This is a genomic window from Serratia sp. MMO-28 (assembly GCF_037199905.1).
Classification (GTDB): Bacteria; Pseudomonadota; Gammaproteobacteria; order Enterobacterales; family Enterobacteriaceae; genus Chania; species Chania oryzae.
In genome coordinates, this window is sequence record NZ_JBBCVB010000016.1 from 1 (window position 1) to 57,671 (window position 57,671).

The window sequence follows — 57,671 nt, forward strand, 5'->3', positions numbered from 1 at the left end:
CGCGGTGGTCCCACCTGACCCCATGCCGAACTCAGAAGTGAAACGCCGTAGCGCCGATGGTAGTGTGGGGTCTCCCCATGCGAGAGTAGGACACTGCCAGGCATCAAACAAAGGTTACCGGAGTGACATCGGGTAATAGCAAAATTGCAAAGGTGATTTTGCCGGTACCGCAAGGTACTGCATGAAAGAATCGGTGGAGCGGTAGTTCAGTTGGTTAGAATACCTGCCTGTCACGCAGGGGGTCGCGGGTTCGAGCCCCGTCCGTTCCGCCACTTATTTTGATTATGCCTGCTAACATTAGCAGGCATAATGTTAAGCACGATTTAGGGGCGTAGCTCAGTTGGTAGAGCACCGGTCTCCAAAACCGGGTGTCGCGAGTTCGAGTCTCTCCGCCCCTGCCATATTAGAACCCTTTGCGAAAGCAAAGGGTTTTTTTTGCTTCAAAATTTCCTTCCATGCTTTCATCCCCATAAGGTTCTTGCCTAAAACTCCTGCCGAAATCGTTCCCATTTTAGACATTTTTAGCTGAATCTATGTACAAATTGGTTGTAATACTAGGGTGTGATAGCGCTCATCATTCCAATCTGCATTTCAGCTACATCTTATTAGCCCTCACGTTCTTTTGGGCACATCTCACCAAAGCGAATACACCAACAGCCATCTCTGCCTGAGTTCGTTGCGCTCTGAGCAGAGCAAGGAGAAGAACATGTATAAGCGTTTACTGTTAGCGGCCGCCGTAAGCGGTGTGTTGATGGGTGCGGCTCAGGCTGCACCATTGGTTGTCGGCTTTTCTCAGATCGGTTCTGAATCGGGGTGGCGTTCGGCAGAAACCAAAGTGTCGAAACAGGAAGCGGAGAAACGTGGTATTACGCTGAAGATTGCCGATGCGCAACAGAAACAGGAAAACCAGATCAAAGCGGTCAGATCATTTATTGCACAAGGTGTTGATGCCATTTTCATTGCACCAGTGGTTGCCACCGGTTGGACCCCAGTGTTGCAGGAAGCGAAAGAAGCCAAAATCCCGGTCTTCTTGCTGGATCGCATGATTGAAGTGAACGATCCGTCGCTGTATACCGCCGCTGTGGCTTCAGACAGTGTGCATGAGGGGAAGGTGGCTGGGGAATGGTTGGTAAAAGAGGTGGCTGGCAAACCTTGTAACGTAGTGGAATTGCAGGGGACGGTCGGCTCCAGCGTGGCGATCAATCGCAAGAAAGGCTTCGCTGACGGCATTGTCTCTGCCGATAACGTTAAAATCATCCGTTCACAATCCGGTGATTTTACCCGCAGCAAAGGTAAAGAAGTGATGGAAAGCTTTATCAAAGCGGAACAGAACGGCAAAAATATCTGCGCCGTTTATGCCCATAATGACGATATGGCGATCGGTGCCATTCAAGCTATTAAAGAAGCTGGCCTCAAGCCCGGCTCGCAAATCAAGGTTGTTTCCATCGACGGTGTACCGGATATCTTCAAGGCCATGATGAACGGTGAGGCCAATGCTACGGTTGAACTGACGCCTAATATGGCAGGCCCGGCATTTGATGCTCTCTTGGCGATGAAAAAAGACGGCACCCAACCGGCTAAATTCATCCAAACCGAATCAAAACTGCTACAGCCGGACACCGCCAAGCAGGAATTCGAAATGAAGAAAAGCATGGGTTATTAATGGGTAACAGGCGGAACAGATGATGGCCACACCTGAGGCAACGCTATTGGTAATAAGCGGGTTATCCGTTGAGTTTCCAGGCGTAAAAGCGCTGGAACAGGTTGATTTTACGTTACAGCGCGGCGAGGTTATGGCGCTTCTGGGTGAAAATGGTGCAGGGAAGTCGACGCTAATCAAAGCATTAACCGGGGTTTACTCGCGTTCCGCAGGAGAGGTTCGTTTAGAAGGTAAGGCGATTGCGCCACAAAGTACCGCTCAGGCGCAGGCGCTGGGTATCGGTACGGTTTATCAGGAGGTTAACCTGCTACCGAACATTTCGGTAGCGGCTAACCTGTTTATTGGCCGTGAGCCGACACGTTTCGGTTTGATTGCTCAAAAAACCATGCTGCGTAATGCTCGAACATTACTCAAGGGCTATGGCCTGGATTTGGATGTCAGCCAGCCGTTGGGTAACTATTCGATCGCGATTCAGCAAATTGTTGCCATTGCCAGGGCCGTCGATCTTTCCGCCAAAGTGTTAATTCTGGATGAACCTACCGCCAGCCTGGATGCTAAAGAAGTGACCATGCTGCTGGACATCCTGAGCCAGCTTCGATCGCAAGGAATGGGGATGATTTTTGTCACTCATTTCCTCGAACAGGTATACCGCATCAGCGATCGTATCACCGTGTTGCGTAATGGCAAACTGGTGGGAACCCGCATTACCGCTGAATTGCCCCGGCTTGAGCTGGTACAGATGATGCTTGGGCACAGCTTTGATGAAACATTGCTGAAACGCGCACCCCATGAGGCCGCACAGGCAGCGCCGTTGGTGGCGTTTAACGGCTATGGTCGGCGTGGCATGGTTGAACCCTTCGATCTGGCGCTGCGCCCCGGGGAAATTGTCGGCCTGGCGGGTTTATTGGGTTCAGGACGTACTGAAACTGCGCAGTTGATATTTGGTATCAAGGCAACGGACAGCGGACAGGCAACCGTTGACGGTAAAAAGGTTGCGATCCGCACGCCGCGTCAAGCCGCCAGCCTGGGATTTGGCTATTGCCCAGAGGATCGTAAAACCGACGGGATTGTTGGTGCGGCAACGGTAAGGGAAAACATCATTCTGGCCCTGCAAGCGCAGCGTGGCTGGCTGAAGCCTTTACCCCTGCGTGAGCAAACCCGAATTGCCGAAAGTTTTATCCAACTGCTGGGTATCCGCACGCCGGGGCCGGAGCAGCAGATTCAGTATCTTTCCGGTGGTAACCAACAGAAGGTGTTGCTTTCACGCTGGCTGGCGACCAACCCTCGTTTCCTGATTTTGGACGAACTGACGCGTGGTATTGATGTAGGGGCACATGCGGAAATTATTCGCCTGATCGAGCGGTTGTGTGATGAAGGGCTGGCACTGCTGGTGATCTCCTCAGAACTGGAGGAACTGGCAGGGTACGCCGATCGCGTTGTCGTGCTGCGCGACAGGAAGCACGTGGCGCAGCTCGATCACGATGCGATCACGGTTCCCGCTATTATGCAGGCCATTGCTGTGCAACAGGGGGCAGGATGAACCACAGGAGTTTTCCCATGACCGGTGAGCCACGCAAAATCAGGTGGGCTATGCCTGCTGGCACAACGCAGTTGGGGGCGCTGGCGGCTATTTTGATCATTGATAGCCTGGTCGCCCCAAATTTTTTCTCCATTCATATTCAAGATGGACGCCTGTTCGGCAGCGTCATTGATATTTTTAACCGAGGTGCTCCCGTTGCATTATTGGTGCTAGGAATGACGCTGGTGATTGCCACCGGCGGCATTGATTTGTCTGTTGGTGCAGTCATGGCGATTGCGGGTGCGACTGCGGCAACGATGACCAGTGCGGGATACCCGTTGATTTATGTATTGGGGGCGGCGCTAGCCGTAGGGGCTCTGTGTGGCTTGTGGAACGGTTTTCTGGTCGCGGTGTTACAGATACAGCCGATCGTCGCCACATTAATGCTGATGGTGGCCGGGCGTGGCATCGCCCAACTGATCACCGAGGGGCAGATTGTTACCTTCGAGAGTGAAGGCTTGGCACAGTTGGGCAGTGGTACGCTGATGTATCTACCGATGCCGGTCATTATTGCTGCGGCAATGCTGCTGCTGATTTGGCTGTTGACGCGTAAAACGGCATTGGGGCTGTTCATTGAGGCCGTAGGTATCAATTTACGTTCGGCGCGCAATGCGGGGGTCAGCACGCGATGGGTGATTATGGCGGTGTATGTCATCTGCGGCCTGTGCGCTGCGGTTGCTGGGATCATCGTCACGGCGGATATTCGCGGTGCTGATGCCAACAATGCTGGCTTGTGGCTGGAGTTGGATGCGATTCTGGCGGTCGTGATTGGCGGAGGATCGCTGTTAGGTGGGCGTTTCAACCTGCTGCTGTCGGTGGTTGGAGCACTGATTATCCAGGGAATGAATACCGGCATTTTGCTTTCCGGCTACAAGCCAGAGTTCAATCTGGTGTTGAAAGCGATGGTGGTATTGGCTGTGCTGATGGTGCAATCCCCGAGTGTTTCATTACACCGGCTGTGGCGGAGACGCAAACCATGATGAAACGTAATTTGCCTTTATTAATCACGATCGCGGTTTTTCTGCTCGGCTACGCTTTTTGCCTCAGCCAGTTCCCCAGTTTTGCCTCAACGCGCGTTTGGTGCGATCTGCTGACCGACAACGCTTTTCTCGGCATTGTCGCAGTGGGCATGACGTTCGTGATTCTGTCCGGTGGGATCGATCTATCGGTAGGCTCAGTGATCGCTTTTACCGGCGTGCTGCTGGCAAAGTTGATAGGCAGTTACGGAATAGCTCCTGGTTATGCCTTTGTGATTGCGTTGCTGATGGGGGCCTCGTTTGGCGCTTTGATGGGATGGATCATTGACGTTCTCAAGCTCCCGGCATTTATTATCACGCTGGCGGGGATGTTCTTCGTGCGCGGTATGAGCTTTATTGTTTCGGAAGAGTCGATCCCGATCAATCATCCGCTGTATGCCACGCTGGCAAATTATGCCTGGAAATTACCGGGGGGCGGGCGGCTTACCTTATTGGCGGTAGTGATGCTGTTGGTGGTGGCCATCGGGATGGTTCTGGCGCACCGCACGCGTTTTGGCCATAACGTTTATGCCATTGGTGGCAACCCGGTTTCTGCGGCATTGATGGGGGTGCCGGTGCAGCGCACGACGATATTGATTTACATGCTTTCCAGCACGTTGGCCGCGCTGTCTGGCATTGTCTTTTCGCTGTATACCTCTGCGGGTTACGCACTGGCGGCCAGCGGCGTTGAGCTGGATGCTATTGCGGCAGTGGTCATCGGCGGAACGCTGCTGACTGGCGGTGTCGGCACCATACTGGGGACCCTGTTTGGTGTGCTGATTCAAGGATTAATCCAGAGCTATATCACTTTTGATGGCACGTTAAGCTCTTGGTGGACCAAAATCGTGATTGGCATCCTGCTGTTCTGTTTTATCGGCCTCCAGAAGGCGATGAGCGCGTTTTGGCTGACAAGAAGGGCGCAACCCAGTCAACCACGGCTGAAGCCGTTATAGCGCTTTAGGCTGCGGTATTTAAAGGTATTTTCAGCAGTTGGCGGATGAGCGGCTGCTGATCGCTGTTTTGCAGCCACACGGCATACAGCGGGCGGACGATGGCTGGCGTATCGGCGGCCACAACCAACTGCGGATACTCTTTTTCCCACTGGCTGGGAAGAAAGGCGCAGCCCCCGGTGGTTTCCAGCAGTTGGCGCGTCAAGTGTGCCGAAGTGGTGGTCAGCACCGGCATGCTGTCGCTGTCCAGCATGCGGCTCTCCTGCTGGTGAAAGTCAGCGCCCCACTCCAGTTTGATATAAGGCATCGGTGCCTGCTTGTCGCGTAAGGCAGAGGAAAACAGCCTGAGCGAGAAGTTACCCAACAGCTGGCTCGCCAATTCATCCATCTTTGGCGGTTCGGTGGTAATCAGCAAATCGAGCTGACGTTCATGTAACTGTTTCACCAGAGAGTGGCGTAACGCAATCCTGGCCTCCAGTTGCAGCGCTTCCCGCTGTTGATAAAGAGATTGCAGCCAGGGCGTCAGGTAAGCCTCCCATAACGATGCGGTTGCGCCGATCGAAAGTTCGGTATGCTGCAACGATCGCACCACCTCCTTTTTTGCCAACTGCCACGTGTTCATCAGGCTTTCAGCGTAGGGTAGCAGGCGCTCACCGGCTGGCGTCAGGCGGATATTATTCCGGTGGCGGGTGAATAAATTTGCACCTAATTGATTTTCAAGCTGGCGGATGCGGAAACTCACCGCAGACTGCGTCAAGTACAGGGATTCCGCTGCCCGGCCAAAGTGACGCGTTCTACTGACCTCCAAAAAGGTTTTCAGTAATTCGGTATCCACACCTGTCTCCAAAATTTTTTGTCGTTAAGATTTAAATGTTTTGTTTTACACAATGTCAAGCCTATCTAATACTCCGCGCCATAAACAGCACGGCCATGAGAGAATTAGGAGCGTGTCAGATGGCGGATAGCTTCATCACGACCAATCGTTTTTTTGATAATAAACACTATCCTCGCGGGTTCTCCCGTCACGGCGATTTCACCATTAAAGAAGCGCAATTGCTAGAGCGTTTCGGGTATGCGTTCAACGAGTTGGATGCAGGCAAGCGCCAACCAGCCACTGAAGAAGAACAACAGTTCGTCGCAGTGTGCCGCGGTGAGCGTGAACCCGCGACTGAGCAAGAAAAAGTATGGGCTAAATATCTGGCGCGCACTCGCCGCCCGAAAAAGTTCCATACGCTGTCAGGCGGCAAGCCGCAGGCTGACACGGTGGAAGATTACACCGACAGCGACGACTGATAACCCTGGGGCCTGTTGGCCCCATTTTTTTATTCCAGGCTGCGGTGCAACTGCAGTAACAGCCGATCCATGCTGCGATAGCTGAGGGCTTCGCTCAAATGGTGTTTGGCAATATCCTGCTCCCCGGCTAAATCTGCCAAGGTGCGCGCCACTTTAAGGATGCGGTGCCAGGCTCGCACCGACAGCCCCAGCTTACTCAGCGTTGCTTCCAGAAAATCCGCTTCTGCCGCTGGCAGGTGGCAATCGCGATCCACTTCACGGTTATTCAATAACGCATTTACCTTGCCTGCCCGCGCCAGTTGTCGTTCGCGCGCCAGTAATACCCGTTGACGCACTTGCTGGCTGCTTTCACCATAACTGCGTTGCTTGCCCAGTGTTCCCGGTGGTAGCAGCGGTACTTCAATCGACAAATCAAAACGATCGAGAAACGGGCCGGAAAGCCGCCCAAGATAGCGCAGGATCTGCTGCGGCGGCGTGCGGTTATGCACGCCCTGGTAGTGGCCGGTTGGGCTGGGGTTCATGGCGGCGATGAGCTGCACCCGTGCCGGAAAGCGTACTTTGGCCGCTGCGCGTGAAATCACGATCTCGCCCGACTCCAGCGGTTCACGCAGGGCATCCAACACCCGCCGTTCAAATTCCGGCAATTCATCAAGAAACAGCACGCCATTATGTGCCATGGAAATTTCCCCGGGCCGAGGCAACGAACCTCCACCAACCAGCGCGGCCATCGACGCGCTGTGGTGAGGCGCGCGGAATGGCCGCTGTCGCCATGGCAGCGTCTCATCGGGGTGATGCAGCAAACTGGCAACCGCAACGCTTTCCAGAGCTTCCCGATCGCTCAACGGCGGGAGTAACCCAGTGAGCCGGCTGGCCAACATGGTTTTGCCAGTGCCCGGTGGCCCGAGCAGTAGCAGGTTATGGCCCCCGGCTGCGGTAATTTCCAGCGCCCGCTTGGCCTGCTCCTGGCCGATAATTTCCTGCAGATCGGCGATGTTCGCCGGCACTTCGGCTGCAGACGGGGCAATAGCGTTTGGCAGTTCGCCTTTACCCTGCAGGAAAGCACACACTTCCAGCAAGTGATCTGCCACCCGCGTGTTGTTGTCTGGCAACAGTCCCGCCTCTTTACCGTTGGCCGCTGCCAGAATCAATCCTCGGCCCGCCTCTGTTGCCGCTATCGCTGCGGGAATGGCGCCGTTAACGGCCCTCAGCGCGCCGGAAAGCGCCAATTCGCCGAGAAATTCATAACGCGTCAGCTGATCGGCGGGAAGTTGCTCTGAAGCTGCGAGGATCGCCAATGCGATCGGTAAATCGTAGCGCCCGCCTTCTTTGGGCAAATCGGCGGGTGCCAGGTTGACGGTGATCCGTTTGGCCGGAAAGGTGAAACCATTGTTGATCAGCGCGCTGCGCACCCGGTCGCGCGCTTCTTTCACCGTGGTTTCCGGCAGGCCGACTAATGCCAAGCCAGGTAAACCATTGCTGATGTGAACCTCCACGGTGACCGACGGTGCCTGAACGCCGATAGTGGCACGGGTATAGATTAGCGCCAGTGACATATTGCTCTCCTTGCTGAAGGCAACATGATGCGGGAGCTGCAGAACAGATGCGCGCGTGGAATGATTCACTTGCGCGGTGCTTCGTAATTAAAAATCATTATTTTCATTTAATTAACAGTGTGTTGCGATGTGGTGCGCATTTTTCCGCAATACTCATTAACAATTACGCGAAGGCTGCAATAAATTAGCAAGCTAAGTAAGTTGCAGCCGAGTGGTCATTAGGTGTAATTAACAATTATTTAAAATAAAAATCACTTCATTAACAACGTGTCGGTCGCTACGGCCTGCGCTCAACTTGACTTCGTACTCTACGGTAGGGATAGCACTATGTTTGGTTGGACCGCGCTGCAACGCAATGCAGCAATTGCCAGCTTTTCAAGCTGGACGCTCGATGCTTTCGATTTTTTTGTATTGGTATTCCTGCTCAGCGACATCGCCAAAACCTTCCAGGTGGGCATTGAGGAAGTGACGCTGGCGATCCTGCTCACCTTGGCCGTGCGTCCGATCGGCGCGCTGATCTTTGGCCGTGCGGCAGAAAAATATGGCCGTAAACCGATTCTGATGGTCAACATCGTGTTTTTCTCGGTGTTCGAACTGTTGTCTGCGGCAGCACCATCATTGATGGTGTTCCTGCTGCTGCGTGTGCTGTACGGTGTGGCGATGGGCGGCATCTGGGGCGTGGCATCATCATTGGCAATGGAAACCATTCCAGACCGTTCACGCGGCCTGATGTCGGGGATCTTTCAGGCGGGTTATCCATTCGGTTATCTGTTGGCGGCGGTGGCATATGGCCTGCTGTTCGAAGTGGTCGGCTGGCGTGGAATGTTTGTGATTGGTGCCGCCCCGATCCTGCTGCTGCCGTTTATTTACTATTGTGTGCAGGAATCCCCGGTGTGGCTGGCGGCACGTGCACGTAAAGAGAGTACGGCATTACTGCCGGTGCTGAAGAGCCACTGGAAGCTGTGTATTTATCTGGTATTGCTGATGGCGGCCTTCAATTTCTTCTCTCACGGTACGCAGGATATGTACCCGGCATTCCTGAAAGTTCAGCACGGTTTCGATCCTAAAACCGTCAGTATCATCGCCATTAGCTACAATATTGCGTCAATCATCGGCGGTATTTTCTTTGGTACTTTGTCAGAAAAAATCGGCCGCAAGAGAGCCATTATGATTGCTGCACTGCTGGCCTTGCCGGTGATCCCGCTGTGGGCATTCTCCAGTGGTTCACTGATGCTGGGGATGGGTGCGTTCCTGATGCAGTTTATGGTTCAAGGTGCCTGGGGCGTGATCCCAACCTATCTCAATGAACTGGTGCCAGCGAATACCCGTGCGGTTCTGCCGGGTTTTGTCTATCAGTTGGGTAATCTAATTGCTTCGGTTAACGCCACCTTACAGGCTTCTATTGCTGAACATCATGGGCACAATTACGGCCTGGCGATGTCGATGACCGCCGGTACGGTGGCGATCGTGATCGCGGTGCTGGTGTTCTTTGGCAAGGATACGCGCGGTAAGGCGATTGCGCTGGACGCCAAAGCACCGAGTGAAGGCGTTACCGTTTGAATTATGGGTAGTTTGTTCGAGGTATGACCAGATCGTGATGAATAATAACGCAAAATAATTGTTGTCATACCACCTGCTGCTATGGTAACTCTGTAGGTATTAGTTCGACGTGAGCACAGTGAACAAACCCAATTATGAACGCCTTTACTCAAGTGATTAGCCTAGTCGTGATTAGCGTGGTGGTGATTATTATCCCACCGTGCGGGGCTGCACTTGGACGAATAAAGGCTTAGAAAACAAGCCGGAATCGCAAGAGAACCCCCGCACCGTCAGGTCCGGGGGTTTTTTTATGCCAAGAGAAAAGCTAAATGAGGAGCAGAGAATGAACAACGGAACAAAATCCTGCCTTTCCCGCAGTAAGGCGGGGAAATAACCATGAATGGTGCTCAGTGGGTAGTTCAAGCGTTGCGTGCGCAGGGAGTGGATACCGTATTCGGCTATCCGGGCGGTGCAATTATGCCGGTCTACGATGCCTTGTATGACGGCGGAGTAGAACACCTACTGTGTCGCCATGAACAGGGGGCTGCAATAGCCGCTATCGGCTATGCCCGTTCCAGCGGTAAAGTCGGCGTATGTATCGCCACCTCTGGCCCCGGCGCCACCAACCTGATCACCGGTTTGGCGGACGCGCTGCTGGATTCGGTGCCGGTGGTGGCCATCACCGGTCAGGTTGGTTCCGCGCTTATCGGCACCGATGCTTTTCAGGAGATCGATGTTCTGGGCTTGTCTCTGGCCTGTACCAAACACAGTTTCCTGGTGGAGTCACTGGAAGCGCTGCCTGGCATCATGGCAGAAGCCTTTGCTATTGCCACCAGCGGTCGCCCCGGCCCGGTCCTGATCGATATCCCGAAAGACATCCAGTTGGCGCAAGGGGATTTACCGCCGCATCTGATACCGGTAGAAGCAGAACTCGATCACCCGGCTGCCGAGTTGGCTCAGGCCACGCAGTTGCTGGCACAGGCACATCGGCCAATGTTGTACATCGGTGGCGGTGTCGGCATGGCGCAGGCGGTGCCGGCACTGCGTGAATTTATCGCGGTGACCCAGATCCCTGCCGTTGCCACCCTGAAAGGCCTGGGCGCACCTGATGGTGACCATCCTTACTATCTCGGCATGCTGGGCATGCACGGCACCAAAGCGGCCAATTATGCGGTGCAGGAGTGTGACCTGTTGATCGCCGTGGGGGCGCGCTTTGATGACCGTGTGACCGGCAAACTGAATGCTTTTGCGCCGCATGCCAAAGTGATCCACATGGATATCGATCCGGCAGAAATGAGCAAACTGCGCCAGGTGCATGTTGCCCTGCACGGTGATTTGAAAACCCTGCTGCCAGCATTGCAACAGCCGCTGAATATCAGCGCCTGGCAGCAACGGGTGGCCGAACTGAAAGAAATTCATGCCTGGCGCTACGATCACCCCGGTCAGCCCATTTATGCGCCGCTGTTACTGAAGCAATTATCCGAACGCAAACCCGCCAACACTATCGTGACCACCGACGTGGGCCAGCACCAGATGTGGGCCGCGCAGCACATGACCTTCGATCGCCCGGAGAACTTCATCACCTCCAGCGGCTTGGGGACGATGGGCTTTGGCGTGCCTGCGGCGGTAGGTGCGCAGATGGCGCACCCTGAAAGTATGGTGATCTGCGTGTCCGGTGACGGTTCTTTCATGATGAACGTGCAGGAATTGGGCACCATCAAACGTAAGCAGTTGCCTGTGAAGATTGTTTTAGTGGATAACCAGCGTTTAGGGATGGTTCGTCAGTGGCAGCAACTGTTCTTTGATGGGCGTTACAGCGAAACCAACCTCTCCGATAACCCCGACTTCCTGATGTTGGCCAGCGCCTTCGGCATCCCCGGCCAGCGTATTACCCGTAAAGACCAGGTCGCAGACGCGCTCGATGCCTTGCTTAACAGCGAAGGGCCTTATCTGCTACAGGTTTCCATTGATGAGCTCGAGAACGTCTGGCCGCTGGTGCCGCCGGGCGCAGGTAACGAAACTATGTTGGAGAAAGTATCATGATGCAGCATCAAGTCTCGATTCAGGCCCGCTTCCGCCCCGAAATGCTGGAGCGCGTATTGCGCGTGGTACGCCACCGTGGCTTTCAGGTTTGCGCCATGAATATGGCGGCGGGGAGCAACCCTGACAATATTAATATTGAATTGACCGTTGCCAGCCAGCGCTCTGTGGATTTACTGTCATCACAGTTAAGTAAGCTGATGGATGTGTCCAGCGTTGAGGTTCAGCAACAACTATCACAACAAATACGCGCCTGATTGCGCCACAAGGAATGGAATAATGACGAAGAAAGCCGATTATATCTGGTTCAATGGTGAGATGGTTCCCTGGGCCGATGCCAAAGTACACGTGATGTCACATGCGCTGCATTACGGTACTTCGGTATTCGAAGGCGTACGCTGTTATGATTCCCATCTCGGCCCGGTGGTATTCCGCCACCGTGAACACATGCAGCGCCTGCATGATTCGGCAAAAATCTATCGCATGCCGGTGGAGCAAAGCGTTGATGAACTGATGGAAGCCTGCCGTGCCACACTGCGTAAAAATAATCTGGTGAGTGCATATATCCGCCCGCTGGTGTTTATCGGTGATGTCGGGATGGGCGTGAACCCACCACCCGGCTATAAGACTGACGTGATTATCGCTGCGTTTCCTTGGGGCGCGTATCTGGGTGAAGAGGCGCTGGATCAAGGTATCGATGCGATGGTTTCTTCCTGGCACCGTGCAGCACCGAACACCATTCCCACCGCTGCGAAAGCGGGGGGTAACTATCTCTCCTCCCTGCTGGTGGGCAGCGAAGCGCGCCGCCACGGCTATCAGGAAGGCATTGCGCTGGACGTTCACGGCTACATCTCTGAAGGTGCCGGTGAGAACCTGTTCGAAGTGAAAGATGGCGTGCTGTTTACCCCGCCGTTCACCTCTTCTGCACTGCCGGGCATTACCCGTGATGCGATTATCAAGCTGGCGCAAGACATGGGCTTTGAAGTGCGTGAGCAGGTGCTTTCCCGTGAGTCACTGTATCTGGCGGACGAAGTGTTTATGTCCGGCACGGCGGCAGAAATCACCCCGGTGCGCAGCGTTGACGGCATTCAGGTCGGGATCGGCAAATGTGGCCCCATCACCAAACAGATCCAGCAGGCATTCTTTGGCCTGTTCACCGGCAAAACCGCAGATAAGTACGGTTGGCTGGATCCCGTGAATCAATAACGACAGACATCAGTAAACGGGCGGCCCGTTCGCCGCCGGTAAAATGAATATATTTGGAGTGAATAAGCATGCCTAAGTACCGTTCCGCTACCACCACCCACGGCCGCAACATGGCGGGTGCCCGCGCATTATGGCGCGCGACCGGGATGACCGACGCCGATTTCGGCAAACCGATTATTGCGGTGGTCAACTCCTTTACCCAGTTCGTTCCGGGCCATGTGCATCTGCGCGATCTGGGCAAGCTGGTTGCTGAACAGATCGAAGCCTCCGGCGGCGTGGCGAAAGAGTTCAACACCATTGCCGTGGATGATGGGATCGCCATGGGGCACGGCGGTATGCTTTATTCCCTGCCATCGCGCGAGCTGATCGCCGACTCGGTGGAATACATGGTCAATGCCCACTGCGCCGATGCGATGGTGTGTATCTCCAACTGCGATAAAATCACCCCGGGGATGATGATGGCGGCGATGCGCCTCAACATTCCGGTGATCTTCGTTTCCGGCGGCCCGATGGAAGCCGGTAAAACCAAGCTGTCGGATAAAATCATCAAGCTGGATCTGATTGATGCCATGATCCAGGGTGCCAACCCGAACGTCAGCGATGCCGACAGTGAGCAGATTGAACGCTCTGCCTGCCCGACCTGCGGTTCCTGCTCCGGCATGTTCACCGCCAACTCGATGAACTGCCTGACCGAAGCGCTCGGCCTGTCGCAGCCGGGGAACGGTTCGTTGCTGGCCACCCATGCCGATCGTAAAGAGCTGTTCCTCAACGCCGGTAAGCGCATTGTCGAGCTGACCAAACGTTATTACGAGCAAGATGACGAAAGCGCACTGCCGCGTAATATCGCCAACAAGGCAGCGTTCGAAAACGCCATGACGCTGGATATCGCCATGGGCGGCTCCACCAACACCGTATTGCACCTGTTGGCTGCGGCGCAGGAAGGGGAAGTCGACTTCACCATGGCGGATATCGATCGTCTGTCGCGCAAAGTGCCGCACCTGTGCAAAGTGGCACCGAGCACGCAGAAATACCATATGGAAGATGTGCACCGTGCCGGTGGTGTGATCGGCATTCTCGGTGAGCTGGATCGTGCCGGGCTGTTGAACCGCGAGGTGGGTAACGTGCTGGGGCTGACGCTGCCACAGATGTTGGAAGCCTACGACGTGATGCTGACCAAAGACGCCGCGGTGAAAAAAATGTATGCCGCAGGCCCGGCAGGTATCCGCACCACGCAGGCATTCTCGCAGGATTGCCGCTGGGATTCGCTGGATACCGATCGTCAGGAAGGCTGTATCCGCACGCGTGAGCATGCCTACAGCCAGGACGGTGGCTTGGCGGTGCTGTACGGCAACCTGGCAGAAGACGGTTGTATCGTTAAAACCGCTGGTGTGGACAAAGACAGCCTGATCTTCCGTGGCCCGGCCAAAGTGTACGAGAGCCAGGAAGATGCGGTAGACGCGATCCTCGGCGGCAAAGTGGTAGCCGGTGACGTGGTGGTGATCCGCTACGAAGGGCCGAAAGGCGGGCCGGGCATGCAGGAAATGCTCTATCCGACCACCTATCTGAAATCCATGGGCCTGGGCAAAGCCTGTGCGCTGATCACCGATGGCCGATTCTCTGGCGGCACGTCGGGCCTGTCGATTGGTCACGCCTCACCGGAAGCGGCCAGCGGCGGCCTGATCGGCCTGGTGCAGGACGGCGATATGATCGACATCGATATCCCGCAACGTGGTATTGCCTTGGATGTGTCGGAGAGTGAACTGGCTGCCCGCCGTGAAGCGGAACTGGCGCGCGGTGACGCTGCCTGGACGCCGAAGGCCCGTGAGCGCCAGGTTTCTTACGCGCTGCGTGCTTACGCGACGCTGGCCACCAGTGCCGATAAAGGCGCGGTGCGCGATAAAAGCAAGCTCGGGGGCTGATGCAAATGGCGGTTTCCCTTCCCTTATCCGACGCCCCTGGTGGGGCGGAATACCTGCGAGCGGTGCTCCGCTCGCCGGTTTACGAGGTGGCTCAGGTCACCCCGTTGCAGGCGATGGACAAAATCTCTTCACGCCTTGGCAATACCATTCTGGTGAAGCGCGAAGATCGTCAGCCGGTGCACAGCTTCAAGCTGCGCGGGGCTTACGCGATGATTGCCAGCCTGACGGAAGAACAGAAAGCCCACGGCGTGATCACCGCTTCTGCGGGTAATCATGCGCAGGGCGTAGCGTTTTCCGGTAACCGCTTGGGGATCAAAACCCTGATCGTGATGCCGGTGTCCACTGCGGACATCAAAGTGGATGCGGTGCGCAGCTTCGGTGGTGAGGTGCTGTTGCACGGCGCTAACTTCGACGAAGCCAAAGCCAAAGCGATCACCTTGGCACAGCAGCAGGGGATGACCTTTGTGCCGCCGTTCGATCACCCGATGGTGATCGCCGGGCAGGGCACGCTGGCGATGGAGTTGCTGCAGCAGGACGCACATCTTGATCGGGTTTTCGTTCCGGTCGGCGGCGGTGGGTTGGCGGCGGGCGTGGCGGTGCTGATCAAGCAATTGATGCCGCAGATCAAGGTGATTGGTGTGGAAGCCGAGGATTCAGCCTGCCTGCGTGCCGCGCTGGATGCTGGCCATCCGGTGGACTTGGCGCGTGTCGGGCTGTTTGCCGAAGGCGTGGCGGTGAAACGCATCGGTGACGAAACCTTCCGCCTGTGCCGCGAGTATTTGGACGATGTGATCACCGTCGACAGCGACGCGATCTGCGCGGCGGTGAAAGATCTGTTTGAAGACGTGCGGGCGATTGCCGAGCCTTCGGGCGCGCTGGCGCTGGCCGGGCTGAAGAAATACGTGCAGCAGCACAATATTCAGGGCGAGCGCTTGGCGCATATCCTTTCCGGTGCCAACGTGAACTTCCACGGTTTGCGCTATGTTTCCGAGCGCTGCGAACTGGGTGAACAGCGTGAAGCGCTGCTGGCGGTGACCATTCCTGAGCAAAAGGGCAGCTTCCTGAAGTTCTGCCAACTGTTGGGTGGCCGTGCGGTGACAGAGTTCAACTACCGTTACGCTGATGCCGATCATGCGTGTATCTTCGTCGGTGTGCGCTTAACGCGCGGCCGCGCCGAGCGGTTGGAGATCATTAATGAGTTGAACAGCGGTGGCTATCAGGTGGTGGATCTGTCTGATGACGAAATGGCGAAGCTGCACGTGCGCTACATGGTCGGCGGGCGGCCTTCGAAACCGCTGCGTGAGCGCCTGTACAGCTTCGAATTCCCGGAATCGCCCGGCGCATTGCTCAAGTTCCTGCAGACGCTGGGAACCCACTGGAATATTTCCCTGTTCCATTACCGCAGCCACGGCACGGATTTTGGCCGCGTGCTGGCGGGTTTTGAGCTGTCGCAGAGCGAGCCGGAGTTTGATCAGCATCTGACGGCGTTGGGTTACGATTGCCACGATGAAACCGACAATCCATCATTCCGTTTCTTCCTGCAGGGCTGAAATCAGCGACAAGGACAGCGCATGGCTAATGAGTTCACCGGTTTCAGTCAGCAAGGGCTGAATTTTCTTCAGCAAGTGCGGATTGAAAATGACAAAGAATGGTTTGAAGCGAATCGCGATGTGTATGACCGTGAGTTGTTAACGCCGTTCCGCGCGCTGGTGGAAGCACTCAGCCCGGCGATGCTGGCTATCGATCCGTACTTCGAAACCCGGCCAGCGATTGGTAAAACGCTGTCGCGTATTCATCGCGACACGCGTTTCTCCCATGATAAATCGCGCTATCGCAGCCGCATGTGGCTGACCTTCAAACGGCCAAGCAAAGATTGGAAAGATGCGCCGGTGTATTTCTTTGAGCTGGGGCCGGACATGCTGCGTTATGGGCTGGGGTATTACAGCGCCAACAAACCGACGATGGATCTGTTCCGCCACACCCTGCGGCAGCGGCCACAGCCGTTTTTAGACGTCGCTGAATGTTGTCGTGCGCCGTTTGAACTGGCGGGAGAAAGCTACAAACGCCCGCTGGTGAAAGAGCAGGCACCCGAGATCGCCACCTGGTACAACCGCAAATCTTTCGCGGTGATGGCCACCGACAGCCAGGTGGAAAAACTGTTCGGTACCGATCTGGTTTCCCTGCTGGCTCAGGGTTTTTTGCAGCTAGAACCGCTTTACCACTGGCTGATGCAGGTGGAGGCGATGAAGCAGATCGATCCAGCAGATCTATGAATGCCCGTCGTCTTTCAAACCGTAGCGTTGTTGGCTGCGTTTGCACACCCCAGTCACTTACTTGAGTAAGCTCCTGGGGATGTGCTCACTTGCCGCCTAGCTACAATTTGAAATCCATAGGGCATTGTTAACTTTGTCTTTCAAACCCTAGCGCGATTAGCTTCGCTTAAATTATTTTGGGTAGAGCAATTGCCAGAACGCCTCGATCAGCGGTTCGTTGAGGCGTTTTTTCTGCACGCAAACGCCCAGCTCGAACGGTTCGACCATGGAGATATTGTCCAGCGTTGAAATGCGGTTGCGCACCGGTTCCGGGCTGTTGTCCACCACCACGCTGGGGATCAGCGCGATGCCGCAGCCGAGGGCGACCATCGAAACAATCGCTTCATGGCCGCCGACGGTGGCATAAATCAGCGGGTTAGTAATGCGCTGGCGGCGGAACCACAGTTCGATACGTTTGCGCGAAGGGCCGTGCTCCGGCAGGATAAACGGCGTATTGGCCCAATCCGGTTGTTCGGCAAAGGCCTGAGTGCGAACCGCGCAGGGCAAGGCAGGGGCAATCAGCACCAGCGGAATTTCGCCGATCTGGGTGAAGGCCACGCTGGTGGGCAGGGTTTCTGGCCGCCCGGCGATGCCGAGATCGGCTTCGTTGGACTGCACTTTATCCACCGCATCGGCGGCATCGCCGGTGGTCAGCTTGATTTCCACCAGCGGATGCTGGGCGCGGAAGCGATCCAGGATCGGCGGTAAATGGCTGTAGGCGGCGGTGACCGAGCAGAACAGGCGCAGTTCGCCGCTCAGCGAAGGGCCGTGCTGGCCTAGCGCATGCTTTAGCTGCTGGTATTGCAGCAGCGTTTGCTGGGCAAATACTTTCAGTTGTTCACCGGCGTCGGTCAGCTGCACGGTGCGGTTATCACGCAGAAACAGCGGTTGCCCAAGAATTTCTTCCAGCCGTTGGATCTGGCGGGAAAGCGTGGACGGGCTGACGTGCATCGCCTTGGCGGTACGGCCAAAGTGATGGCTTTCAGCAAGATGCAGGAACAGTTTTAGATCACGCAAATCCATATCAGTACGCTCGCAGCGAGAGTGTTGCATAAATTGCAATATCACATTCGTAATATATCAATTTAAGCAACGCAATTCCTGTTATACATTGAACGCAACTTATCCCGCATACACAGAGCGGGGAATGAACCTTACATCTTACCGGAGTAAACCATGGCTAATTATTTCAACACATTGAACCTGCGTCAGCAGTTGGCGCAATTGGGTAAGTGCCGTTTCATGGCGCGTGACGAATTTGCTGATGAAGCAGGCTACCTGAAAGGCAAAAAAGTGGTGATTGTCGGCTGTGGCGCGCAGGGGCTGAACCAGGGCCTGAACATGCGTGATTCGGGTCTGGATGTGGCTTATGCGCTGCGTAAAGAAGCCATTGACGAGAAACGCGCTTCATGGCGTAAAGCGACTGAAAACGGCTTCAAGGTTGGCACTTATGAAGAGTTGATCCCACAGGCCGATCTGGTGGTTAACCTGACGCCAGACAAGCAGCACTCCTCTGTAGTCCGCGCAGTACAGCCGCTGATGAAAGACGGCGCAGCGCTGGGCTACTCTCACGGTTTCAACATCGTTGAAGTGGGCGAGCAAGTGCGTAAAGACATCACCGTGGTGATGGTCGCGCCTAAGTGCCCAGGTACTGAAGTACGTGAAGAATACAAACGTGGTTTCGGCGTACCAACGCTGATCGCCGTTCACCCGGAAAACGATCCAAAAGGCGAAGGTATGGCGATTGCCAAGGCATGGGCGGCAGCTACCGGCGGCCACCGTGCGGGCGTGCTGGAGTCTTCCTTCGTAGCAGAAGTAAAATCTGACCTGATGGGTGAGCAGACCATTCTGTGCGGCATGCTGCAGGCGGGTTCTCTGCTGTGCTTCGACAAGCTGGTGGCTGAAGGCACCGACGCGGCTTATGCAGAAAAACTGATCCAGTTCGGCTGGGAAACCATCACCGAAGCGCTGAAGCAGGGCGGCATCACCCTGATGATGGATCGCCTGTCCAACCCGGCCAAACTGCGTGCTTACGCGCTGTCTGAGCAGCTGAAAGGCATTATGGCTCCGCTGTTCCAGAAACACATGGATGACATCATCTCGGGTGAATTCTCCAGCGGCATGATGGCTGACTGGGCGGCTGATGATGTGAAACTGCTGACCTGGCGTGAAGAGACCGGTAAAACGGCCTTCGAAAATGCACCTCAGTTTGCAGGCAAAATCAGCGAGCAGGAATACTTTGATCACGGCGTGCTGATGGTGGCTATGGTGAAAGCGGGCGTTGAGCTGGCATTCGAAACCATGGTGGATTCCGGCATCATCGAAGAGTCTGCTTACTACGAATCACTGCACGAGCTGCCGTTGATCGCCAACACCATCGCGCGTAAGCGTCTGTATGAAATGAACGTGGTGATCTCGGATACTGCGGAATACGGTAACTATCTGTTTGCCAACGCGGCAGTGCCGTTGCTGAAAGATTTCATGAAAACCCTGCAGGCGGGTGACCTGGGCAAATCAGTTGCTGGCACCGCTGTTGACAACGCGCAGTTGCGTGATGTGAACGAAGCGGTGCGCAACCACCCAATCGAATCTGTTGGCCGCAAACTGCGTGGCTACATGACCGATATGAAACGCATTGCGGTTGCAGGCTAAATACCCGTCGTCTTTCAAGCTGCAGCGTTGTTACCTGCACTATCTCACCCCAGTCACTTACTAAGAGTAAGCTCCTAGGGATGAGATAGTTTGGTGCCTAGCTGCAACTTGAAATCCATAGGGTATTAAGATTGGTTTTCGAGTCCAATAAAAAGGCCAGCATTGTCGCTGGCCTTTTGGCGTTCTAGCGGGTAGAGAAATTACTGCGGCATGGCGTCACGCGGGATGATGGCACCACGGTACTGAATCACCGTGCTGGCGGTCAGGTGGCCACGCTGTGCGGCGCTCACCGCGTCGCCGCCGGTCAGGCGAATTGCCAGATAACCGGCGCTGAATGAGTCACCGGCGGCGGTGGTATCAATCACTTTCTCTTTCGGCAGTTTCACCGCTGGCACGTCATAAGTTTGCCCGTCTGCGCTGAATACCAGACAGGAATCCGCGCCACGCTTGATCACAATCTCACCCACGCCAAAATCACGCGTGCGGCTCACCACCTGCTCAACCGGCAGTTGGCCCCACAGTAAATCTTCATCGTCCAACGTCAGGAAAGCAATGTCGGTGCAGGACAGGATATCGCGGTAGGCCTGCTGGGTTTCGTCTTTGCTTTGCCACAGGCGCGGCCGGTAGTTGTTGTCAAAGATCACTTTGCCACCGTTGGCCCGGCACTGGCGCAGCAAGGTCAGCAGTTTTGCCCGGCTGGCAGGGGGGAGGATCGCCACGCTGATGCCGCTGAGATACAGATAGTCAAACTGTGCCAGTTGCGCACACAGGCCTTCCGCCTGCGGGCCATCCAGCCAGTAGCGGGCGGCGGCGTCGTTACGCCAGTAATAGAAGGTGCGCTCACCGGTGCTGTCGGTTTCGATCACATACAGCCCCGGCAGCTTGTTTTCCAATTGCTGAATCAGATCGGTTTTCACCTGCTCCTGCTGCCAGGCGTGCAGCATCTCCCGGCTGAAACTGTCGGTGCCGAGTGCGGTAACGTAGTGCACGTTCAGCGCCTGCTGTGGAACCTGGCGGGCGATGTAAACGGCGGTATTAAGCGTGTCGCCACCGAATCCGCGGCTGAGATCGGCGCCTTTCTGCGACAGTTCGATCATGCATTCGCCGATCACGGCGAGATTTTTGCTGTTCATGATAATCCCTGACTGAAGAATGAGTCTGATTGATGTGAGAGTGACGTTTAGTCTCAACGCAAGGGCGGGGGGAGTCAATAAAAATAAAACGGTGTTTTAATTATTTTATGATCGCGATCGGGAAACACTACGTTTCCCGTTGTCCATGAGGGCCAGGAGGATTATTTAGCGGCTGCGCGCAGGTCTGTTACGCTCTTGCCACCGATCCCCCAGTTATCGGTATCCACTTCTTCAATCACCACCACGGTGGTGGCTGGGTTTTTACCTAGCGTATCGACCAGCAGCTGGGTGACGCCGGCAATGAGCTGTTTTTTCTGCTCCGCAGTCGCGCCTTCACGGGTAATTTTGATATTGACGTAGGGCATCTCTCTTCCTCTGTTTAGTGGCTAAGGTCAGCAGCGATAATAGCTAACTCTGGCGGCGATATGCTGACGAAGAGGAAATAAAAACGGCCTCTGCAGGCAGAGGCCGTGGAAGGGTTACAACGACTGGTGCCGGGTTTCTTTCATCAGCAACAGTGCGATCAGCGTCAGGCTGGCCATCGCTGCCAGATACAGGCCAACGTAGAACAGCCCATAATGGGTTGCCAGCCAGGTGGCGATATAGGGCGCGACAGAAGCCCCCAGGATCGAAGCCACGTTATATGAAAAAGAGGCTCCGGTATAACGCACTTCGGTCGGGAATAATTCCGGTAGCAAGGCTCCCATCGGGCCGAAGGTCAGGCCCATGATGCTCAGGCCGCACAGCAGGAAGGCCATCACCAGCACCTGATTACCGGAACCCAACATGCTTGGGAACACGAAGGCAAAGGCGATCATCAGCAGGGTGATCACAATCATGGTTTTGCGCCGGCCAAAGGCGTCGGCCAGCAGGCCGGCGATCGGCACCATCACACCAAAGCCGATCACCGCAACCATCAGCATCCACAGGAAGCTGTTGCGCGAATACCCTAGCCCCAGCGGCTCTGCTGCCGTGCCGTAAGTCATGGAATAGACGGTCATCAGATAGAACAGCGTATAGGTGGCCAGCATGATAAAGGTGCCGAGGATGGTGGCCTTCAGGTGTTTGCTCAGCAAGGTGCCGAGTGGGATTTTCACCTGTTTACCGGCTTTGGCTACTTTGGCAAAGATTGGGGTTTCGTTCAGCGAGACGCGCACGTACAGGCCAATCAGCACCAACGCCGCCGACAGGATAAACGGCACGCGCCAGCCCCAGGTCATGAACTGCTGGTCGGTCAGCAGCCAGGAAAGCAACAGGAACGTGCCGTTGGCGAAGAAGAAACCGATAGGCGCGCCTAGCTGCGGGAAGGAGCCGTACAGAGCCCGTTTGTGCGCGGGCGCATTCTCGGTGGCCAGCAAGGCAGCACCGCCCCATTCGCCCCCTAACCCCAGCCCTTGACCAAAACGCGCCAGCGCCAGCAGGATCGGTGCAAAGATGCCGATGGTTTCATAGCTTGGCAGCAGGCCGATCAGCACGGTAGAAATCCCCATGGTCAACAGCGAGGCAACCAGCGTCACCTTGCGCCCGATACGGTCACCGAAGTGGCCGAAGAGGGCGGAACCGATCGGCCGGGCAATAAAGGCAATAGCGAAGGTCGCCAGTGATTGCAGCGTTGCTGCGGCCGGATCGCCCTGCGGGAAGAAGATATGCGGGAACACAATCACGGCGGCGGTGGCATAAATATAGAAATCAAAGAACTCGATGGCAGTACCGACCAGCGAGGCGACGATGACTTTTCCCCGGGAATTAACCGGCGTGGACGTTTCTTCGGCGTCCAGAGTTGTTGCGATGGAGGCTTGCATGGCAGTTTCGTATATTTTGGATTTGTAAAAATCCATTTTAGTGACAGCAAAATACCTTTTCAATGGTGCAACTTTGTACAATTCGGTGAATAACCTGTTAAAAAGACTAATGTTTTAATGTGGTGGTTTTATTTGGGGTTAAACGCGGGTAAATAATGAATATGCAGATATAACGGCTGTGAAATGGGAAAAGAAAAGTTGTGGGGTAGTGGGTTGTGCTGGTTTTTGCCACCTGACTGGTTTGTTATTGAAATGATGCACTGATTTTCACCTGTTATATCAGGATAAAAAACCAGTTATGACTTTTGTGCTGGCATGAATGCTTCGCTTATTACCGTGGCTTATCCTCGTTGTACTGTGCCGTGGCGATCCAGGCAGCGCAAAACAGCGTCAGGCGGGCAAAGAAGTAGAAGAATGCCATCAAGCCAATGACTGAGCCAAAGGCCGCACCGGAAGGGGAGCGCGCCACCTGTGGCAATGTCATGGTCATCACAAACTTAATCACTTCAAAACCGATGGCCGCAAGCAACGTACCACGCAGCAGAGCCTTTTTCTGCGGCTTATGGCGCGGCAGCATCCAGAAGATCCACAGAAACAGCAGATAATTGGCAAAGATGGAAATAGACAGCGCAATCAGCGTCATGGCCGGCCGTAGCCATTCGATACCGTCCAACCCAAGCGCATGCACAATAGCGGCCTGAGCGGAACCGGCGATCGAGGTCAGTGAGAGCGTCACAATCAGTGCCACCACCAGGCCGGTAAGGGAAATAAAGTCGCGGGTGTATCTGAAATAAATCTTCTCCCGATCCTGCGGGTTACGCTCCCACACATCGCGCGACTGGGCGCGGATCGCCTCTCGCAGATTCCCCATCCAACTGAGCCCGGAATACAGCGCCAATGCCAAGCCGGTGAGGCCAACGGTGGTGCGTTGCTGGATCGCCGTATTTACGGTGTTTTTCAGCGTAGTGGCGAGCGTAGGGTCGCTGATGCTATTGACGATTTTGCCGATCAGTTCAGCCAGCAGATCCGGATTGGAGGCCAGCACAAAGCCCACGGCGGCGAACGAGACCATCAGGATCGGAATCAGGGAAAGAAAGGAAAAATAGGTAATGGCGGCGCCAAACTGGCTGCCCAGCCGATCGTTGAAACGCTCGGTAGCTCGCAGCAGATGGGCGATGCTCGGCCAAGCCTTAACTCGCTCAAGCAAACGGGAAACGCCAAAGAGAGCGCGCTTGTGCGGCTGATGAGGTTTTTTATCCGATCTTGTAGGCATTACGTCACGATTCCTTAGCAAAATACAGCAGCCTCTACCTATCAGCCTGTTCAAGCCACAGAGGTCGTCGCAGGGATTATACCAAAATGAGCCTGCGATGGGGCCGCTATGCCTGCTTTGTGCCATTCACTGCACATAGGCTTTCTGCCGCATACCTTCAATTTTTATCTATTGACCCCCTAAGAAGGCGTTTACTCATCATAGGGTGCAGCGTTTTGACATCGTCTGCGCCTGTAGCAGCCGTAGGGGCTGAAACGGTTCTATCTCCCATCAATAGAAAAAATGGAAGGTCATATGAAATCATTCAACCACCCAAATTGTCGTCCGTTTCTTGAAGCGGGCAATCTGTCACAACTCTCTGCTTACTATGAGGAGGAACGACACATCATGTGGATGCTGCTGCGCGCTGAACCACGTCCTTGCTTCAATCATGCCCTGATTGAAGACATCATGACGCTGGCGCAGGCGGCAAAAGAGTCGACGCTGCGGTTTGACTTTTGGGTGACCGGTTCGCTGGTTCCCAACATGTTCAACGTCGGTGGGGATTTGAACTTTTTTGCCGAAGCGATCAAAAACCGCAAACGTGAATCGATGATGGCTTATGCACGCGCCTGTATTGACTGCGTGCACGCGGCCGCTCGTGGTTTTGATGTTGGCGCCGTGAGTATCGCCATGGTGGAAGGTAGCGCGCTGGGAGGCGGTTTTGAGGCTGCACTGGCGCATCATTTTGTGCTGGCACAGAACAATGCGCGGATGGGCTTTCCGGAGATTGCCTTCAACCTGTTCCCTGGGATGGGGGGATATTCGCTGGTGGCACGTAAGGCCGGTATGAAGCTGGCGGAGGAGCTGATCTGGACCGGTGAATCCCACACGGCCGAATGGTTTGAAAGCCGTGGGCTGGTGGATCACCTATTCCAACCGGATGATGGCTATATGGCGACCCGTACCTTTATCGATACCATTCGGCCTAAGCTGAACGGTATGCGCGCCATGCTGCGTGCCCGTCAACGGGTATTGCAGCTGACGCGCTCGGAGCTGATGGATATTACCGAGGACTGGGTGCAGGCAGCCTTTACTATTGAGGCGAAAGATATTGCCTATATTGAACGTCTGGTGATGCTGCAGGATCGACATGCACAGAACCTGCTGCGTGCCGGGTAATTAACGCTAGCCCGCATCCTTTTGCTGAGGGTGCGGGCTATATGCTTTCAGCCATTGCTCAAGCTCTTCCGGCAGCATGGGCTGTGCAAACAGGAAGCCCTGTTTTTCGTCAACCCCGACGCAGTCGAGAAACTGGTTTTCGCTTTCCGTTTCAACCCCTTCGGCAATCACCCGGAACTGCAGCGCTTCGGCCGTGGCGACGATCGCCCGTATCAATGATTGCGATACTGGCGCGAGATTCACGCCGCGCACAAAGCTTTTATCCAGCTTGATCGCATCAAGCGGAATACGCGCTAACTGCGCCAGTGAGGAGTAACCGGTGCCGAAATCGTCCAGGTGCACCTGCGCCCCGAGCGATCGCAAGCGGCCAATCACCTCGTGCGCCCGGTTTTCATCTTCAATCAGGCTGCTTTCTGTCAATTCGAAATCCAACGTGCACGGCGAGAGCTGGTTTTCTTTCAGCACCCGGACCAGATCGTCAACCACGCTGTCGTCTACCAGTTGCCGCGGCGAGAGGTTCACCGCAACCCGCAGGTTTAACCCCTGCTGCTGCCATTTTGCCGCCTGTTTGGCGGCGGTTTGCAACACCCAGCGGCCAAGCGGCGCGATGAGCCCGGATTCTTCGGCGTAGGAGATAAACTGCATCGGCGGGATCAGCCCGCGCTCCGGTGAGTCCCAACGGACCAAAGACTCGACGCTGCGCACCTCACCGGTGCCAGTGGCGACCTTCGGCTGGTAATACACCACTAACTGGTTCTGCTCCAACCCTTTGCGCAGATTGGTATCCAGCCACATATATTCTGCCACGCGCCGGTTCATCTCCGGTGAGAACACGGTAAAGGTACGTTTGCCATTCTCTTTGGCGACATACATGGCGGTATCCGCGCTGCGGATCAGGCTGTCGAGATCTGCACCGTGTTCCGGGCACAGGGCAATGCCGATTGAGCAACCGGTATATACCTCAATCAGGCCGATACGGAACGGTATTTTCAGGCGATCGATAATGCGCTGCGAGAGTTCCTGCAGCGAGGTGCTGTCGGCCTTACGCACCAACACCAGAAACTCATCGCCTCCTAAGCGGGCCAGTATTTCCTCTTGCTTCAGGCAGCCGAGAATAGCGCGTGAAACCTCGACCAGCAGGCGATCGCCAAACATATGGCCATAGGCATCGTTCACTTTCTTGAAGTTGTCGAGATCGAGGTACACCAGGCCGACGCTGTTGTCGCCGCGCTCGTTGATCGCCTGGCTGACGTAGTCCTGGATGGCGTTGCGGTTTGGCAAACCGGTGATGGTATCGGTGTTGGCCAGCACCCGCAGGCGTTCCTGGGCCCGGCGCTCTTCGGTAATGTCGGTGCCGGAGCAAATCAGGAAGACCTCTTTCTTGCCACTGCCGCTGTGCACGAATTTATTGCGGAACAGGAATAAGCGCTCGCCTTTGACCGTTTTTATCCAGCGCTCCACCTCGTAAGAGGAACCGTTGCGAAAGAAACCGGCAATATTACGGCGTGAGGCGCTGGCTTCTTCCGGGCTCATAAACATCTGAAAGACGTTTTTACCGATCACATCCTGCTCCTGCAGGCCGGTATACTCTTCGCTCAGGCGATTAAAACGCTGAATACGGCCATGCTGATCGACAATCACGATCACGGAATTGGCTTCTGAAACCACCTGTTCGGCAAACGACAGGCCATGCACCAGATCGCGTGCAACGGCTTGAGTATCGGTATAAGCGGAGGCGGTGCCGGCCCATTCGTGCTTGTTGACGCGGCGACCAACCAGATGGAGGTGAATGGGTTGGCCGCTGAGATGAATGGTGATATCAAGACTGGCGGTGATCCCGCTCAAGCGGCGGATTTTTGCCGCCTGCATATCGCTGAGTGCCACGGCGATATGCGCTTTGCCTTTAACTGCGGTCAGTTCCAAGGCATTGCTGTCAAACGCCAGATGCCAATAGGGGCTGCTGGTGCCAAAATGGGCGTTAAGTAGCATTGGGCCTTGATCTTCGAGCATTATCATTCCTCTAAAAGCGGAGCAACCGGGCGTTTTCGACGGGTGAATCGGTTGACCTCCGTCCCGGTAATGCGGGTATATCCCATCAAGTAAAACGCCTTTTGCGAGTCATCGGGTGACAGTGGAACAATTATAGAGGCAATTTTCGCTTTGATAGGGCCACTTTCACGTGAGTGATGTCTGCTATAGAGTGTAAAAGAGAACCGCAAACTGCGCGAAAATCTGTTTCTTTCCACCTTGTTGAACCAGAGATGCCACAGGGAAGTAATTTATGCCAAAAGCCGTTATGGGCATAAATAACGTGGATCCTTTTTCTGGCGCAACGCAAATTGCCGCATCACTGACGCCTTCTTCATAATTTATTCATAATTGGCGAATAAAGCTATTTAAGGTTTTAAAAAGTTTACACACCATCGCGTTACTCTATATTCATCAGCATACTATTATTTCCGACGACACTATGAGCCTGTTAACGTACAGCGCTCCTGATGAAGAGTAATTTTAAGGAAATGATTATGCGTAAACTGACGGCTTTATTTGTTGCTTCTACTTTAGCGTTGGGTTCAGCAGCGACGGCATTTGCTGCCGATACCACTGCCGCACCTGCTGCTGCACCAATGAAAATGATGCACCACAATGGCGCTGGTAAAGGTGGCCCGTTTGCTGGTTTGGAACTGACGGAACAACAGCGCCAGCAAATGCGCGACATTATGAAAGAATCGCGTCAGGATCGTGGCCCAGGGGCGAAAGACGAGCGCCAAGCATTACATAATCTGGTGGCTTCAGACAACTTTGATGAGGCCAAAGCCAAGGCGCAAATTGATGCGATCGCTAAAGTACAATCTGAACATATGCTGGCGCGCGCCAAAGCGGAAAATAAAATGTATAACCTGCTGACCCCAGAGCAGAAGAAACAGTACAATGAGAATTATCTTAGTCGTGAGCGAAAAATGATGGAACATATGAATAAGATGAAGGAAAAGCAACCTGCTGCACAGTGATTGAGATTATCCTTAATAAAAAGGGCCGGATTAATTATCCGGCCCTTTTTATTTCGCTTTCCATTTAACATGGATTTCCCTGGTGAGGCGTGCGAATTATCATTATTCAACTCTAGGAGAGATAGCGTGAAATTGTTCAATAACCACCTTAGCAAACAGCGGATCGTTGATGTGGTATGGTGTTTTAACCAGCAAGCGTTTGTCGGTCTGCTTCAGCGTTGATTCGAGCGACTGAGCAAACGCGTTCAGCGCCGCCGGATCCCAGAACGGTTGCCCTGGCGCATCCAGCGCAGACACTCCACCTGCTGGCAAGACGAAGCGTATGTTACCTTCGCAGGCATTCAGTTTTTCACCAATCCAACGGCCCATATGGGTATTTTCTTCTACCGTCGTGCGCATCAATGTCACCTGGGTATTGTGATTATAGAAATGCCGATCGGCATAGCGCGCAGGAATGGTTCGCGGATGACCAAAGTTGATCATATCCAATGCGCCGCAAGACATCACACAAGGGATACCGGTACGGGCAATGGCACCAAAACGATCTTCGTTACAGGCTAAAACCCCATCGAACAGATAATCACAGACTTCAGTGGTGGTCAGATCCAATACCGCGTTGAGCAAATGGCTGTCGATCAGTTTTTCCATTGCCCGGCCGCCGCTGCCGGTGGCATGGAACACCAGGCAGTCCCACTCGGCTTCGATCGCACGGGTGATGGTTTTGATGCAGGGCGTGGTGACGCCAAACATGGTCAAACCGGTTGCGGGCTTGCTGTCGGCGTCATCATCCACATGAAAACGTATCGCCCCGGCAATCTGATTGGCGGCATTGCTTAATACCTTGCGCGAAATCCGATTTAGCCCGGCGATGTCGGTCACTGAATAGAGCATGGCGATGTCGCTGGCCCCGACATACCCGGAAACATCACCTGCCGCCATACTGGAAACCATTAATTTTGGTAAGCCAATCGGCAACTGCTGCATTGCCGGTGTGATGATTGCCGTCCCGCCCGAACCACCCAAACCGAGCAGGGCGGCGATGTCGTTGCGTGTCAGCATAAAACGCTCGAAGGCGACCGCCATGGCTGCAATTGCCTGACCACGGTTACGGCAAAAAACAGCCTGTGCGCCTTCGGGATGGTAGCGGGCGATTTCCAATGCAGACACATCAGTCTGATAAGGTGAAGGCGTTCCTGAAGTGGAAAGATCAAGCGTTCTTGGGGGTAAACCGAGATTGGCGATCAGATTGCGAACATACTCCAACTCTTGTCCTTTGGTATCTGCTGTGGTAGCAATATAGACAAAAGCCGGGGTGTTTCTCATCGTCTGTTCCTGAAAAAGGTTCGGACAGATGTCCGAACAGTTTGATTATAAATATAATTATTATTTTAAGTTTGGGACCCTGGTGTTGGACAATAAGATACAGCCGATTATTTTGTAGACATAATGAGACTGCAGTATCATTTATGCAAGCATTAATTAGCTGATAATGGGAATTAGATCTCATTCTTGGCTGTTTTGGCTTGGTTTTTGCGCTGCCGATGGACCAGGATCCTACCGGTTACGTTTTTTATCGTATCTGCTCCGGGGCTGGATGATACGAGGAAGTTCGAGGTTGACGTGCCAATAACCGCATTCCCCGCGCCGCGGGATGAATCTCTGACGCATACTCGGGCCAAAACCCGTCATTTGCTGCTCACCAGCGCTATGGAGCTCTATGATGGCGGAGCTTTCCCTTCAATCACTGAACTGGCTGCACATGCGCAGGTTTCTCGTGCCACTGCCTATCGCTATTTTCCTACCCAGAGCGCGTTAATCGCCGCGGTGGTGGCGGAAAGCCTGGGGCCAATTCTTGAATGGCAGCCGCAGGATAATGACGCGCTGAAGCGCATTCAGCAATTGCTGGCGTTTGCCTATCCGCAGATGGAGCGGCATGAAGGGGCGTTGTGTGCGGCCTTGCAACTGTCGTTGCAGCAATGGGCTCATGCAACACCGGGCGAAAAATTTGTGCGAGGTAACCGTAAGCGTTTATTGAAGCTGGCGGTGGAGCCCCTACAGCACAAGTTGTCATCTGAAGCCCTGCAGCGAGTGGTTCATGCTTTTTCACTGATTTATGGTTCAGAAGTTTTTTTAGTGCTGAAAGATATCTGGGGGTTAGAACTCAACGATATTCAGAATGTTACCCAATGGATGGCGAAAGCCATCATCCGCCAGGCTGAAGAAGACGCGATAAGCGCGGGCAAATAGCCCACCACCACAGCTACCCCAGCTTGAAAACCCCAAAATAAAAAACCGGAACCCTTGCGGGGACCGGTTCAATGGTGGGTAAAACGGCTAGCACGATGGCTAAACTTCACACGGTTTGCAGAACATCCTGATGCATACTGTTCTCAGGAACGTCGACCGGTTTAAAATTTCCCTGGTGTCGTTATGGTTATTATTACTAGATAGGTCTAGTATCGTTTTTATAATATGTCGCTTCTAATACCATGTTTGACTATAAAAGATGGCATGTCAAGCAAGCTTTTAGTTTGAGATTGCATAACATGCGAGTTTTCGATAACGTTTCTACACAGAGAGCATCAAAGCGACTGATAAATCAGTGAAAAAATCGAAGGATAAAATGTATAACAATCATCAAAAATTCGATTCGCAGTCGATTGCAGGCAAAGTCAGGGAACTCTTTCTACACCATGGGATTGGTAAGCGTCAGCATGCCAAAGAGCTCAGCCGCATTCTGGATCTGAGTTTTTCACACGCTCATCGTAAGCTGAAGGGGCAAAGCCCGTGGACTCTGGAGCAAATCAGCCGGGTTGCCGTGGCGTTGGGCGAAAAACCGGCGGCAATTATTGATCTCCTTCCAGAAAGTGATGCACTTGCGCAAACTATGGCGCAGGATGCCATCTTTTGGGTTGCGGGTGTTGAGCTTCCTTGCGTTGGCTATATCGGTGACGAGTTAACGGGGGGCCGGTCGGCGGAATTTGTTGCCCAGCAGCAAGAAGGGCAATGGAGTATCTACCGTGCCGATGAGGCACCCGCGGGCCAGTGTTTTTGCGTCGAGCTGATCGAAATCCGGCCAAGCAGCGTTGAGGATGAGCGCCTGAGCATCGCGGTGTTGGATGATGCACACCAGGTGGCAGATGAGCTCACCAAATATCTCAATACGCAGGGTTTCAGCGCCGTTGCTTTCTACGACGTGGCCAGTTTCTGCCAGGCGCTGATCAAAAGCCCGTTCGATGGCTATGTGGTGGATTGGTTGATCGGCCAGGAAACGGCGCAAAAATGTATTGAAACCATTCGCACTTCAGATCATCCCGATGCGCCGGTATTGGTATTGACCGGGCAACTGGGCACCAATCTGCGAGAGTCGGAAATTGCCCAGGCGATGCGCGATTACGACGTGCTCGGCCCTTACGAAAAACCGGTACGGCTCCATGTGATCGAAGCCGCACTGCAGCGTTGTTTTAATCTTTAACGGCAAACAGCTTTGCCAGCGAAGCAGAGAGCATACTCATGCGCACCGGCTTCATCAGGTAGTCATCAAACATGGCGCGCTGGTCGGCCGACAGTAATTCAGGCGTGTAGGCGCTGATACCGATAATGGGAATGTTGCGGTTTGGGCCACGCTGGCTGCGCAACTGTTTTGCTACCGTCGTGCCATCAATCTCCGGCATTTGCAGATCGAGCAGCAAGGCGTCATAAGGGCGCCGCAGCAGTTTTTGCAATGCCCGTTCCGATGAATCACACAATTCATACCGATACCCCAGCTTGTCGAGCAGTGTGACAAAGGCGTGGCCGGCAGCCGGGTTATCATCCACCACCAGAATCTGCTGCTCTTTTTTCAATGCCGAGGTTTCGGGCTGCAGAGACTCTTCAGGTAACGTTTCTGCGCTGACTTCCACGGGAATGCTGACGATAAAGGTGCTGCCTTTTTTCAGCTCACTGCGTACCTCAATCGTGCCTTTGAGTAATTCAACCAGGCCGTGAACGATCGCCAGCCCCATACCCACGCCGCTGTATCGGCGGGTATGTGACTGATCCAACTGAGTGAATGGCTCAAAAATCTGTGGCAGCATCGCCTCTTCAATACCTATCCCGGTATCTGTGACCTCGATCAGCAGCGAGGTGCCCTGTGGTTGCTCACGCAGGCAACTGCGTAAGGTAATCGTACCCTTCTCGGTATATTTAAAGGCATTGGTCAACAGGTTGGTGAGAATTTGCCGGATCCGCAGCGGATCGGAGCAGATCAACGGTATATTGAGGCCCAACTCGCAGATTAAGCTGATGTGTTTCTTGTGCGACAGCAGAACAATTTCGTCGGCAGTTTCTTCGATCAGCTTGCGGGCGTTAAACGGCACGATGCGCAGGACCATCATGCCGCTATCCAGATGAGCATAATCGGTTAAATCTTTCATCTGGCTTTCAATTTGCTGTGCCGCGCTCTCCAGCCGCTGGAAGGTATCCCCATGTTCAGCCAGGAATTTCGTATTCACCAATACATCAATGGCAGACATGATGCTTTGTAGCGAAGTCCGTAATTCGTGGCCGATAGCGCCTAAGAAGGCATTTTTAGTGCGGGTGGCCTTTTCTGCCTCAATGGCCAGCGCCTGTTGCTGAATGGTCAAACGCTGTTGGCGCAAAACCAGCACAGTAATCACGATCAGAGCGATGACCGAAAATATGATCATCACCAGCCCATAAAAAATAATCCGGCGCTTCTCAATAAAATCTTCATAAGCGCCGCTGCGTTGTTTAACTTCCGCATGGTCTGTCAGGTTGGCGATTTCAACCGATAACGGCTTAAGCCGGGTTAAGGTCTGCGAAATCTGCTGAAAGTTAATATTCTGCTCGCCGATCAGGGCATCTAAATGATCCATCTGGCGGAGCATTTCTTTAATGACCTGCGGGTAGCCGGGCTCACGATACAAAGGCTGCGTGGATTCTGACACGGTTTCAAGCACATAAACGCGCGAGTACAAGATCTCGAATTTCAGCCTTAATTCCTCGGCGTTATGCTGGCTGGCACTTTTTTGTTGCTCAATAAAGGTTTCAAACTCGGCAAGTTTGATGGCAAATTTTGCGATCGACCACGAATAGTTTTCCTGCGTACCCGCAATGGCATACAACCCTTTTTGGGAGAGTATCGCGCTATAAGAATAAAGCGTAACCGCTGAGGCGACTAAAAACAGGGCTGCAAAAATGGCAGGAATCGCCAACTTACGGCCCTTCTTAAAGGGGAATAGCTTCATTTGATCACTATCCGATTGATTTGCCAGATAAAGCGCGAGTTATACAGCGGTGAGTTTAATTCATTGCCACCGGTATCTCGGGGATAAATGAGAAATAATGGCCCAAAATTTCTTATTTTCAGCAGGGTGCCCCCCATTTTATAGGCCAGGATCATGTGGTATTTATCAACATCGGTAATGGGGATATCGATGTAATAATCATTTAACGCGTGAAACGTCATCGTGGTGCCCTTGGCACCTACCGTGGTTAATAATTCAGCCAGCGCCACACCTTCAAATTTTTCCTGCGGGGTCCATGATGTGCTGGTGGTAATCGACTGTACCGGCATGGCAAATAGCTGCTGATCGGTGAAGATATAGCGATGATTTTCCTCATCAGTGAATTTGCTGATATTTCCTGTTATTTCCAGCGTAAAACTGAAGGCATAAGGTTGGCTGATAACCAGGGCAGCGAATGCCAATGTGATAACGTTGAGCAGGCGGGTGAACATCAGAGTATTCCAATCATCATGAATAAAGATTTCAGAGTGACGAATTTATCAGGCCGCTGGGTTATAGAGAACACCTTTAGGTTATAACGACGTTTCATCATGGCTCAATACTGAACGCTTGCAACACCAAACGTGGTCAATGTGACGCAGGTCAGCTTTTTACGGACAAAAGATGAGCTTTGAATCAGCCAGCATTTGGCCTTGATGGTGGAAGCCCCGACATAGTCTGATAGGGAGGTTAAGTAAACCAGGGGTCCAGATCATGACATCTCATTTTAAAAACGAAATACAGACATTCGGACGCTCCCTATTATTGCCTATTGCCGTTTTAGCACCGGTAGGGATGTTAATGGGGATCTGCAGCGCGCTTGGCCAGGCGTATATGATAGACAAGCTGCCATTTCTGGGTAATGCCTATTGCAAGGCGATCCTGTCTTCAGTCGGCTTAATCAGCAGCGTCGTCTTTCAGAATATCCCGTTACTGTTTGCCATGGGGGTTGCCTATGGTATGTCGAAGAAAGAAAAAGGCATTGCGGTGTTCGCCTCGGTGATCGCGTATCTGACTCTTCTGATCTCCATGCATGTGCATCTGAAGCTCATGGATCAATTGATTACAGATAATATGGCGTTGGTCGGGCAGGGCATGGTGCTGGGGATACACACGCTGAAAATAGAGGCGTTAGGGGGGATTATTGCCGGCTTGCTGGCTGCCAAAGTGACCGACAGGTTTTATCGGCTGCAACTCCCGCTGGCATTTGCCTTTTTCAGCGGTAAAAAATCGGTCGCCATCCTGTCAATCGCCTTTACCATTCCGATCGGCCTGCTGATCCCCTTTGTCTGGGACGTCTTTACCTACGGAATGAGGAGCATCTCCACCATCATGATGGCACCGAATATTGGTGCTGGGATCTACATGACCTTGAACCGCTTGCTGATCCCGTTTGGTTTACACCACGTGCTAAGTTCGACGGTGCGCTTTACCGAAGCTGGCGGCACCTATCTGATTGATGGCCAAACCTACGTAGGCATTCTGCCTGCCATGAACAAAATCCTGTTTGAGCTCGGGCCAAATCACCCGGCGTGGAATGAGTTTATGCCGACGCTGTCGAGCTATCTGGCCTCATCACAGATGTTGACCACCCTGTTCCGCGTTCCGGCTATCGGCCTGGCGATGTATCACATGGCCTATCTCAAGAACAAGAAATTTGCCAAGGGGATGATTCTGACCGTGGTGCTGACCGCGTTTCTTGGCAATATTACCGAACCGCTGGAATTCTCTTTCCTGTTTATTGCCCCCAAACTGTTTATTGTCTATGCGATATTGTGCGGCCTGTTAACCATTCCTCTGCAAATTCTGGAAGTGTCGATTGGCTATATTCGCGGGACGATCTTTGACTTCGGCATTTTCGGGCTGATGTACGAAAATACTCACTGGGTGAACCTGATTCTTCTGGGAATGGTTAACTTTGTGGTGTTCTATTTTGTCTTCCGCTATGCGATTGGCAAATTCGATATTAAAACCCCTGGCCGTGAAAATGAAATGGCGGATAGCGCCCTGCTGAATAATAAAGAGTACGACAAGGTAGCGCAGTTAGTGGTGGAAGGTTTAGGGGGCAGGAGCAATATCAAGCGGGTGGAAAACTGTGTATCACGGCTGCGTATCGATCTTGGCGATCAGAAGCTGCTGAATATGGAGTTGCTGAAAGAAGCGGGATCTTTGGGGACCTTTATTCCCTCCAGTAACCATATTCACGTCGTCTTTGGGCCACACGTCGAGTTTGTCCGCAATGCGGTAGACGATCACCTGGCCGGCACGACGCAACGTTAAGAGGAAACAGCATGCGCGCACTATACGACTCTAAAAGCAAAACCATCGATCACCAGGGGATGAAAGATCTGTTCACCCACGAAGCCAGGGTGCAGTCATGGCTCGATGTGGAAGGTGCACTGGCACTGGCGCAGGCCAAGGTTGGCATGATCCCGGCCGCTGCGGCTGAAAACATCGCCGCCAACTGCCGCCTCGAGCGGATCGATCTTGCCGAGGTTGACCGCCTGTTGCGCCAGATTGGCCACGGTTTTGTTCCGGTGATCAAGGTGCTGGTCAAAGCCTGTGATGCAGAAAGCGGTAAGTATGTGCATTACGGGGTGACCACCCAGAATATTCAGCAAACCGCCCATCTGCTGATCGTGAAAAAATTCCACCACAAGCTGATGAAGTTCGTGGATGCCACGCTGGTCAATTTGGCGCGCTTGGCGAAAATGCATAAAAACACCCTGATGGCGGGGCGTACTCACGGTAAACACGCTCTGCCCATCACTTATGGCTATAAGGTTTCGGTATGGATTTATGAACTGCTGGCGGCGGTGGAGCGCATGCAAGAGGCGGAAAAACGGGTATTTACCGTGATGATGGGCGGCGCGGTGGGGGCGTTTCACGCCACGGGTGAAGCGGGCAGAACGGTGCAGGATCTGGTTGCTGAGCAATTGGGTATGTATTCGATGCTGGTGCCTTCACGCAATGCCAGGGTGTTCCGCGCTGAGTACATCACTAACCTGTGCCTGCTGGCGACAACGCTGCATAAAATCGCCGAAGAGGTCTATCAAACCTCCAGCGAAGAGTTTGGTGAGGTATCGGAAGCGTTCACCAAGGGCACGGTGGGCAGCAGCACCATGCCGCAAAAGGTCAATCCCAAGCTGGCCAAAGGGATTATTGCCAACGCGCAGAAGCTGTATTCAGTGCTGACGGCGGCGCTTTACGTGTGCCCGCGGCCGTTTGAGGCCGACAGTTCCGCCTACTTCATCTTTGATGCCAGCCTGCAGGAAAGCATTGAGCTGATGGCTGAAATCATCCTGCGTGCCGAAGAACTGACGCGTACGCTGGTGATTAACCCTGAACGGATGCATGACAACGTGATGCTGACGCACGGGCTGATTAACAGTGAAAAAATCATGATGAAACTGGTGGATAAGCTGGGCAAAGATCCGGCTCACGAGCTGGTTTACCATATGGCGATGCGCAGCACGCATGAACACCTCGAGTACGGCGAGATATTGCGTAACGATCCGCTGATGGCGGAAAACTTCAGCGCCGCTGAGATCGCGGAGTTGCTGGATCCCGCCTGCTATACCGGTTTGTGCGCCGTGTTGGCGGATGAGCTGGCCGAGCGGGTGCTGGAGAGAAGCCATGAATAACCTGCGTTCTGGGGTGATTAAATCCAACAGAATTGTCTTCCCCGATGGGATCAAGGCGGGTTATTTACTGGTGCAGGGCGGGAAAATCAGTGGGTTTCATACCCACTGTTCCGGTGGTTATATCGACTACAGCGAGCAGATTATTATGCCGGGCTTTGTCGACATCCACGTCCATGGCTGGGGGCGGGGGTCTTTCGCCTACAAAGGGAATAACGCCTCGCTGAAGTGGATGAGCCACGATCTGGTGAAGGTCGGTGTGACTGCCTATCTGCCAACGTCTGGCACGATGCCAAACGCTTTTCTTGAGTCCTCGCTGGCGGCGGCGGCGGGCTACATTGCCGCTGCCACACCTGTCGACGGGGCAGAAGCCATTGGTATCCATATGGAAGGCCCCTATATCAGCGAGAAGCACCTGGGCATGCAGCGGGCGGATTGCCTGCAGCGGCCCAGCGTTGAGGGATTCGAGCACTTCAACCGCCTGGCGGGGCAGAACATCCGCCTGATGACGCTGGCACCGGAGTTGGAAGGCGCGCTGGAGCTTATCCGGCATCTGCGGGCGCAGGGCATTACCGCCTCGGCGGGCCACACCGATGCCACGTTTGCTGAAATTAGCGCCGCGATCGAAGCCGGTTTAAGCCATTTCACTCACGCTTACAGTGGGATGCGCGGCTTTCACCACCGTGAACTCGGGGTAGTTGGGGCACTGATGTACTATCAGGACACCTATGCAGAAGTGGCGAAGCAGAGCGGCATCACCATTAAGCCAGAGGCCTTTGACCTGCTTTATCGCCTGAAGCGCGATCGGCGTCTGGTGCTGATGAGCGACTGCATGGGTTATGTCGATTTCCCCGAAGGCTATGAATTTTATCACTATCTGCGTAAAGAGACCTTCCGCATCAAGCAGGGGCAACTGGAGATTGCCACGGACGCTGGCGATACGCGCCAGGTTTGCCCGTGTGACGATGAAGCGGTGCAGCAGTTGGAGATGAATTTTCTCGATTCAGTGAAGAATATCGTCGATCGTCTGGAACATGGCCTGGTTTCAGTGGCGAGGATCGCGTGCGAAAACCCAGCGTTACTGGCGGGGGCGCAGGATCGCAAAGGTTCGCTGTTGGCCGGTAAAGATGCCGATATTCTGGTGCTGGATGACGATTTGAATCTGCTTGATGTTTACTGCCGCGGAGTGCGTCAGGCGCAGATCGCTACGGTTTAAAACCTTCCTCACGCGGCCGCCAACGGTTGGCGGCCAGTCTGTTCAGATAAAGAAGTCTGCATACTTTTGTTCTAACAGCGCACGCAGTTGCTGCTGATCCAGCCCTGCGGTTTCCTGAATAAATGCCTCTGTGGGGCTCTTCTTTTTCGCACGCGAGAGCCCGTGTTTGCCCAAGAGTGAAATATCGTCGCGGGTCAGATAGAAATTCACCTTGATGTAAGCCAACTGATAATACTTCAGATAGCTGGAGATTTTATTGGTGAAGGTAATCAGCAAATCAAAAGGGATCTGTTCCAGCGTGCGTAATTCATTGATATTGACGCAGGCGACGATCTCGATATGGAAGTGTGACTTCAACACCTCCTTGAAATAACCGACCTTACTCTCCGACGAATTGGTAACGATAATCACGCGTTTTTTATATTCGCTGTGAATGCGGTTTTGCAGCTCGTACTTTTTCAGGATCAACACCAGCGTCGACAGATGCACGGTGGAAAACGTGGTGTGGTAGTGCTGGGCGATGGGCGCGGTGGCTTCGGCAACGCCTTGATATAGCGCGGCGTGCCGGGTTTGCACCTGATGCAGTTTTTTGTCGTCAAAGTATAAATTGAACCTGCTTTGCACGATGGTTGAATAGATAAACTGATAGACCTCGGCAAAGAACGGTGACGCGTTGTGTATTTCTGCTCTCAACAGCGGCGAGATATATTCACCCAAGCGTTTGACGAGCCTAATCAGCGTGGGATCGTAGACGTCAAATGGCCGCCAGGTATAGGTCAGCGAGGAAACCAGCAGATCGAGAAAGCGATCTTCATGTTCACTGCCGAGCAGCGCGAAATCGCAGGACTGAATAAAGTTAAGCTTATCGCTGGTGGTAATACTATGCCCGCGCCGTATGCGATGCAGCGCAATGCTCATGTACACCAGAAAGTATTTCTTGCTGTTATAGCCCAGCGTAATGACGCGGCTAAGCCGCTGCTGATAGAGCTCTGCCGCAGCGCGAATTTCCTGTTGGCACTCGTGCAAAAACTGCGTGGCAATGGCGCGGTTAATCGGCTCATTGGCTTTGTGCGGCACCAGCAGGTGATCTTCACCAATTTCCACTGTTTTGAGAATGATCAGGCAAACCGCGATGCGCAGCAGAATTTCGTCGCCGTCCAACCGCGATCCCTGCTTGGGAATGGTGGTAACGCTGAGGCGATTGGCCTGTAAAAACGCCAACAGCGCCTGGTTATCATTTTTTAGCGTGGTGGGGCTGACGTTGAATTTGCGGTAGTACTCGCTTTTATTCACCACCTCCTGCAAACACATCGCCACGCACAGATCCTTAATCCGTTCCTCCGCGGTGGTGATATAGCGGTTAAACGGAATATGCTCCAGCAAGGCGATATATTCCCGATAGGTAATGGCCGTAACGATCGACTGCCCATCCAGGTGCAAGCGGTAGTCCGGCTCGAGAAACTGGTTAATTTCTTTCATTGCCCGCTTCAGCGTCGAGGTGGTTTTACCAAATCTGGACGTGACATCCTCGATCAATACCGGGCTGTGTTCCTGGATATATTTTAACAAGGACAGGTCAAAGCTGTTCACTGGGGCATCTCAAGGTCGCATCTGGAGTCGTACCATTGAGAATAGAGAAAAGCCGGGATTCTGTCTGTGAACTGCGTGGAGCATCTTGGGCTGTAAAAGGCCAGATGCGTTGGCATCTGGCCCGAGAACGGTGCTCGCTAACAGGCGGCCCGTTAGCGCATGGTCACAAACTCTTCCGCAGCGGTTGGGTGGATCGCCACGGTGTTGTCGAAGTCTTTCTTGGTCGCCCCCATCTTCACGGCCACCGCAAAGCCCTGCAGGATTTCGTCCATGCCAAAGCCGATGCCGTGCAGGCCAACGATCTTCTCCTCTGCACCCACGCACACCAGCTTCATGCGGCACGGCTGGCGATGCTGGGTGACCGCACTGTACATGGCGGTAAAGGCAGATTTGTAGACCTTCACGTTGTCTTCACCAAACTGCTCTTTTGCCTGCGGTTCGGTCAGGCCAATGGTGCCGATCGGCGGGTGGCTGAAGACCACGGTGGCGATGTTGCTGTAATCCAGATGCTCGTCCGGCTTGTTGTTGAACAGGCGCTCAGACAGGCGACGCCCTGCGGCAACCGCCACCGGGGTCAGTTCAACCGCGCCGGTGTTGTCGCCAACCGCGTAGACGCCTTTCACGTTGGTATTCTGGAATTTATCGACTTCGATGTAGCCTTTGGCGTTGGTTTTCACCCCGGTTACCGTCAGGTTCAGGTTGTCGGTGGCCGGTTCGCGGCCAATCGCCCATACCAAGCAGTCGACGATAAACTCTTTACCGTTTTCCAGTTGCAGCGTCAGGGTGCCATCGGCGTTTTTAACGATGGCTTTTGGAATAGATTCGGTGTGCAACTGTGGCCCTTCGGTGTTCATCACCTCGAGCAGCGTTTCCACAATCATCGGATCAAAGCTGCGCAGCGGTGCATGTTTACGCACGAACAGATGGGTTTCCGCTCCCAGCGCGTTCATCACCCCGGCAATTTCCACTGCGATGTAGCCAGCACCCACCACGGCGACGCGTTTTGGCATGGCATCCAGCTCGAAGAAGCCGTCGGAGTCGATGCCGTATTCTGCGCCAGGAATGTTCGGGTGGCTTGGGCGGCCGCCGGTGGCGATCAGGATATGATCGGCGGTGATGGTCTCGCCGTTGACTTCTACCGTATGCGCATCAACAAAGCGGGCAAAGCCTTTGATCACGTCTACTTTGTTTTTGCCCAGCACGTTGTCGTAGGAGTTGTGGATGCGATCAATATAGGCAGTACGGTTAGCGACCAGCTTCTTCCAGTCAAACGCGTTGACGGTGGTGTCAAAGCCGTAGTCTGGGCCGTACTGATGGATGGCTTCAGCGATCTGCGCCGCATGCCACATCACTTTTTTCGGTACACAACCCACGTTGACGCAGGTGCCGCCCAATTCTTTGGCTTCAATCAGTGCGCATTTCTGGCCATACATGGCTGCCCGGTTGATCGATGCGATACCGCCGCTGCCGCCGCCAATTGCTAGATAATCGTAATGTTTCGTCATCTGGGGTTTCCATGAGTTGTGTGATTCGAAGAGGATAGAGTTTAACGCCTGACAGGGGGTTGTCGCAAAGATTGCATCAATGGCTGTGATAGGCAGAGAGTTGGGCCTGAGCAGCACCAGGTGTTACAGGGGCCTGGGTTTCCAGGCCCGATAGGGGTTATTTCACCGGCGTGGCCTCCATCACCAGCGTTTGCAATGGTTTCAGCGTGATCACCACCGGCTGGCTGTAGTTTGCCGGCAGCGTTGCGTTGCTGCCGTAAACCGGCTTCAGCGTAAAGCGGGTGGTCTCTCCTTGCGGTACTTCAAAGCTCTTGCTCAGATCCAGGTAGTAGCTTTGTTGTTTGTCTGACGGATTACGCAGCCCAAAGACAGCCTTATCGTTACTCCACGACGCCCAGCCGTAAACATCCAGCATGGTCGGATCGCCCCCCATCCAGTGGGTATCGACCAGCACATCGCTGTTTGCCCGCGCCCATTTGGCCGCCGCCGCCAGGGCATCCCACTTGGCGCTGTTCAGCATCGATGGCGTGATGTACATCTCCTGCAATTGGGTGCCGGTGGCGAAGTAGCTCCATGCCTGATCGGCAAAATCGCCGTCGGTCTGCACTTTTTCTAAGCCAAAGTAGGCGTTTTCTGCGCTGACAATGCCGTGATACATCAGCGAGTTGAGTGGGAAGAGCGGCCCTTTTCTCACGATGGAACGGTAGGTTTCAGCATCGCGGTAGGTCATCCACTGCTGCGCGGGTGAGCCTTTGCCGTAGAGGTTGATATCGTCGCCCTGGCGCCAGATGGAGTCGGCGTAGAACAGCCAGGACGGGCTGGCATTGGTGCCGGTGGTCAGGTTGATAAACAGGTCTTTGTTGGCCTCGCGCATGTTTTTGATCAGCTCAATCGAGGCGTCAAAGTCGGAGGCGAACTGGCTGCCTTTAATGTATGAGTTGGCGTTGCCCATGCCGTCCAGCTTGAACGAGGAGATGTGCTCGTCTTTGATCAGCTTGCCGATCTGCTGGTTGAAGTTATGGAAATAGTTCGGGCCGGAGAGGGCGAATTTGCCATCCACGGTTTCAAAGCCATTTTCTTTGGCGTGAGAGACGCGGATATCGCGCGGTTTGTTATAGCCGCCCCACGGCGAAAGCCACAGGCCAACTGAGGTGTGCAGGCCGTCGGCTTTGGCTTTCACCACGGCAAAACCGTCTTTGAACGCTGGGCCAAACAGCCATTTACCGGTGCGATCGTCCCAGCCATCATCCAGCAGGAAGCCGTCCAGTTTTACACCGCGCTTTTTGATCAGTTCGTTGGCGTAAGCGTCCATCCGGTCGAGCACTTCTTGCTCGGTATAGGTGGTGAAAAAGCCGATATCCATCCAACTGTTGTAGTGCAGATAGGGCTGGTACGGGCGCGGGCGCATGACGTTGATAAACTGATTAACGCTGCGGCGCAGTTGGCTCAGTTCATCAAAGGTGCCGAAATAAAGGGTATAGCTGACCGGTGCGTCGGTTTTGATCGGCGTTTTGAGTTCGACGTTGAGGTTAGTGGTGGTCTCATAGGCATAAGTGTTGACGATGGGCTTATTCGGCAGCATGAAGAAGCTGTTGGCCACGATGGGTGAACTGTTAATCGCGCCGTCCACGTAAGGGGCCTGTGACTTGCCTTTGGTGGGGAAGAAGGTGATTTTCGCCACGTCCTGCGCTTGGCCCTTTGCCTGCAGGGTATAGTCGATGCTGGCATATTTCCCTTTCAGCACATTCAACACCACGTTGACGGCGAAGTCTGGGTGGTCATAATCGATATAAATCGCATCGCCTTTCTGCTGGACACGCTTGATTTTAAAATCGGCGGCGTGGATCACGCGCTCATCTGGCAGGGTGAGAAAGAACAGCTCATTGGGCGCAAGCTGATGGGCAGAACCTTTATCCTTTACCACCACCGCTGAGTTGCTGTCATCAAACGAGATGGCGATCTTGTCGTTATTCAACTGATGCTGGGCGGCGAAGGCAGTATTGCTGACGAGCAGCAGCAGTAACGAGCGCTTTATCATGGTTTTCATCAGAAGATCCTTTTTCTCTAGATTGACGGTGAAGGGCAAGTTTGCGGGATAAGTTTATCAGCCGAGCCGCATACCGCGATTTTGCTGCGCACCACCTCTTTCATCGCATCCATACCGACGCGCATGTAATAGCGTGGGTCGTTACCTTGCGGATTATCGGCAAACCATTTTTTCACCGCGGCGGCGAAGGCGATCTTCAATTCGGTGGCGACATTCACTTTGCAGACGCCAAGCTCAATGGCGCGCCGCACGAACTCGTCCGGCACGTCGCTTGCACCGTGTAGCACCAGCGGAATGGCAACCACTTCGCGGATCGCCGCCAGGCGCTTGAAATCAATCTTCGGGCGTTTGCTGTACAGGCCGTGGGCGGTGCCGATCGCCACGGCCAGGCTGTCGACCCCAGTCTGGGCGGCAAAGCGACAGGCTTCCTGCGGATCGGTCAAAAACGCGCTTTCTTCATCGACATCCATATCGTCTTCCACGCCCCCGAGGCGGCCCAGCTCAGCCTCAACGCTGCAATCATAGCGATGGCAGAAATCCACCACCGATTTCACCAGCTTCACGTTCTCGGCAAAGGGGAAGTGGCTGCCGTCGATCATGGCGCTGCGCACGCCGGCTCTCACCTTGTTACTGATGTCGTTGAGAGATTCGTGGTGATCGAGGTGCAGTGCAAACGGCATGTTGTAGCTTGCCGAGTAGGCTTCGCACAGTGCGTAGATTTCGCTGAAGGCAATATGCTTGAAGGTACCCGGCGTGCCCGCCAGGATCACCGGGGATTGCATCTCTTGGCAGACCTCGAGGATCGCCTGAATGGTCTCCGCATTGTGGATATTGAATGCGGGCACGGCGTAGCCTCTGGCCTGAGCGTCTTGCAGCAGATACTTGGTGGAGATAATGCTCATGGCGTAATCCTCTCAGCCTTTCCAGGGGTGAATAACCACGCCTTGCACCACGCGGTTTACCGTGCCGCTGGCGGAAGGGGTGTCTGGGGTGATGCCTGCTTTCATGGATTCGGTCAGCGCAAAGATTTGCGCGTAGATCAGGAAGCAGAAGGCCTGTTCGATATCGAGAAACTCGCGGGCCGCTGGCAGCAGAATATGCGGCCCAGCTTCAATTTCCGCGCTGGCGGCGGCGGCGATCGCCACCACGCGCATCGCCTGCTGGTCACGGCGTAGCTCGGCGAGCAAGTCCAAATCGTACTGGCGGGTATACGGATGGCTGGACACCATCACCACCACCAGCGTTTCGTCGTTAACCAGCGATTTCGGGCCGTGACGGAAGCCGGTGGGGGAGTCATAAAACGCCGCCAGTTTGCCTGCGGTCAGTTCAAGCACTTTCAGCGCGGCTTCGCGCGCCGTGCCCTGCAGCCCACCGCTGCCGAGGTAGACGATGCGTTTAAACGGCAGATCGCCAAACACGGCCGTGCTGAAATCTTCCTGGGAAGCGATGATGCGTTCGCAGCGGGTGGCTACATCCTGAAAGGACGCGCTGTTGATGACGTCCGCCGCAAACACCGCCAGGCAACTGGCCATCATGGTGGTGATACTGCTGGTCATGGCAAAGCCGCGATCGTGGGTTTCTGCTGGCATCAGCAGCGCCAGCGCGTTATCGCTGTGGGTGGCGTTGTTATACAGGCTGCCCGCTTCGTTGCAGGTGATCACCAGATGGTGGCAGTGCCGGACGATCTGGTTAGCCAAATCGACCGCCGCGACGCTTTCCGGGCTGTTGCCGGAGCGCGCGAAAGAAACCAACAGCGTTGGCTGCTCGGCGTAAAGATAGTCTGCGGGATTAGTGACCAGATCGGTGGTTGGCACGGCCACCACGTTTTTGCCGGTGTGGCGCGCAAGCCACGGCGCAATCATGTCACCGATAAATGCAGAGGTGCCCGCGCCGGTCAGGATGATCTTGAGGCCGTTGTTCTGCAGGAGCGGAGCCAGGAAAGCCGTAATACGGCTGCGCAGATTCTCGATATTTTTCAGCGAAGTCATCCAACTGGTCGGCTGTTGGCGGATCTCTTTTTCGGTCCAGGTTGAGGTGCCGGAAGTGTGGGTTTTACTCATAACTCAGTCCTTAGCAGTGCATATTCAACGGGGGAGCACAAAGCAGAAGAGAGCAACCTTTCGTTTCATTGAGTCAACTTTATGCTTAAACAAAATCTATAGAAAACGAAATGAAAGATCAACAAAGAAAAAGAAATAAAACGGAGTTTGTGATCGGCGTTATGAATAGGTTTTTTCTTTTTATTTATCAACTTATCGCGCAGTCTGCGGGCGATGGCAAGATTTAAAGAAAAGGAAAAGAAAGGTCTGTGTGCTAACGGGCCACAGACCTAAGAGAGGGAAGTGAAAGGGGTCATATCCCCTCAGCGGCCACTGCGGTTGCGCGCTCACGCCCCATTTCATCCGCCAGGCTGGTTAAGCCACGGTGGCCGCATTCCAATGCCATCAGGCGAAACTCGTTACAGCTCAGCCCATCGCGTTCCAGCACCATCTCCAGCAGCAATTGCAGGTTGATGCCGGTGATCACCTCGCGCCCTGGCTTTTGCAACGCCAGCGTGGAGGCCACGCGAAACGGGGTGCCGCCCAGCAGATCGGTTAAAAATACCAGCCCGTCACTTTCATCCAACTGGGCTATCGCCTGCTCGAACTGGCTTTTCAGCAACGCGGTGGTGGAGCTTTCGGGAAAGTCGATGGCAATAATCTGCGGCTGTTCGCCCAGGATCTGCTTCATCGCTTTTTCCAGCCCGCTGGCAAAGCCGCCGTGGCCGCTAAGAATGATGCTTAACATGCGATCTCCTCGCCTTTCAGTGGGTTACAGGAAGTGGGCAAACTTCCCGACGATGCCCAGCAGCACGGTGATACCGATAAGCCGCAGCGGGCTCCAACCGCGACGCACCAGGGCGTACATCAGCAGGGTGTAGACCAGCGGTAGAAACGCAGGCATCAGTTTGTCGATCACGTCGGCTTGTAGCTTCACTACTGCATCGCCCGCGGTGATTTCCAGCGTGGTGGAGAGGCGCACGTAAGTCGCCACCAGCGCACCGATCACCGTCATCCCGACGATCGAGGCAGCATGGCCGACCTTGCGGGTGTTGGCCTTAATCAGCGGGATGGCAGCGACCCCTTTGCGGTAAGCATAGTGGGCCAGCCCGAAACGCAGCCCGAGGTGGACGACGTTAAACATCACCATAAACACCACTGCGCCGAGGATCGAGCCTTGCAGCGCCAAGCTGGCACCGATGCCGCCGCAGATCGGCAGCAGAGTCAGCCAGAACATGGCGTCACCAATGCCGCCAAGCGGTGCGCCAACGGCGATTTTGGTGCTTTGGATACTGTTCACATCCTGCTTGGAACGCTCCATCGCCAGGATGATGCCAATCACAAAGGTGACCAGGAACGGGTGGGTATTAAAGAAACCCATGTGGCCTTTCATTGCCCGCGCCAGATCGCGTTGGTTGGTGTGGATCTTCTTCAACGCGGGCAGCAGGCCGTACAGCCAGCCACAGGCCTGCATACGTTCATAGTTGAACGATGCCTGCAGCAGCATAGAGCGCCACGCCACGCGGTTGATATCCTGCTTGGTCAGTTCCACACCAACCGTCTGATCTTCATAGATACTGTCGTTGCCGTCGGTGACCAGGGTTTCCTGCCCGTCGGTTTGCGGCAGAGTTTGGGTATCAGATGCCATCTTCAAATTCCTCTTGCTGTGCGCGGGAAGGTTGCGGTGGAGTCGGGTCCTTACGCATCAACTCCATCAGAGCCATCGCCAGCGCGGCGGCGGCAATGGCCAGCACCGGCAGCTTCAGCCAGGCGGCACCAACGAAGCCGAGAATGAAATAAGGGATGTAAGCGTTCTTCATCATGATTTTCAGCAGCACGGCGAAGCCGATGGCTGGCATGATGCCGCCAGCTACGCCGAGGCCGTCGATCAGCCGTGCGGGCAGCACGTCAATGACCGCTTTTGCGTGTTCGGCACCAAAATAGATGGGCAAGAAGGCACAGAGGAAGTAGAAGGTGCCGAGCACCAGCAGTGCCATGTAGTTAATGCGCTCAATGCCGTTGGTATCAGCATTTGCCGCCATGCGATCGGCACGTGACATCACGCCGGACATGATGGAGAACAGGAAGGTAATCCCCATTTGCACTGCCACGGCGAACGGCACGGCTACCCCAACGGCCACTTCCGGTTTTACCCCGGTGGTGATGGCAAAGGCAGTGCCGACAATGGTGCCGATAATCACGTTAGGCGGCTGCGCCCCGGCCAGCGGCGCCAGCCCCATCCACACCAGTTCCAGCGTCCCACCGGTTAGAATACCGGTATGCAGATCGCCCAGGATCAGGCCCACCAGCGGGCCCAGTACCACCGGGCGGTGCATGTGCGTCAGGCCGTTGAACATATCCAGCCCGGCGATAAAGGCCAGTATGCCCAATGCTACCGCTTGTAATAAGCTGATTTCCATAACAAATACCTCAGAGAAGTTTGTAGAGATCCTGAGCCGGTTCTGTCGGAACGCCCTGAACAAAGCACGCGACACCGGCCTCTTTCAGGCCGTTGAAGGCGGCAATGTCCCGATCGTCTACAGAGACGGTTTTGGCGATTTGTTTCTTGCCGTCGGCGTAGTGCATATTGCCGACGTTGATACGTTTTAGCGGCACGTTGCCTGTGACCAGGGTGAGAAAGTCCTGCGGGCTTTTGCATACCAGCAGAATTTTTTGGTGGTCGGCTGCGCGGTGAATGTTGTCGATCACTTTCTGCAGCGGCCAGAAACGCACGGCGATCCCTTCTGCAAGCACCATCTCCATCAGGTTTTGCTGTACGGCGTCTTCTGCAACCTCATCGTTGGCCACCAGCACCAGATTCGCACCGGCAAAACCGACCCACTGCACGCCAACCTGACCGTGGATCAGGCGTTCATCAATACGGCTCAGTACAATGTTTGGCATGTTTTCCCCTTATTATTATTGTGTTAGACAGACGGTGATTGGCCCATGCAGGCGGCATGGTATTGGCGTAGCACATCCTGGATATGGTCGATAATCAGCTCGTGTGGCGTTGCGGCAATCAATCCTTCACGAACTTTGGCATATTGCAGCGGCAGATATTGGCTGATCAGCGGCTGCGGTATCGGGCCGCTTGCCAGGTTGCTGACCAGGCGATCGTAGGCACCGTCGATATCCCGATCGGGCCAGTAGTAGCGCACGCGATCGGAGTAGCTGTAGCCACGTGCCAGACGTAATGCTTCACCGCTGCCCTGGTAATGCTGCTGCCAATATTGCGGGTGATCCTGCATCACGCTTTCCAGCACATCGCGCAGCCCCGAGCATTGGTGCGCCGGGCGCAGCTCCTGTTCGATAGCCGCCAGCGAGAATAGCGCTTCGCGCAGGGCAAAGGTGAGCGCCGGGCCGACTTTCAGGATCGCGAAGTGATGCTGAACCAGCTGTTGCAGGGCGAGTGGAGTCTGGTAGTCGGTGGAGTGGGCTTCAAACACCATGGTGTCAGACGCCTCAATCATCTGGCTGAGCGCCAGCGCCTTCTGCGGCTGAAAATCAATCACTTGCGTATGGTCGAACTCGACGCCCGGCTGTACCACCAGCCCGATAATGCGCGGCCAGATATCGCTCAGGCCCTGCTGTTCCAGGGCATGACGATGGGCTTCAAGCGTGGTTTTTGCCGCCTGCGGCGTGGTGACGGCTAATGCTGCCAGCGTTTCATGTGCGCCACCGGGCACCGGCACTTCGGTGCCGATAACGTAAACCAGATCGGACTCGCCAAAGTGTGCAATGCAGGTTTGCTCGGCGATCCGCGCTAAGCGTGCGGCCCGTTCTGCAACGATTGTATCGGTGAGCGGCACCGGGTCATCGGCGCAGGACATGCTGCAATCGAGATGGATTTTTTTGAACCCGGAACTCACATAGCTGCGAATCAGCTCATCGGCTTTGGCCATGGCTTCTGCGGCAGTTTGGTTTTGCCAGCGGTTCGGGCCGAGGTGGTCGCCGCCAAGGATCAGCTGTTGGTGAGGAAAATGGTGTTGATCGGCTAGCTGTAACACGAAGCGGCGGAAGTCGGCGGGCATCATACCGGTGTAGCCACCATACTGATCGACCTGGTTTGAGGTGGCTTCGATCAGCAGGGTTGAGTGGGTTGCTTTAGCGTGCCGCATGGCGGCTTCAAGCACCAACGGGTGAGCAGAGCAGACCGCAAAGATACCACAGCGTTGGTCCCGTTTATGGTTGGCCACAAACTCGATTAAATGTTTCACTTTCTTCTCCGTATCGGTTTTCTTGTGCAATATCTTTCGATTTGTGTCTATTTATACTGCGATAAGGTAAAATCAAAATAAAGAGAAGGATGGTGAAGTTGCGATCTGTTTCACAAAAGGCATAAAACGAAAGGTTTGAACGCAATGAAGCGACGAAAGGTCGATCGGTCCAAGGCTTGCTTTCCATTAAAAGAAAGGCCTTAATAGGCAAAGTGAAATGAAACAAAGGATTTTATGAAAGGATCTCCTATGTACAACAGCGATTCCGTTACCGATAAGCGCATCATTGGTACCAGCGAGAGGCGTGAGCAGATCATTCAGCGTTTACGCCAGCAGGGCAGCGTACAGGTCAATGATCTATCGGCTTTTTTCAGCGTTTCTACCGTCACTATCCGTAACGATCTGGCGTTTCTGGAAAAACAGGGGATTGCGGTACGTGCCTATGGTGGTGCGCTGATATGCGATCCATCCACCCCTCCGGTGGAGCCTTCGCTAGAAGATAAAAGCTCCCTGAATACCTCCCTGAAGCGGAGCATTGCGCGCGTCGCGGTAGAGTTGATCAAGCCTGGCCACCGAGTGATCCTCGACTCGGGAACCACCACGTATGAGATCGCACGCCTCATGCGCCAGCATAAAGATGTGATTGCCATGACGAATGGTATGAACGTCGCCAACGCGCTGCTGGAAGCGGAAGGTGTTGAACTGCTGATGACCGGCGGGCACTTACGCCGCCAATCCCTGTCGTTTTATGGCGATCAGGCCGATCAGTCGCTGCAGAACTACCATTTCGATATGCTGTTTCTCGGCGTCGACGCCATCGATCTGGAGCGGGGGGTGAGCACCCATAACGAGGATGAAGCGCGCCTCAATCGCCGTATGTGTGAGGTGGCTGAACGTATCATTGCGGTGACCGATTCCAGCAAGTTTAACCGCTCGAGCCTGCATAAGATCATTGATATCCAACGTGTTCATATGGTGATTACCGACAGCGACATTTCGGCAGAAAACCTTGAGGGGCTGCGCAGGAGCGGCATTAAAGTGGTGCTGGCCGGGAAATAGAACAGAGCGGGGCAGGTTTACAGAGAAGCGATGGCCGCCCAGGCTGGCGGCCAGGTTGAGCCTTACTCGGGAACCACCCAGTTCACCAGGTGGTGGCCAATGCCGGAGGGCACCAGCGCTTTGTGCAGCCACGGCAGCACGTTGTTCATCTGCTGCTCCAGCTTCCACGGCGGGTTAATCACGATCATGCCGGAAGCGGTCATGCCGCGCTGATCGCTGTCGGGCTTGACCGCCAGTTCGATCTGCAGGATACGGCGAATACCGGTCGCTTCCAGCTCTTTCAGCATGCGTTTAATTTGCTGGCGCAGCACCACCGGGTACCACAGCGCATAGGTGCCGGTGGCGAAACGTTTATAACCCTCCTGAATGCCTTTCACCACGTCCTGATAATCGGTTTTCATTTCATAGGGGGGATCCATCAGGATCAGGCCACGGCGCGACTGCGGCGGCAGTTGCGATTTGATCTGCTGGTAACCGTCTGCGCGCTGTACTTTGGCGCGTTCATCTTTCTGGAACTCACTGCGCAGCAGCGGGTAATCGCTTGGGTGCAGTTCGGTGAGGTGGATTTTATCCTGCGGGCGCAGCAACTGGCGGGCAATCAGCGGCGAACCTGGGTAGTAACGCAGGGTGCCCGAGCGGTTGAAGTTGTGTACCACACTCATGTAAGCCACCAGTTCTTCCGGCAGATCGTCACGCTGCCACAGCAGGCCGATGCCTTCCAGGTATTCCCCGGTGCGCTCGGCGTGTTCACCGCTCAGTTGATAACGCCCGGCACCGGAGTGGGTATCCAGATACAGCAGCGGTTTCTCTTTTTCTTTCAGCGCTTCAATGATCAGGCTCTGAACGGTGTGCTTGAGCACGTCGGCGTGGTTGCCAGCGTGAAAACTGTGGCGGTAACTTAACATTTGTATTTATCCGATTGAATTTAAAATACTATTATCGAAAGCATTTATTCTGGCAGGCTGATGAATCTAGGTGTGAAAAGCCCGGGCAAACCAGGCTTATGGTTATGCGACTTTCTGTGCCTGCATTGTGGCATATTTTTGGTCTATCTGGATATCGAAGTCAGTAAACAGTGCCACAGGCTTCACGCTGCGCCCGGTTTTTTCCAGCCTAACAAAGCCATGTGAGCTAAGCGTTTTCAGGGTAACCGACAGGTTGCTGACTTTTCGCCCTGAGAGCTCGGCTAACTCCGTTAGCGTTTCCGGTTTCTGTTCGTCCATCATGCGTAGCAGCGAAATATTCTCGTTGCTTAGCACCTGCGCTAAAGCAATCATGGAGGTAAACCAGACCTTTGGCTCATTAGGTTCAGGTTTGTACTCACCTTTGGCGATCGCCAGCATTCTTTTGCGAATGAGTTCTTCTGGCATGACACCAATCAGTGCTTTCATTGCGCTAACCTCTTTTTTCTCTTTCCGCGATGACTTCATCCATCTTCTCAAAGAAGTCCTGAACCAGTTGGGACGCTGAGGTAAACTCGTAAGGGTATCCCTTATCACTGGGGGTTCTATGAATATGGTCATACATCAATCGGCCCGCATGTTTGCCTTTTTTCGGTGGCTTGATGGCATGGGCATTATCCATACCAAATACCCTGGTATTGTGCTTATCATGCACCGTAAGGCTGTATCGAATGCCATGTGGAATAAAACTATTGGGTTTAACCCTCCATGCTTCAACTTTCCACCAGTAACCATCTTCTCGGTTGACTTTTTGCCCATGTAATTCAAGTAGATATTCTAAACTAGAATCATGTTGCATATCGCTTCCTTGTGATACTTATGATCTAATCATAACTTTGTGTGGCTTAAAGTTCAAACCATAAAAGACCCTATGCCCCCTAATGGCACTTTCCCTCAATCGCCGCCATTGATTTTCCTGCCATTTGGCACCATGTTAGTGAGACATTGTTATTTACCTGGCCCGATGTCCGCATCTGGCCCACAACGCCAATCAGGACTGCCCTTATGACCAATCCGTTGCTGACTCCGTTTTCCCTGCCGCCGTTTTCGGCGATTCGCCCTGAAGATATCGTGCCTGCGGTGCAATCCGCGCTGGCTGATTGCCGCGCTGCGGTGGAGCGCGTGGTCGCTCAGCCGGGGCCGTTTACCTGGGAGAACCTGTGCCAGCCGCTGGCGGAGTCTGACGATCGTCTGGCGCGCATCTGGTCGCCGGTTGGCCATTTGAATGCGGTGAAAAACAGCCCGGAACTGCGCGAAGCCTATGAGCAGGCGCTGCCGCTGCTGTCTGAATACGGCACCTGGGTAGGGCAGCACGAAGGTTTGTATCAGGCGTATCGCAGCCTGAGAGAAGGGCCAGGCTTCGCCACATTGAGCGTGCCGCAGCGTAAAGCGGTGGAAAATGCGCTGCGTGATTTTGAGCTTTCAGGCATTGGCCTGCCGGCAGAAAAGCAAAAGCGCTACGGCGAGATTGTCGCGCGCCTGTCCGAATTGGGTTCCACTTACAGCAACAACGTGCTCGATGCCACCATGGGCTGGAGCAAGCTGATTACCGATGTTAACGAGCTGAACGGCCTGCCGGAAAGCGCGTTGGCGCAAGCGCAGGCAATGGCCCAGGCCAAAGAGCAGGAAGGCTGGCTGCTGACGCTGGATATGCCGAGCTATCTGCCGGTCATGACCTATGCCGACAGCCAGGCGTTGCGCGAAGAGATGTACCGCGCCTTTGCCACTCGGGCTTCCGATCAGGGGCCGAACGCCGGTAAGTGGGACAACAGCGAAGTGATGGCAGAGACGCTGGCGCTGCGCCATGAGCTGGCCGAACTGCTGGGCTTTGCCAGCTATGCCGATAAATCCCTCGCCACCAAAATGGCAGAAAGCCCGGAGCAGGTGCTGGGGTTCCTGAACGATCTGGCCAAGCGAGCACGCCCGCAGGCGGAGCAGGAACTGGCGCAGCTGCGTGCATTTGCCAAACAGCATTACGGCGTGGATGAGCTCGAGGCGTGGGACATCACCTACTACGGCGAAAAGCAGAAACAGCATCTGTTCTCCATCAGCGACGAACAACTGCGCCCATACTTCCCTGAGCAGCGCGTCGTCGAAGGGCTGTTCGAAGTGGTGAAACGCATTTACGGCATTACCGCCAAAGAACGTAAAGATGTGGATACCTGGCACCCCGAAGTGCGCTTCTTCGATCTGTTCGACGCTAAAGGTGAACTGCGCGGCAGCTTCTATCTGGATCTGTACGCCCGTGAGAACAAACGCGGCGGGGCGTGGATGGATGACTGCGTCGGCAGCCTGCGCAAGGCGAACGGCGAACTGCAGAAGCCGGTGGCTTACCTCACCTGTAACTTTAACCGTCCGCTGGGTGATAAACCGGCGCTGTTTACCCATAACGAAGTCACCACCCTGTTCCACGAGTTTGGTCACGGCCTGCACCATATGCTGACGCAGATCGATACCGCCGGTGTCGCCGGTATCAGCGGTGTGCCGTGGGATGCGGTCGAGCTGCCGAGCCAGTTTATGGAAAACTGGTGCTGGGAGCCGGAGGCGCTGGCGTTTATCTCCGGCCACTTTGAAACCGGTGAACCGCTGCCGAAAGCCCTGTTGGACAAGATGCTGGAAGCGAAAAACTATCAGGCGGCGCTGTTTATCCTGCGTCAGTTGGAGTTCGGCCTGTTTGATTTCCGTATGCATGCAGAATACAGCCCAGAAAAGGGTGCGCAGATCCTGCCAACGCTGTTTGACGTGAAAAAAACCGTGGCGGTCGTGCCTTCACCAAGCTGGGGCCGTTTCCCCCATGCCTTCAGCCACATCTTTGCCGGTGGCTACGCGGCGGGTTACTACAGCTATCTGTGGGCGGAAGTGCTGTCGGCAGATGCCTACTCGCGCTTCGAGGAAGAGGGGATTTTCAACGCGCAAACCGGTAAATCCTTCCTGGATAACATCCTGTCGCGCGGCGGCTCTGAAGAGCCGATGGAATTGTTCAAACGCTTCCGTGGCCGTGAACCGCAGCTGGATGCTATGCTGCGCCATTACGGTATTAAAGGATAACCCGCCACGTGAGCGTGTTTTTATGGTGTGAAGCAGGCGCCGATCCCGGCGCCTTGTCTATTCTGGCCGAACGCTGGCAACTGACTTCCGACGACAATGCGCTGATGGCGCTGGTATTGACGCCGGAGCGGCTGGAACTGCGCAAGCGCGACGAGCCGAAGCTTGGCGCGATCTACGTTGATTTTGTCGCGGGCCCGATGGCACACCGGCGGCGTTTCGGCGGTGGCCGTGGCGAAGCGGTTGCCAAAGCGGTGGGCATTAAGGGTAACACTCTGCCCAGCGTGGTGGATGCCACCGCCGGGCTGGGGCGCGATGCCTTTGTGCTGGCGGCGCTTGGTTGCCGGGTGCGCATGCTGGAACGCAATCCGGTGGTGGCTGCCTTGCTGGACGACGGCTTACAGCGTGGCTATCAGGACCCCGAGATTGGCCCGTGGTTGCGCGAGCGCATGACGCTGCTGCACGCTTCCAGCCTGACGGCGCTGGCGGATCTCGATCCACGCCCGGAAGTGGTGTACCTCGATCCGATGTATCCGCATAAGCAGAAAAGTGCGCTGGTGAAGAAGGAAATGCGGGTGTTTCAGTCGCTGGTGGGCAGTGATGATGATGCAGACGGTTTGCTGGAACCGGCTCGCCGCTTGGCCACCAAGCGCATTGTGGTGAAACGCCCGGACTACGCACCGCCGCTGGCGGATGTTCCCGCGCATGCTGCCATCACCACCAAAAATCACCGCTTCGATATTTATATGCCGCTGTAAAGCGGCAGATGATTCAGCCAAGAGGTTTTCCCTTTGCCCTCGCACGAGCTGGCTGGTCAATCATTGACCCCTCTCACACTTCCTATGCCCCTTCTGCAATGCTGCTGGTAAGTTTGGAATGTGCCTCGCATAATCCCATTTAATTACAATCATCTACCGTTAAAACACATCATGAAAAAGACACTTTTGTCCTTATTGCTTTGCTTGAGCACCTCTGCGCTGGCCGCTGAACCGGTAAATATCACCATTCTGGGCACTTCCGATCTGCATGGCACCTTTGTGCCTTGGGATTACTCCACAGATACCGAGAACCTGGCGGGCAGCCTGAGCCAGATCGCCACCCAGGTGCACCAGGTACGGGCCCAGCAGCCGAACGTGATCCTGGTGGATGCCGGGGACACCATTCAGGGCAACTTTGTTGAAACCTTCAAGAATGACAAAACCAGCCCGATGATCCTGGGTTTTAACGCGCTGAATTACGACGTGTGGGTGATGGGCAACCACGAGTTTGACTTTGGTTTGCAGGCGTTGGCAACGCCGATTCGCCAATTTAACGGCGCTGCGCTGGCGGGCAATATTTTCTGGCAAAGCGGCAAGCCTTACCTGCCCGCCTACAAGATCGTTGAACGGCAGGGGGTGAAGATTGGCATTATCGGCATGGATACGCCGATGACCGCCGAGTTTGCCAAAGGTACCGATCGTATCGATGGCCTGACCTTTACCGATCCGGTGCAGGCGGTGAAAAAGGTGATCCAGCAGATCCACAGCCAGGTGGATGCCATCGTGCTGGTGGCGCATATGGGGATCGATAACGAAAACCAGCGGCCGGGCACCGGCGTGGGGGATATTGCGCGGGCTAACCCGGAACTGGCGGCGATCGTGGCCGGGCATATGCACGTTAAAGTGGATAAAGAGTTGATTAATGGTGTGATCGTCACCGAGCCGGACAAATATGGCCGTGCGCTGTCGCGCATCGATCTGCAATTCGAGCAGCAGAATGGCAAGTATGTGCTGATTAACAAAGACAGTTACACCTATCCGATCAAAGGGATGGCGTCCGACAAAAAGCTGGAAGAGATCTATCAGCCGTTCCATACCATTCTGCGCGCCAATGCCAATCGGCCGATCGCCCAACTGACAGGGCAGGATCTGGTGCCGCCGGATGCGGTGAAAGGCATTCCGCAGGTACATATTCAGGATACCGGCATCAGTGCGCTGTATCAGGAGGCCGCCCGTTACTATGCACCGCAGGCGCAGGTGATCGCGTTGCAGATCGATAACGATCGGCCAAAGCTGAACGTGGGGACGATTACCGCCAAAGATATCGCGTTCAATTATCAGTACGCAGGGGGAGAAATCACCGTGTACCAACTCACCGGCAAGGAGTTGAAGAAGTACATGGAATGGGGCGGGGATTATTTCAATCAGCAACAGGATGGCGATGTGACCTACAGCTTCAACCCGCAGCGCCGCGCATCGAAATATTCCACCAACGACTTTTTTGACGGCGTGACTTACACCATCGATCTGCGCAAACCCAGCGGCCAGCGGATCGCCGATCTGAAGCTGAACGACGGCACCCCGGTCACCGACAGTATGCCGATTCGCCTGGGGATGAACAGCTATCGCATGGGCCACCTGACGCAAAAAGGCGGGGTGTTAGCAGGCATGCAGTTCCCGGTGCTGTCAGACACCAAGGCGGAGTATGGCGAAGAGGCGGGGACGATCCGCAATCTCACCATCCGTTATCTGACCGAAGTGAAGAAGGGGGAGTATCAGGGCAAAGCGATGCAGCGCTGGAAACTGGTGGGGCTGGAAGGGTATGAACGTGAGCGCAAGATCGTCGAAAAACTGTTGAACGACGGCAAAATCAGCGTACCCACTACCGATGACGGGCGTTATACCAACGTGGCTTCCATCAACGTCAAGGCACTGCTGTTCAGCGATCCGCAGCAAATGAAGCAACAGATAGCGTCTCTGCAACAGCAGGCACACGCGGCGGCCGATCCGCTGATTAAACAGCGTTTGAACGATCGCGTGGCGGTGATCGAAGCCATTCACTGACGCTGATTCCCCCTGCCAGCGCAGGCAGGGGGAATCGTTGCGGCAGCGCTAGTCGGCAGCGCGCAAGCTTTTTCCCACGTCGCCGCCAGGGTGCACCGCCAACAGCGTTGCTTTGCTGAAGCCGCTGCGTGCCATCAG

Annotated in this window: 50 protein-coding genes, 2 tRNA genes and 1 rRNA gene (1 of these 53 running past the window's edge); 28 read left to right on the forward strand and 25 right to left on the reverse strand. The window is 54.6% G+C overall.

What is annotated here, in order from left to right:
- The 7 genes from rrf to yjfF form a co-directional block, all read left to right on the forward strand.
- Window positions 1-102 (forward strand): 5S ribosomal RNA (rrf, locus tag WG891_RS15055); the annotation flags it as partial.
- Window positions 103-195: 93 nt separating this feature from the next.
- Window positions 196-272: transfer RNA gene (locus WG891_RS15060), tRNA-Asp, on the forward strand.
- A 53-nt stretch (window positions 273-325) separates the two neighbouring features.
- Window positions 326-401, forward strand: a tRNA-Trp gene (locus WG891_RS15065).
- Window positions 402-706: 305 nt separating this feature from the next.
- Window positions 707-1,663 (forward strand): galactofuranose ABC transporter, galactofuranose-binding protein YtfQ, encoded by a 957-nt coding sequence (ytfQ, locus tag WG891_RS15070; RefSeq protein WP_337263607.1) that lies wholly within the window; start codon window positions 707-709, stop codon window positions 1,661-1,663.
- Between the two features lie 22 nt (window positions 1,664-1,685).
- Complete coding sequence (gene ytfR / locus WG891_RS15075; protein WP_337263611.1) at window positions 1,686-3,200, forward strand: galactofuranose ABC transporter, ATP-binding protein YtfR; 1,515 nt, start codon at window positions 1,686-1,688, stop codon at window positions 3,198-3,200.
- Window positions 3,197-4,219 (forward strand): galactofuranose ABC transporter, ATP-binding protein YtfT, encoded by a 1,023-nt coding sequence (gene ytfT / locus WG891_RS15080; RefSeq protein ID WP_337263606.1) that lies wholly within the window; start codon window positions 3,197-3,199, stop codon window positions 4,217-4,219. The genes ytfR and ytfT overlap by 4 nt, the downstream gene beginning before the upstream one ends.
- The gene (gene yjfF, locus WG891_RS15085) at window positions 4,216-5,208 is read left to right on the forward strand and encodes a galactofuranose ABC transporter, permease protein YjfF (RefSeq protein ID WP_337263605.1); all 993 of its coding nucleotides are present in this window, start codon (window positions 4,216-4,218) and stop codon (window positions 5,206-5,208) included. Before ytfT ends, yjfF begins: the two co-directional genes overlap by 4 nt.
- A gap of 4 nt (window positions 5,209-5,212) precedes the next feature.
- Here yjfF and hdfR read toward each other — a convergent pair whose 3' ends face one another.
- Entirely contained in the window at window positions 5,213-6,040 is an 828-nt protein-coding gene (gene hdfR, locus WG891_RS15090; protein ID WP_337263604.1) for an HTH-type transcriptional regulator HdfR, read from the reverse strand.
- A gap of 119 nt (window positions 6,041-6,159) precedes the next feature.
- On the opposite strand from hdfR, the gene WG891_RS15095 reads away from it, so the two are divergent.
- Window positions 6,160-6,498, forward strand: coding sequence for a DUF413 domain-containing protein (locus WG891_RS15095; RefSeq protein ID WP_076943116.1), 339 nt, complete (start codon window positions 6,160-6,162; stop codon window positions 6,496-6,498).
- A gap of 29 nt (window positions 6,499-6,527) precedes the next feature.
- Here the strand turns inward: WG891_RS15095 and WG891_RS15100 are convergent, their stop codons facing one another.
- Window positions 6,528-8,051: a YifB family Mg chelatase-like AAA ATPase gene (locus WG891_RS15100; protein WP_337263603.1), complete on the reverse strand. Its 1,524-nt coding sequence runs from the start codon at window positions 8,049-8,051 to the stop codon at window positions 6,528-6,530.
- 327 nt (window positions 8,052-8,378) lie between these two features.
- Between WG891_RS15100 and WG891_RS15105 the strand changes: the two genes are divergently transcribed.
- The 8 genes from WG891_RS15105 (at window position 8,379) to WG891_RS15140 (ending at window position 17,028) form a co-directional block, all read left to right on the forward strand.
- Window positions 8,379-9,611: an MFS transporter gene (locus WG891_RS15105; protein WP_337263602.1), complete on the forward strand. Its 1,233-nt coding sequence runs from the start codon at window positions 8,379-8,381 to the stop codon at window positions 9,609-9,611.
- A 134-nt stretch (window positions 9,612-9,745) separates the two neighbouring features.
- Window positions 9,746-9,844, forward strand: coding sequence for an ilv operon leader peptide (ilvL, locus tag WG891_RS15110; RefSeq protein ID WP_076943118.1), 99 nt, complete (start codon window positions 9,746-9,748; stop codon window positions 9,842-9,844).
- Window positions 9,845-9,986: 142 nt separating this feature from the next.
- Window positions 9,987-11,633, forward strand: a complete 1,647-nt coding sequence (gene ilvG / locus WG891_RS15115) for an acetolactate synthase 2 catalytic subunit (RefSeq protein WP_337263601.1) — start codon at window positions 9,987-9,989, stop codon at window positions 11,631-11,633.
- Window positions 11,630-11,887: an acetolactate synthase 2 small subunit gene (gene ilvM / locus WG891_RS15120; RefSeq protein WP_076943120.1), complete on the forward strand. Its 258-nt coding sequence runs from the start codon at window positions 11,630-11,632 to the stop codon at window positions 11,885-11,887. The genes ilvG and ilvM overlap by 4 nt, the downstream gene beginning before the upstream one ends.
- 22 nt (window positions 11,888-11,909) lie before the next feature.
- Complete coding sequence (locus tag WG891_RS15125; RefSeq protein WP_337263600.1) at window positions 11,910-12,836, forward strand: branched-chain amino acid transaminase; 927 nt, start codon at window positions 11,910-11,912, stop codon at window positions 12,834-12,836.
- A gap of 68 nt (window positions 12,837-12,904) precedes the next feature.
- On the forward strand, window positions 12,905-14,755 hold the full coding sequence (gene ilvD / locus WG891_RS15130; RefSeq protein WP_076943122.1) for a dihydroxy-acid dehydratase: 1,851 nt from the start codon (window positions 12,905-12,907) through the stop codon (window positions 14,753-14,755).
- A gap of 5 nt (window positions 14,756-14,760) precedes the next feature.
- On the forward strand, window positions 14,761-16,305 hold the full coding sequence (gene ilvA / locus WG891_RS15135) for a threonine ammonia-lyase, biosynthetic (RefSeq protein WP_337263599.1): 1,545 nt from the start codon (window positions 14,761-14,763) through the stop codon (window positions 16,303-16,305).
- A 21-nt stretch (window positions 16,306-16,326) separates the two neighbouring features.
- The gene (locus WG891_RS15140; RefSeq protein WP_337263598.1) at window positions 16,327-17,028 is read left to right on the forward strand and encodes a DUF2461 domain-containing protein; all 702 of its coding nucleotides are present in this window, start codon (window positions 16,327-16,329) and stop codon (window positions 17,026-17,028) included.
- A gap of 171 nt (window positions 17,029-17,199) precedes the next feature.
- Here the strand turns inward: WG891_RS15140 and ilvY are convergent, their stop codons facing one another.
- Window positions 17,200-18,090, reverse strand: coding sequence for an HTH-type transcriptional activator IlvY (gene ilvY, locus WG891_RS15145; RefSeq protein WP_337263597.1), 891 nt, complete (start codon window positions 18,088-18,090; stop codon window positions 17,200-17,202).
- A 153-nt stretch (window positions 18,091-18,243) separates the two neighbouring features.
- Here ilvY and ilvC point away from each other — a divergent pair, with 153 nt between their 5' ends.
- Window positions 18,244-19,719 carry a ketol-acid reductoisomerase gene (gene ilvC, locus WG891_RS15150; RefSeq protein ID WP_076943124.1) on the forward strand — a complete coding sequence of 492 codons (1,476 nt, stop codon included), beginning with the start codon at window positions 18,244-18,246 and terminating at the stop codon, window positions 19,717-19,719.
- Between the two features lie 200 nt (window positions 19,720-19,919).
- On the opposite strand, the gene WG891_RS15155 is transcribed toward ilvC, so the two are convergent.
- The 4 genes from WG891_RS15155 to yhjD form a co-directional block, all read right to left on the reverse strand.
- Complete coding sequence (locus tag WG891_RS15155; RefSeq protein WP_337263596.1) at window positions 19,920-20,852, reverse strand: sugar kinase; 933 nt, start codon at window positions 20,850-20,852, stop codon at window positions 19,920-19,922.
- Window positions 20,853-21,013: 161 nt separating this feature from the next.
- On the reverse strand, window positions 21,014-21,217 hold the full coding sequence (locus tag WG891_RS15160; protein WP_337263595.1) for a 4-oxalocrotonate tautomerase family protein: 204 nt from the start codon (window positions 21,215-21,217) through the stop codon (window positions 21,014-21,016).
- Window positions 21,218-21,331: 114 nt separating this feature from the next.
- Entirely contained in the window at window positions 21,332-22,654 is a 1,323-nt protein-coding gene (locus WG891_RS15165; protein WP_337263594.1) for an MFS transporter, read from the reverse strand.
- Between the two features lie 331 nt (window positions 22,655-22,985).
- Window positions 22,986-23,927: an inner membrane protein YhjD gene (yhjD, locus tag WG891_RS15170; RefSeq protein ID WP_337263593.1), complete on the reverse strand. Its 942-nt coding sequence runs from the start codon at window positions 23,925-23,927 to the stop codon at window positions 22,986-22,988.
- 294 nt (window positions 23,928-24,221) lie between these two features.
- Here yhjD and WG891_RS15175 point away from each other — a divergent pair, with 294 nt between their 5' ends.
- Window positions 24,222-25,088 carry a crotonase/enoyl-CoA hydratase family protein gene (locus WG891_RS15175; RefSeq protein ID WP_337263592.1) on the forward strand — a complete coding sequence of 289 codons (867 nt, stop codon included), beginning with the start codon at window positions 24,222-24,224 and terminating at the stop codon, window positions 25,086-25,088.
- Between the two features lie 6 nt (window positions 25,089-25,094).
- On the opposite strand, the gene pdeR is transcribed toward WG891_RS15175, so the two are convergent.
- Window positions 25,095-27,098 carry a cyclic di-GMP phosphodiesterase gene (pdeR, locus tag WG891_RS15180; protein ID WP_337263591.1) on the reverse strand — a complete coding sequence of 668 codons (2,004 nt, stop codon included), beginning with the start codon at window positions 27,096-27,098 and terminating at the stop codon, window positions 25,095-25,097.
- A gap of 515 nt (window positions 27,099-27,613) precedes the next feature.
- Here pdeR and spy point away from each other — a divergent pair.
- Window positions 27,614-28,099, forward strand: a complete 486-nt coding sequence (spy, locus tag WG891_RS15185) for an ATP-independent periplasmic protein-refolding chaperone Spy (protein WP_337263590.1) — start codon at window positions 27,614-27,616, stop codon at window positions 28,097-28,099.
- Window positions 28,100-28,201: 102 nt separating this feature from the next.
- Here spy and WG891_RS15190 read toward each other — a convergent pair whose 3' ends face one another.
- Complete coding sequence (locus WG891_RS15190; protein ID WP_337263589.1) at window positions 28,202-29,422, reverse strand: Tm-1-like ATP-binding domain-containing protein; 1,221 nt, start codon at window positions 29,420-29,422, stop codon at window positions 28,202-28,204.
- A gap of 384 nt (window positions 29,423-29,806) precedes the next feature.
- On the opposite strand from WG891_RS15190, the gene WG891_RS15195 reads away from it, so the two are divergent.
- Window positions 29,807-30,346, forward strand: a complete 540-nt coding sequence (locus tag WG891_RS15195; RefSeq protein ID WP_337263610.1) for a TetR/AcrR family transcriptional regulator — start codon at window positions 29,807-29,809, stop codon at window positions 30,344-30,346.
- Window positions 30,347-30,722: 376 nt separating this feature from the next.
- The gene (locus WG891_RS15200; protein WP_337263588.1) at window positions 30,723-31,574 is read left to right on the forward strand and encodes a helix-turn-helix domain-containing protein; all 852 of its coding nucleotides are present in this window, start codon (window positions 30,723-30,725) and stop codon (window positions 31,572-31,574) included.
- Here WG891_RS15200 and WG891_RS15205 read toward each other — a convergent pair.
- Both WG891_RS15205 and WG891_RS15210 read right to left on the reverse strand, forming a co-directional pair.
- The gene (locus WG891_RS15205) at window positions 31,564-33,348 is read right to left on the reverse strand and encodes an ATP-binding response regulator (protein ID WP_337263587.1); all 1,785 of its coding nucleotides are present in this window, start codon (window positions 33,346-33,348) and stop codon (window positions 31,564-31,566) included. The two genes, WG891_RS15200 and WG891_RS15205, sit on opposite strands and share 11 nt — an antisense overlap.
- Window positions 33,345-33,839, reverse strand: coding sequence for a molybdopterin-dependent oxidoreductase (locus tag WG891_RS15210; protein ID WP_337263586.1), 495 nt, complete (start codon window positions 33,837-33,839; stop codon window positions 33,345-33,347). The genes WG891_RS15205 and WG891_RS15210 overlap by 4 nt, the downstream gene beginning before the upstream one ends.
- 262 nt (window positions 33,840-34,101) lie before the next feature.
- Between WG891_RS15210 and WG891_RS15215 the strand changes: the two genes are divergently transcribed.
- The 3 genes from WG891_RS15215 to nagA are packed head-to-tail and all read left to right on the forward strand — an operon-like array spanning window position 34,102 to window position 38,244.
- A complete protein-coding gene (locus tag WG891_RS15215; protein WP_337263585.1) occupies window positions 34,102-35,667 on the forward strand; it encodes a PTS transporter subunit EIIC in 1,566 nt (521 codons plus the stop codon).
- An 11-nt stretch (window positions 35,668-35,678) separates the two neighbouring features.
- Window positions 35,679-37,031: a class-II fumarase/aspartase family protein gene (locus WG891_RS15220; protein WP_337263584.1), complete on the forward strand. Its 1,353-nt coding sequence runs from the start codon at window positions 35,679-35,681 to the stop codon at window positions 37,029-37,031.
- On the forward strand, window positions 37,024-38,244 hold the full coding sequence (gene nagA / locus WG891_RS15225; RefSeq protein WP_337263583.1) for an N-acetylglucosamine-6-phosphate deacetylase: 1,221 nt from the start codon (window positions 37,024-37,026) through the stop codon (window positions 38,242-38,244). The genes WG891_RS15220 and nagA overlap by 8 nt, the downstream gene beginning before the upstream one ends.
- Window positions 38,245-38,286: 42 nt before the next feature.
- On the opposite strand, the gene WG891_RS15230 is transcribed toward nagA, so the two are convergent.
- From WG891_RS15230 to kbaZ, 10 genes are all read right to left on the reverse strand, one after another.
- Window positions 38,287-39,834, reverse strand: a complete 1,548-nt coding sequence (locus WG891_RS15230; protein WP_337263582.1) for a hypothetical protein — start codon at window positions 39,832-39,834, stop codon at window positions 38,287-38,289.
- A 152-nt stretch (window positions 39,835-39,986) separates the two neighbouring features.
- Window positions 39,987-41,339: a glutathione-disulfide reductase gene (gorA, locus tag WG891_RS15235; RefSeq protein ID WP_337263581.1), complete on the reverse strand. Its 1,353-nt coding sequence runs from the start codon at window positions 41,337-41,339 to the stop codon at window positions 39,987-39,989.
- A 157-nt stretch (window positions 41,340-41,496) separates the two neighbouring features.
- Entirely contained in the window at window positions 41,497-43,386 is a 1,890-nt protein-coding gene (locus WG891_RS15240; RefSeq protein WP_337263580.1) for an enterotoxin, read from the reverse strand.
- 17 nt (window positions 43,387-43,403) lie between these two features.
- Window positions 43,404-44,288, reverse strand: a complete 885-nt coding sequence (gene kbaY, locus WG891_RS15245; RefSeq protein ID WP_337263579.1) for a tagatose-bisphosphate aldolase subunit KbaY — start codon at window positions 44,286-44,288, stop codon at window positions 43,404-43,406.
- A gap of 12 nt (window positions 44,289-44,300) precedes the next feature.
- A complete protein-coding gene (locus WG891_RS15250; protein ID WP_337263578.1) occupies window positions 44,301-45,446 on the reverse strand; it encodes an SIS domain-containing protein in 1,146 nt (381 codons plus the stop codon).
- A 292-nt stretch (window positions 45,447-45,738) separates the two neighbouring features.
- Window positions 45,739-46,173 carry a PTS galactosamine/N-acetylgalactosamine transporter subunit IIA gene (gene agaF / locus WG891_RS15255; protein ID WP_076943146.1) on the reverse strand — a complete coding sequence of 145 codons (435 nt, stop codon included), beginning with the start codon at window positions 46,171-46,173 and terminating at the stop codon, window positions 45,739-45,741.
- A gap of 24 nt (window positions 46,174-46,197) precedes the next feature.
- Window positions 46,198-47,073, reverse strand: coding sequence for a PTS N-acetylgalactosamine transporter subunit IID (gene agaE, locus WG891_RS15260; RefSeq protein WP_337263577.1), 876 nt, complete (start codon window positions 47,071-47,073; stop codon window positions 46,198-46,200).
- A complete protein-coding gene (agaW, locus tag WG891_RS15265; protein ID WP_337263576.1) occupies window positions 47,063-47,845 on the reverse strand; it encodes a PTS N-acetylgalactosamine transporter subunit IIC in 783 nt (260 codons plus the stop codon). Before agaW ends, agaE begins: the two co-directional genes overlap by 11 nt.
- A 10-nt stretch (window positions 47,846-47,855) precedes the next feature.
- Window positions 47,856-48,329, reverse strand: a complete 474-nt coding sequence (agaV, locus tag WG891_RS15270) for a PTS N-acetylgalactosamine transporter subunit IIB (protein ID WP_337263575.1) — start codon at window positions 48,327-48,329, stop codon at window positions 47,856-47,858.
- 23 nt (window positions 48,330-48,352) lie between these two features.
- The gene (gene kbaZ / locus WG891_RS15275) at window positions 48,353-49,645 is read right to left on the reverse strand and encodes a tagatose-bisphosphate aldolase subunit KbaZ (RefSeq protein ID WP_337263574.1); all 1,293 of its coding nucleotides are present in this window, start codon (window positions 49,643-49,645) and stop codon (window positions 48,353-48,355) included.
- A gap of 249 nt (window positions 49,646-49,894) precedes the next feature.
- On the opposite strand from kbaZ, the gene WG891_RS15280 reads away from it, so the two are divergent.
- Complete coding sequence (locus tag WG891_RS15280) at window positions 49,895-50,704, forward strand: DeoR family transcriptional regulator (RefSeq protein WP_076943151.1); 810 nt, start codon at window positions 49,895-49,897, stop codon at window positions 50,702-50,704.
- A 62-nt stretch (window positions 50,705-50,766) separates the two neighbouring features.
- Here the strand turns inward: WG891_RS15280 and WG891_RS15285 are convergent, their stop codons facing one another.
- From WG891_RS15285 to WG891_RS15295, 3 genes are all read right to left on the reverse strand, one after another.
- Window positions 50,767-51,609: a 23S rRNA (adenine(2030)-N(6))-methyltransferase RlmJ gene (locus tag WG891_RS15285; protein ID WP_337263573.1), complete on the reverse strand. Its 843-nt coding sequence runs from the start codon at window positions 51,607-51,609 to the stop codon at window positions 50,767-50,769.
- Between the two features lie 102 nt (window positions 51,610-51,711).
- Complete coding sequence (locus WG891_RS15290) at window positions 51,712-52,095, reverse strand: HVO_A0114 family putative DNA-binding protein (protein WP_337263572.1); 384 nt, start codon at window positions 52,093-52,095, stop codon at window positions 51,712-51,714.
- Window positions 52,096-52,099: 4 nt separating this feature from the next.
- Entirely contained in the window at window positions 52,100-52,465 is a 366-nt protein-coding gene (locus WG891_RS15295; protein WP_337263571.1) for a toxin-antitoxin system TumE family protein, read from the reverse strand.
- 206 nt (window positions 52,466-52,671) lie between these two features.
- Between WG891_RS15295 and prlC the strand changes: the two genes are divergently transcribed.
- The 3 genes from prlC to WG891_RS15310 all read left to right on the forward strand — a co-directional run bounded on the left by prlC (window position 52,672) and on the right by WG891_RS15310 (window position 57,533).
- Window positions 52,672-54,714: an oligopeptidase A gene (prlC, locus tag WG891_RS15300; protein ID WP_337263570.1), complete on the forward strand. Its 2,043-nt coding sequence runs from the start codon at window positions 52,672-52,674 to the stop codon at window positions 54,712-54,714.
- A gap of 8 nt (window positions 54,715-54,722) precedes the next feature.
- On the forward strand, window positions 54,723-55,469 hold the full coding sequence (gene rsmJ, locus WG891_RS15305) for a 16S rRNA (guanine(1516)-N(2))-methyltransferase RsmJ (RefSeq protein ID WP_337263569.1): 747 nt from the start codon (window positions 54,723-54,725) through the stop codon (window positions 55,467-55,469).
- 171 nt (window positions 55,470-55,640) lie between these two features.
- Window positions 55,641-57,533: a bifunctional metallophosphatase/5'-nucleotidase gene (locus WG891_RS15310; protein ID WP_337263568.1), complete on the forward strand. Its 1,893-nt coding sequence runs from the start codon at window positions 55,641-55,643 to the stop codon at window positions 57,531-57,533.
- Window positions 57,534-57,581: 48 nt separating this feature from the next.
- Here the strand turns inward: WG891_RS15310 and WG891_RS15315 are convergent, their stop codons facing one another.
- On the reverse strand, window positions 57,582-57,671 hold the 3' portion of the coding sequence (locus WG891_RS15315; RefSeq protein WP_337263567.1) for a KpsF/GutQ family sugar-phosphate isomerase. It continues 510 nt past the right edge of the window; 90 of the gene's 600 nt are visible here — the last part of the coding sequence; its start codon lies beyond the right edge, outside the window; its stop codon occupies window positions 57,582-57,584.

Bases quoted from the DNA above. Each gene is read 5' to 3' on its own strand.
- ytfQ (WP_337263607.1), top strand. From the start codon at position 707: ATGTATAAGCGTTTACTGTTAGCGGCCGCCGTAAGCGGTGTGTTGATG.
- ytfR (WP_337263611.1), top strand. From the start codon at position 1,686: ATGGCCACACCTGAGGCAACGCTATTGGTAATAAGCGGGTTATCCGTT.
- ytfT (WP_337263606.1), top strand. From the start codon at position 3,197: ATGAACCACAGGAGTTTTCCCATGACCGGTGAGCCACGCAAAATCAGG.
- yjfF (WP_337263605.1), top strand. From the start codon at position 4,216: ATGATGAAACGTAATTTGCCTTTATTAATCACGATCGCGGTTTTTCTG.
- WG891_RS15095 (WP_076943116.1), top strand. From the start codon at position 6,160: ATGGCGGATAGCTTCATCACGACCAATCGTTTTTTTGATAATAAACAC.
- WG891_RS15100 (WP_337263603.1), bottom strand. From the start codon at position 8,051: ATGTCACTGGCGCTAATCTATACCCGTGCCACTATCGGCGTTCAGGCA.
- WG891_RS15105 (WP_337263602.1), top strand. From the start codon at position 8,379: ATGTTTGGTTGGACCGCGCTGCAACGCAATGCAGCAATTGCCAGCTTT.
- ilvL (WP_076943118.1), top strand. From the start codon at position 9,746: ATGAACGCCTTTACTCAAGTGATTAGCCTAGTCGTGATTAGCGTGGTG.
- ilvG (WP_337263601.1), top strand. From the start codon at position 9,987: ATGAATGGTGCTCAGTGGGTAGTTCAAGCGTTGCGTGCGCAGGGAGTG.
- ilvM (WP_076943120.1), top strand. From the start codon at position 11,630: ATGATGCAGCATCAAGTCTCGATTCAGGCCCGCTTCCGCCCCGAAATG.
- WG891_RS15125 (WP_337263600.1), top strand. From the start codon at position 11,910: ATGACGAAGAAAGCCGATTATATCTGGTTCAATGGTGAGATGGTTCCC.
- ilvD (WP_076943122.1), top strand. From the start codon at position 12,905: ATGCCTAAGTACCGTTCCGCTACCACCACCCACGGCCGCAACATGGCG.
- ilvA (WP_337263599.1), top strand. From the start codon at position 14,761: ATGGCGGTTTCCCTTCCCTTATCCGACGCCCCTGGTGGGGCGGAATAC.
- WG891_RS15140 (WP_337263598.1), top strand. From the start codon at position 16,327: ATGGCTAATGAGTTCACCGGTTTCAGTCAGCAAGGGCTGAATTTTCTT.
- ilvY (WP_337263597.1), bottom strand. From the start codon at position 18,090: ATGGATTTGCGTGATCTAAAACTGTTCCTGCATCTTGCTGAAAGCCAT.
- ilvC (WP_076943124.1), top strand. From the start codon at position 18,244: ATGGCTAATTATTTCAACACATTGAACCTGCGTCAGCAGTTGGCGCAA.
- WG891_RS15155 (WP_337263596.1), bottom strand. From the start codon at position 20,852: ATGAACAGCAAAAATCTCGCCGTGATCGGCGAATGCATGATCGAACTG.
- WG891_RS15160 (WP_337263595.1), bottom strand. From the start codon at position 21,217: ATGCCCTACGTCAATATCAAAATTACCCGTGAAGGCGCGACTGCGGAG.
- WG891_RS15165 (WP_337263594.1), bottom strand. From the start codon at position 22,654: ATGCAAGCCTCCATCGCAACAACTCTGGACGCCGAAGAAACGTCCACG.
- yhjD (WP_337263593.1), bottom strand. From the start codon at position 23,927: ATGCCTACAAGATCGGATAAAAAACCTCATCAGCCGCACAAGCGCGCT.
- WG891_RS15175 (WP_337263592.1), top strand. From the start codon at position 24,222: ATGAAATCATTCAACCACCCAAATTGTCGTCCGTTTCTTGAAGCGGGC.
- pdeR (WP_337263591.1), bottom strand. From the start codon at position 27,098: ATGCTCGAAGATCAAGGCCCAATGCTACTTAACGCCCATTTTGGCACC.
- spy (WP_337263590.1), top strand. From the start codon at position 27,614: ATGCGTAAACTGACGGCTTTATTTGTTGCTTCTACTTTAGCGTTGGGT.
- WG891_RS15190 (WP_337263589.1), bottom strand. From the start codon at position 29,422: ATGAGAAACACCCCGGCTTTTGTCTATATTGCTACCACAGCAGATACC.
- WG891_RS15195 (WP_337263610.1), top strand. From the start codon at position 29,807: ATGGAGCTCTATGATGGCGGAGCTTTCCCTTCAATCACTGAACTGGCT.
- WG891_RS15200 (WP_337263588.1), top strand. From the start codon at position 30,723: ATGTATAACAATCATCAAAAATTCGATTCGCAGTCGATTGCAGGCAAA.
- WG891_RS15205 (WP_337263587.1), bottom strand. From the start codon at position 33,348: ATGAAGCTATTCCCCTTTAAGAAGGGCCGTAAGTTGGCGATTCCTGCC.
- WG891_RS15210 (WP_337263586.1), bottom strand. From the start codon at position 33,839: ATGTTCACCCGCCTGCTCAACGTTATCACATTGGCATTCGCTGCCCTG.
- WG891_RS15215 (WP_337263585.1), top strand. From the start codon at position 34,102: ATGACATCTCATTTTAAAAACGAAATACAGACATTCGGACGCTCCCTA.
- WG891_RS15220 (WP_337263584.1), top strand. From the start codon at position 35,679: ATGCGCGCACTATACGACTCTAAAAGCAAAACCATCGATCACCAGGGG.
- nagA (WP_337263583.1), top strand. From the start codon at position 37,024: ATGAATAACCTGCGTTCTGGGGTGATTAAATCCAACAGAATTGTCTTC.
- gorA (WP_337263581.1), bottom strand. From the start codon at position 41,339: ATGACGAAACATTACGATTATCTAGCAATTGGCGGCGGCAGCGGCGGT.
- WG891_RS15240 (WP_337263580.1), bottom strand. From the start codon at position 43,386: ATGAAAACCATGATAAAGCGCTCGTTACTGCTGCTGCTCGTCAGCAAT.
- kbaY (WP_337263579.1), bottom strand. From the start codon at position 44,288: ATGAGCATTATCTCCACCAAGTATCTGCTGCAAGACGCTCAGGCCAGA.
- WG891_RS15250 (WP_337263578.1), bottom strand. From the start codon at position 45,446: ATGAGTAAAACCCACACTTCCGGCACCTCAACCTGGACCGAAAAAGAG.
- agaF (WP_076943146.1), bottom strand. From the start codon at position 46,173: ATGTTAAGCATCATTCTTAGCGGCCACGGCGGCTTTGCCAGCGGGCTG.
- agaE (WP_337263577.1), bottom strand. From the start codon at position 47,073: ATGGCATCTGATACCCAAACTCTGCCGCAAACCGACGGGCAGGAAACC.
- agaW (WP_337263576.1), bottom strand. From the start codon at position 47,845: ATGGAAATCAGCTTATTACAAGCGGTAGCATTGGGCATACTGGCCTTT.
- agaV (WP_337263575.1), bottom strand. From the start codon at position 48,329: ATGCCAAACATTGTACTGAGCCGTATTGATGAACGCCTGATCCACGGT.
- WG891_RS15280 (WP_076943151.1), top strand. From the start codon at position 49,895: ATGTACAACAGCGATTCCGTTACCGATAAGCGCATCATTGGTACCAGC.
- WG891_RS15285 (WP_337263573.1), bottom strand. From the start codon at position 51,609: ATGTTAAGTTACCGCCACAGTTTTCACGCTGGCAACCACGCCGACGTG.
- WG891_RS15290 (WP_337263572.1), bottom strand. From the start codon at position 52,095: ATGAAAGCACTGATTGGTGTCATGCCAGAAGAACTCATTCGCAAAAGA.
- WG891_RS15295 (WP_337263571.1), bottom strand. From the start codon at position 52,465: ATGCAACATGATTCTAGTTTAGAATATCTACTTGAATTACATGGGCAA.
- prlC (WP_337263570.1), top strand. From the start codon at position 52,672: ATGACCAATCCGTTGCTGACTCCGTTTTCCCTGCCGCCGTTTTCGGCG.
- WG891_RS15310 (WP_337263568.1), top strand. From the start codon at position 55,641: ATGAAAAAGACACTTTTGTCCTTATTGCTTTGCTTGAGCACCTCTGCG.